This window comes from Aliiroseovarius sp. B-4, assembly GCF_056857795.1.
In genome coordinates this window covers 1-57,472 of the sequence record NZ_JBSXNV010000040.1, presented here as the reverse complement: position 1 = coordinate 57,472, position 57,472 = coordinate 1, and the positions used below count along the sequence as shown (strand labels likewise).

Annotated in this window: 55 protein-coding genes and 2 tRNA genes (1 of these 57 cut by a window edge); 38 read left to right on the top strand and 19 right to left on the bottom strand. The window is 56.9% G+C overall.

All coding sequences use genetic code 11. The features are described 5' to 3' along the window. The 5 genes from AC13C8_RS14150 to AC13C8_RS14130 form a co-directional block, all read left to right on the top strand. On the top strand, positions 1-1,333 hold the final stretch of the coding sequence (locus AC13C8_RS14150) for an ATP-binding protein (RefSeq protein ID WP_091431056.1). The gene continues 1,379 nt to the left of window position 1, outside the view; the window shows 1,333 of its 2,712 coding nt (coding positions 1,380-2,712); its start codon lies beyond the left edge, outside the window; the stop codon is at positions 1,331-1,333. 58 nt (positions 1,334-1,391) lie between these two features. Further along, positions 1,392-2,390 carry a FliM/FliN family flagellar motor C-terminal domain-containing protein gene (locus AC13C8_RS14145; RefSeq protein ID WP_482847947.1) on the top strand — a complete coding sequence of 333 codons (999 nt, stop codon included), beginning with the start codon at positions 1,392-1,394 and terminating at the stop codon, positions 2,388-2,390. A 95-nt stretch (positions 2,391-2,485) separates the two neighbouring features. Continuing rightward, a complete protein-coding gene (locus tag AC13C8_RS14140) occupies positions 2,486-2,812 on the top strand; it encodes a TraR/DksA family transcriptional regulator (RefSeq protein ID WP_482847946.1) in 327 nt (108 codons plus the stop codon). 67 nt (positions 2,813-2,879) lie between these two features. After that, on the top strand, positions 2,880-3,092 hold the full coding sequence (locus AC13C8_RS14135) for a hypothetical protein (protein WP_091432520.1): 213 nt from the start codon (positions 2,880-2,882) through the stop codon (positions 3,090-3,092). 165 nt (positions 3,093-3,257) lie between these two features. Further along, the gene (locus tag AC13C8_RS14130; protein WP_482847944.1) at positions 3,258-5,351 is read left to right on the top strand and encodes a 3-hydroxyacyl-CoA dehydrogenase NAD-binding domain-containing protein; all 2,094 of its coding nucleotides are present in this window, start codon (positions 3,258-3,260) and stop codon (positions 5,349-5,351) included. Between the two features lie 28 nt (positions 5,352-5,379). On the opposite strand, the gene AC13C8_RS14125 is transcribed toward AC13C8_RS14130, so the two are convergent. After that, entirely contained in the window at positions 5,380-5,595 is a 216-nt protein-coding gene (locus tag AC13C8_RS14125) for a hypothetical protein (RefSeq protein WP_091431048.1), read from the bottom strand. A gap of 154 nt (positions 5,596-5,749) precedes the next feature. Here AC13C8_RS14125 and AC13C8_RS14120 point away from each other — a divergent pair, with 154 nt between their 5' ends. Continuing rightward, positions 5,750-6,007: a DUF2312 domain-containing protein gene (locus tag AC13C8_RS14120; RefSeq protein ID WP_091431046.1), complete on the top strand. Its 258-nt coding sequence runs from the start codon at positions 5,750-5,752 to the stop codon at positions 6,005-6,007. A 52-nt stretch (positions 6,008-6,059) separates the two neighbouring features. On the opposite strand, the gene AC13C8_RS14115 is transcribed toward AC13C8_RS14120, so the two are convergent. Next, positions 6,060-6,935 (bottom strand): hypothetical protein, encoded by an 876-nt coding sequence (locus AC13C8_RS14115; RefSeq protein WP_091431044.1) that lies wholly within the window; start codon positions 6,933-6,935, stop codon positions 6,060-6,062. An 89-nt stretch (positions 6,936-7,024) separates the two neighbouring features. Between AC13C8_RS14115 and AC13C8_RS14110 the strand changes: the two genes are divergently transcribed. Together AC13C8_RS14110 and AC13C8_RS14105 are read left to right on the top strand one after the other, a co-directional pair. Next, entirely contained in the window at positions 7,025-8,686 is a 1,662-nt protein-coding gene (locus AC13C8_RS14110) for an ABC transporter permease (RefSeq protein WP_482847941.1), read from the top strand. 47 nt (positions 8,687-8,733) lie between these two features. Continuing rightward, positions 8,734-8,809: transfer RNA gene (locus tag AC13C8_RS14105), tRNA-Thr, on the top strand. Between the two features lie 832 nt (positions 8,810-9,641). Here AC13C8_RS14105 and AC13C8_RS14100 read toward each other — a convergent pair. From AC13C8_RS14100 to AC13C8_RS14080, 5 genes are all read right to left on the bottom strand, one after another. Next, the gene (locus tag AC13C8_RS14100; RefSeq protein ID WP_091432517.1) at positions 9,642-11,141 is read right to left on the bottom strand and encodes a replicative DNA helicase; all 1,500 of its coding nucleotides are present in this window, start codon (positions 11,139-11,141) and stop codon (positions 9,642-9,644) included. Positions 11,142-11,299: 158 nt separating this feature from the next. After that, positions 11,300-11,980, bottom strand: coding sequence for an orotate phosphoribosyltransferase (locus AC13C8_RS14095; protein ID WP_091431040.1), 681 nt, complete (start codon positions 11,978-11,980; stop codon positions 11,300-11,302). A 20-nt stretch (positions 11,981-12,000) separates the two neighbouring features. Continuing rightward, positions 12,001-13,041, bottom strand: a complete 1,041-nt coding sequence (gene pyrC / locus AC13C8_RS14090; RefSeq protein ID WP_482847940.1) for a dihydroorotase — start codon at positions 13,039-13,041, stop codon at positions 12,001-12,003. 124 nt (positions 13,042-13,165) lie between these two features. Continuing rightward, the gene (locus AC13C8_RS14085) at positions 13,166-14,116 is read right to left on the bottom strand and encodes a phosphoadenosine phosphosulfate reductase (protein ID WP_482847939.1); all 951 of its coding nucleotides are present in this window, start codon (positions 14,114-14,116) and stop codon (positions 13,166-13,168) included. Positions 14,117-14,247: 131 nt separating this feature from the next. Continuing rightward, positions 14,248-15,294, bottom strand: coding sequence for a glycosyltransferase family 2 protein (locus AC13C8_RS14080; RefSeq protein ID WP_482848175.1), 1,047 nt, complete (start codon positions 15,292-15,294; stop codon positions 14,248-14,250). A gap of 519 nt (positions 15,295-15,813) precedes the next feature. Between AC13C8_RS14080 and AC13C8_RS14075 the strand changes: the two genes are divergently transcribed. Continuing rightward, on the top strand, positions 15,814-16,764 hold the full coding sequence (locus AC13C8_RS14075; protein WP_482847937.1) for an XdhC family protein: 951 nt from the start codon (positions 15,814-15,816) through the stop codon (positions 16,762-16,764). Positions 16,765-16,774: 10 nt separating this feature from the next. Here AC13C8_RS14075 and AC13C8_RS14070 read toward each other — a convergent pair whose 3' ends face one another. Continuing rightward, positions 16,775-17,395: a trimeric intracellular cation channel family protein gene (locus tag AC13C8_RS14070; protein WP_091431032.1), complete on the bottom strand. Its 621-nt coding sequence runs from the start codon at positions 17,393-17,395 to the stop codon at positions 16,775-16,777. A gap of 94 nt (positions 17,396-17,489) precedes the next feature. Then, positions 17,490-18,389, bottom strand: a complete 900-nt coding sequence (locus AC13C8_RS14065; protein WP_482847935.1) for a LysR family transcriptional regulator — start codon at positions 18,387-18,389, stop codon at positions 17,490-17,492. Positions 18,390-18,473: 84 nt separating this feature from the next. Here AC13C8_RS14065 and AC13C8_RS14060 point away from each other — a divergent pair, with 84 nt between their 5' ends. After that, the gene (locus AC13C8_RS14060; protein ID WP_482847934.1) at positions 18,474-19,106 is read left to right on the top strand and encodes a class I SAM-dependent methyltransferase; all 633 of its coding nucleotides are present in this window, start codon (positions 18,474-18,476) and stop codon (positions 19,104-19,106) included. A gap of 90 nt (positions 19,107-19,196) precedes the next feature. Here the strand turns inward: AC13C8_RS14060 and infC are convergent, their stop codons facing one another. Next, positions 19,197-19,742 carry a translation initiation factor IF-3 gene (infC, locus tag AC13C8_RS14055; protein ID WP_091431025.1) on the bottom strand — a complete coding sequence of 182 codons (546 nt, stop codon included), beginning with the start codon at positions 19,740-19,742 and terminating at the stop codon, positions 19,197-19,199. A gap of 300 nt (positions 19,743-20,042) precedes the next feature. On the opposite strand from infC, the gene AC13C8_RS14050 reads away from it, so the two are divergent. Further along, positions 20,043-20,705, top strand: a complete 663-nt coding sequence (locus AC13C8_RS14050) for a hypothetical protein (protein WP_091432511.1) — start codon at positions 20,043-20,045, stop codon at positions 20,703-20,705. Here the strand turns inward: AC13C8_RS14050 and AC13C8_RS14045 are convergent. The 4 genes from AC13C8_RS14045 to AC13C8_RS14030 form a co-directional block, all read right to left on the bottom strand. Next, positions 20,678-21,112, bottom strand: a complete 435-nt coding sequence (locus tag AC13C8_RS14045; protein WP_482848173.1) for an SOS response-associated peptidase family protein — start codon at positions 21,110-21,112, stop codon at positions 20,678-20,680. The genes AC13C8_RS14050 and AC13C8_RS14045 overlap by 28 nt on opposite strands. A gap of 225 nt (positions 21,113-21,337) precedes the next feature. Continuing rightward, on the bottom strand, positions 21,338-21,505 hold the full coding sequence (locus tag AC13C8_RS14040; RefSeq protein ID WP_482847932.1) for a hypothetical protein: 168 nt from the start codon (positions 21,503-21,505) through the stop codon (positions 21,338-21,340). 116 nt (positions 21,506-21,621) lie between these two features. After that, a complete protein-coding gene (locus AC13C8_RS14035; RefSeq protein WP_091431023.1) occupies positions 21,622-22,293 on the bottom strand; it encodes a Crp/Fnr family transcriptional regulator in 672 nt (223 codons plus the stop codon). Between the two features lie 127 nt (positions 22,294-22,420). Beyond that, positions 22,421-24,301 (bottom strand): cation:proton antiporter domain-containing protein, encoded by a 1,881-nt coding sequence (locus AC13C8_RS14030; RefSeq protein ID WP_482847930.1) that lies wholly within the window; start codon positions 24,299-24,301, stop codon positions 22,421-22,423. 408 nt (positions 24,302-24,709) lie between these two features. On the opposite strand from AC13C8_RS14030, the gene AC13C8_RS14025 reads away from it, so the two are divergent. The 19 genes from AC13C8_RS14025 (at position 24,710) to AC13C8_RS13935 (ending at position 44,871) form a co-directional block, all read left to right on the top strand. Further along, positions 24,710-24,799, top strand: a tRNA-Ser gene (locus tag AC13C8_RS14025). A 129-nt stretch (positions 24,800-24,928) separates the two neighbouring features. Next, positions 24,929-26,128 carry a tyrosine-type recombinase/integrase gene (locus tag AC13C8_RS14020; protein ID WP_482847929.1) on the top strand — a complete coding sequence of 400 codons (1,200 nt, stop codon included), beginning with the start codon at positions 24,929-24,931 and terminating at the stop codon, positions 26,126-26,128. Positions 26,129-26,304: 176 nt separating this feature from the next. Next, complete coding sequence (locus AC13C8_RS14015) at positions 26,305-26,832, top strand: hypothetical protein (RefSeq protein WP_482847927.1); 528 nt, start codon at positions 26,305-26,307, stop codon at positions 26,830-26,832. Positions 26,833-26,918: 86 nt separating this feature from the next. Next, complete coding sequence (locus AC13C8_RS14010) at positions 26,919-27,125, top strand: MerR family transcriptional regulator (protein WP_275393912.1); 207 nt, start codon at positions 26,919-26,921, stop codon at positions 27,123-27,125. Between the two features lie 11 nt (positions 27,126-27,136). Next, on the top strand, positions 27,137-27,988 hold the full coding sequence (locus tag AC13C8_RS14005; protein WP_482847926.1) for a hypothetical protein: 852 nt from the start codon (positions 27,137-27,139) through the stop codon (positions 27,986-27,988). After that, positions 27,985-28,479 (top strand): hypothetical protein, encoded by a 495-nt coding sequence (locus AC13C8_RS14000; RefSeq protein ID WP_482847925.1) that lies wholly within the window; start codon positions 27,985-27,987, stop codon positions 28,477-28,479. Before AC13C8_RS14005 ends, AC13C8_RS14000 begins: the two co-directional genes overlap by 4 nt. 2 nt (positions 28,480-28,481) lie before the next feature. After that, a complete protein-coding gene (locus tag AC13C8_RS13995; RefSeq protein WP_482847924.1) occupies positions 28,482-29,486 on the top strand; it encodes a TrbL/VirB6 family protein in 1,005 nt (334 codons plus the stop codon). A gap of 5 nt (positions 29,487-29,491) precedes the next feature. Then, positions 29,492-29,896, top strand: coding sequence for a hypothetical protein (locus AC13C8_RS13990; protein ID WP_482847923.1), 405 nt, complete (start codon positions 29,492-29,494; stop codon positions 29,894-29,896). Between the two features lie 81 nt (positions 29,897-29,977). Beyond that, positions 29,978-30,160, top strand: a complete 183-nt coding sequence (locus AC13C8_RS13985) for a hypothetical protein (RefSeq protein ID WP_482847921.1) — start codon at positions 29,978-29,980, stop codon at positions 30,158-30,160. 219 nt (positions 30,161-30,379) lie between these two features. Next, a complete protein-coding gene (gene mobV, locus AC13C8_RS13980) occupies positions 30,380-31,525 on the top strand; it encodes a MobV family relaxase (protein WP_482847919.1) in 1,146 nt (381 codons plus the stop codon). 379 nt (positions 31,526-31,904) lie between these two features. Beyond that, positions 31,905-32,081 (top strand): hypothetical protein, encoded by a 177-nt coding sequence (locus tag AC13C8_RS13975; RefSeq protein ID WP_482847917.1) that lies wholly within the window; start codon positions 31,905-31,907, stop codon positions 32,079-32,081. A gap of 164 nt (positions 32,082-32,245) precedes the next feature. Further along, entirely contained in the window at positions 32,246-32,443 is a 198-nt protein-coding gene (locus AC13C8_RS13970; protein WP_482847916.1) for a hypothetical protein, read from the top strand. A gap of 167 nt (positions 32,444-32,610) precedes the next feature. Beyond that, positions 32,611-35,619, top strand: a complete 3,009-nt coding sequence (locus AC13C8_RS13965) for a BPTD_3080 family restriction endonuclease (RefSeq protein WP_482847914.1) — start codon at positions 32,611-32,613, stop codon at positions 35,617-35,619. 42 nt (positions 35,620-35,661) lie between these two features. Then, the gene (locus AC13C8_RS13960) at positions 35,662-37,515 is read left to right on the top strand and encodes a GmrSD restriction endonuclease domain-containing protein (RefSeq protein WP_482847913.1); all 1,854 of its coding nucleotides are present in this window, start codon (positions 35,662-35,664) and stop codon (positions 37,513-37,515) included. Then, positions 37,512-40,550, top strand: coding sequence for a site-specific DNA-methyltransferase (locus AC13C8_RS13955; protein ID WP_482847912.1), 3,039 nt, complete (start codon positions 37,512-37,514; stop codon positions 40,548-40,550). Before AC13C8_RS13960 ends, AC13C8_RS13955 begins: the two co-directional genes overlap by 4 nt. Before the next feature lie 2 nt (positions 40,551-40,552). Continuing rightward, positions 40,553-40,909, top strand: coding sequence for a hypothetical protein (locus tag AC13C8_RS13950; protein ID WP_482847910.1), 357 nt, complete (start codon positions 40,553-40,555; stop codon positions 40,907-40,909). Beyond that, complete coding sequence (locus tag AC13C8_RS13945) at positions 40,910-42,910, top strand: 3'-5' exonuclease (protein ID WP_482847908.1); 2,001 nt, start codon at positions 40,910-40,912, stop codon at positions 42,908-42,910. Continuing rightward, a complete protein-coding gene (locus AC13C8_RS13940; protein WP_482847906.1) occupies positions 42,907-44,067 on the top strand; it encodes a hypothetical protein in 1,161 nt (386 codons plus the stop codon). Before AC13C8_RS13945 ends, AC13C8_RS13940 begins: the two co-directional genes overlap by 4 nt. Before the next feature lie 282 nt (positions 44,068-44,349). Further along, positions 44,350-44,871, top strand: a complete 522-nt coding sequence (locus AC13C8_RS13935) for a Panacea domain-containing protein (RefSeq protein ID WP_482847905.1) — start codon at positions 44,350-44,352, stop codon at positions 44,869-44,871. 422 nt (positions 44,872-45,293) lie between these two features. On the opposite strand, the gene AC13C8_RS13930 is transcribed toward AC13C8_RS13935, so the two are convergent. From AC13C8_RS13930 to corA, 4 genes are all read right to left on the bottom strand, one after another. After that, positions 45,294-45,503, bottom strand: coding sequence for a hypothetical protein (locus tag AC13C8_RS13930; protein ID WP_143064334.1), 210 nt, complete (start codon positions 45,501-45,503; stop codon positions 45,294-45,296). Between the two features lie 115 nt (positions 45,504-45,618). After that, complete coding sequence (gene mprF / locus AC13C8_RS13925; protein WP_482847902.1) at positions 45,619-48,219, bottom strand: bifunctional lysylphosphatidylglycerol flippase/synthetase MprF; 2,601 nt, start codon at positions 48,217-48,219, stop codon at positions 45,619-45,621. A gap of 134 nt (positions 48,220-48,353) precedes the next feature. Next, positions 48,354-49,487 (bottom strand): S1C family serine protease, encoded by a 1,134-nt coding sequence (locus tag AC13C8_RS13920; RefSeq protein WP_482847900.1) that lies wholly within the window; start codon positions 49,485-49,487, stop codon positions 48,354-48,356. A 94-nt stretch (positions 49,488-49,581) separates the two neighbouring features. Then, positions 49,582-50,709, bottom strand: coding sequence for a magnesium/cobalt transporter CorA (gene corA, locus AC13C8_RS13915; RefSeq protein ID WP_482847899.1), 1,128 nt, complete (start codon positions 50,707-50,709; stop codon positions 49,582-49,584). A gap of 56 nt (positions 50,710-50,765) precedes the next feature. Here corA and AC13C8_RS13910 point away from each other — a divergent pair, with 56 nt between their 5' ends. Next, positions 50,766-51,665, top strand: a complete 900-nt coding sequence (locus AC13C8_RS13910) for a mechanosensitive ion channel family protein (protein WP_482847898.1) — start codon at positions 50,766-50,768, stop codon at positions 51,663-51,665. Here the strand turns inward: AC13C8_RS13910 and AC13C8_RS13905 are convergent. Next, entirely contained in the window at positions 51,615-51,944 is a 330-nt protein-coding gene (locus tag AC13C8_RS13905) for a YidH family protein (RefSeq protein ID WP_091431007.1), read from the bottom strand. The genes AC13C8_RS13910 and AC13C8_RS13905 overlap by 51 nt on opposite strands. A gap of 270 nt (positions 51,945-52,214) precedes the next feature. Here AC13C8_RS13905 and AC13C8_RS13900 point away from each other — a divergent pair, with 270 nt between their 5' ends. The 7 genes from AC13C8_RS13900 to AC13C8_RS13870 all read left to right on the top strand — a co-directional run bounded on the left by AC13C8_RS13900 (position 52,215) and on the right by AC13C8_RS13870 (position 57,217). Next, positions 52,215-52,922 carry a DUF502 domain-containing protein gene (locus tag AC13C8_RS13900; protein ID WP_482847896.1) on the top strand — a complete coding sequence of 236 codons (708 nt, stop codon included), beginning with the start codon at positions 52,215-52,217 and terminating at the stop codon, positions 52,920-52,922. Next, positions 52,922-53,545, top strand: coding sequence for a DedA family protein (locus AC13C8_RS13895; RefSeq protein ID WP_482847894.1), 624 nt, complete (start codon positions 52,922-52,924; stop codon positions 53,543-53,545). The genes AC13C8_RS13900 and AC13C8_RS13895 overlap by 1 nt, the downstream gene beginning before the upstream one ends. A 67-nt stretch (positions 53,546-53,612) precedes the next feature. After that, on the top strand, positions 53,613-53,831 hold the full coding sequence (locus tag AC13C8_RS13890) for a hypothetical protein (protein ID WP_091431002.1): 219 nt from the start codon (positions 53,613-53,615) through the stop codon (positions 53,829-53,831). Positions 53,832-54,009: 178 nt separating this feature from the next. Then, on the top strand, positions 54,010-54,417 hold the full coding sequence (locus AC13C8_RS13885; protein ID WP_482847892.1) for a hypothetical protein: 408 nt from the start codon (positions 54,010-54,012) through the stop codon (positions 54,415-54,417). 75 nt (positions 54,418-54,492) lie between these two features. Beyond that, positions 54,493-55,164, top strand: a complete 672-nt coding sequence (locus AC13C8_RS13880) for a winged helix-turn-helix domain-containing protein (protein WP_482847890.1) — start codon at positions 54,493-54,495, stop codon at positions 55,162-55,164. A gap of 3 nt (positions 55,165-55,167) precedes the next feature. After that, positions 55,168-56,538: a sensor histidine kinase gene (locus AC13C8_RS13875; RefSeq protein WP_482847889.1), complete on the top strand. Its 1,371-nt coding sequence runs from the start codon at positions 55,168-55,170 to the stop codon at positions 56,536-56,538. Then, positions 56,525-57,217 carry a VIT1/CCC1 transporter family protein gene (locus tag AC13C8_RS13870; protein ID WP_091430998.1) on the top strand — a complete coding sequence of 231 codons (693 nt, stop codon included), beginning with the start codon at positions 56,525-56,527 and terminating at the stop codon, positions 57,215-57,217. The genes AC13C8_RS13875 and AC13C8_RS13870 overlap by 14 nt, the downstream gene beginning before the upstream one ends. The last annotated feature ends 255 nt before the right edge of the window (positions 57,218-57,472 follow it).

The window sequence follows — 57,472 nt, the reverse complement described above, 5'->3', positions numbered from 1 at the left end:
TCTGCCCAGCTTCGGCGAAGCGGGCTTGATGAGCGCGACCCTGCTGGCCGAAGGGCCATTGGGAATCGCATTGCTGAAGCCTCAGGCATTGTTTGGTGTCACCGGGTTGGATCCGGTCGTCCACGCTGTATTCTGGTCGATGATCCTGAACAGCTTTGCCTTTATTGGCGTGTCGCTTGTCTCATTTCCAGGTCCATTGGAACGTTTGCAAGGCGCGCAGTTTGTCAATGTGCTGGATCATACTCACCAAACGCAGGGTGGCGTTTTTCCGGCAGCTGCTGCCGAGGATCTGCTTGTGATGGCTCAACGCACCATGGGGGCAGATGCCGCGCAGTCATTGTTTCAGACCCAGGCCAGTGCGCAAGGGAAGGAAGGGTATCTGCCCGATACGACCCCTGATTTCATTGCGCTGTTAGAGCGTGAGCTTTCCGGTTCGGTTGGCGCGGCAACGGCTCATGCAATGATTGCTCAGATCATGGGGGGGGCCACGGTGTCCGTCGATGATTTGATGGCCGTGGCGGATGAAACCCAGCAAATGCTGGTTTATTCGTCGCAGTTGGAGGCAAAACAATCAGAACTGACCACCACCGCGCGACAGCTTTCGGCGGCCAATGAAAAACTGACGCAGCTGTCGATCCAGAAAGACGCATTCCTGAGCCAGATCAGCCATGAATTGCGAACGCCCATGACCTCGATCCGCGCGTTTTCCGAGATTTTACGCGATGGGGGTGTCACCGACGCGGAAGCCGCTGGACGACATGCCTCGATCATTCATGATGAGGCGCTGCGCCTGACACGGCTGCTGGATGATTTGCTTGATCTCAGTGTGCTTGAACACGGGCAGGTGCAATTGAACCCGCAACGTGAAGTCCTGTCGAAAGTTCTGGACCGCGCCGTGGCTGCCACGCAGTCGCTGATCGTTGCTGAAGATCTGCGCATCCACCGCGATCACGCGCGCGAACAGATCATCGTCGCCACAGATACAGACCGACTGGCGCAGGTGTTTATCAATCTGATTGCCAACGCGGCGAAATACGGGGATGCCAAATACAAGCGCCTGACCATTCGGGTCAGCGTGCGGGACAGCGTTTTGCGGCTTGATTTCGTGGACAACGGATCAGGCATTCCTACTGAAAGTCAGGCGATGATCTTCGAGAAGTTTTCTCGGTTGACAGACAACGCCGCTGCGGGTGGGGCAGGTCTGGGGCTGGCCATCTGCCGCGAGGTCATGGACAGGCTGGGCGGGGCGATTACCTATCTGCCGGGCCAACGCGGGGCGGCGTTCCGGGTCACGCTGCCGCTTGAAAAAATACCGCATCGCGGACTGAATTAAACGTATTGTCAACTTTGTTTTGTCAGGTCTGATGCTATACGACCAGAACGGACCAGACATGGCTGACCCCGATCAGATCAGCGCGATCCGCCAAAAGGCAGGTGCGCGCCGCCCGCCACCCGAGATCCCGCCGGTGACAGCCGCTGTGGCTCTGGGCAAGGCTTTGGCGCGCGCAGGGGACGCGACCGCCGGCCTTTCGATCAACGCGACCGATGTGACCGAAGACCGTGTCGTCTTGTCAGTATTGGACGGCGACATTGCCGAGCACGATCTGCTTGCCATCGCGGAAGGGGCTGACAGCCGATTTGGCTTGTTGGTTGCGGACCCTGATCTGATTGCCGCGGTGATTGAAATGCAAACAATTGGGCGCGTGTTGCCCAGCCCTGCGCACCCCCGCCCGACGACGCGAACCGATGCGGCCATGTGCGCGGATTTCTTTGACCTTGTGCTGGAAGGGCTGGAAAGGGCTCTGACCGCGGCCCAGCTGCCGGTGGCAAGCCTTTGCAATGGGTTCCGTTTTGCGCTCCAGTTGGATGATTATCGCGCTGCCAAGATGGCTTTGCCTGATATTGCGTATCGGAGATATCGGGCGGTTCTTGATCTGGGCAACGGCGGCAAGCAGGGACATCTGACACTTCTGCTGCCATTTGACGCGACCAAGCCACCCGCTGCGCATAGATCTGGCGCAGGACCGGAAAAGCCGTCTGAAACGCCGCCTGCCATACTCGGCGCACGAGTTGAATTGCATGCCATTTTACATCGAGTTCGCATGTCGCTGGACAATGTTTCTGGATTGGCCCCTGGCATGGTGATCACTTTGACCCGAGACGTGCTTGACACCGTCGAGCTGGAAGACCTGACCGGGCAGATACGTGCCACCTGTCGGCTCGGTCAGGCGGCGGGCCAGCGGGCGCTTCGGATCGAGATGGATCCATCTGCGCAGCGTGCCGACCTGCATGTTCCGGGCCTGTCCGCCCAACCCGAACAGACCACCGCATTGTCAGCCGGTTCAGACGGTGTTGATGCGGAACCAGTATTGGCCCCCGAAAGCCAATAAATACCTCACTTTATAACCGTCAGTGGTCGGCTTGACCTGCATCAAAGCAACCTGCATTGCTTGGTTCCAGTATCAGGCCGAGAAGGAGAAACGCCATGGTTGATGTGAGCAAGTACCAAAGCATGTTGCAGGCGCGCCAGAAAGAGTTGGATGCGCGGCTTCACGAGATCGAAGAAGAACTGGAGAGCCATAGCTCAAAGGACTGGGAAGAACTGGCTGTCGAGCGTGAAGAGGACGAAGTGCTTGAAGGTTTGGGGGCTTCCGGGCAGGATGAGCTTGTGAAGATCAAAGCGGCGCTCGCACGGATCGACGAAGGCGAGTTTGGCTTCTGTATGACCTGCGGCACCGAGATTTCATCGGAACGCCTTGATGTTGTGCCGCATACACCATTCTGCCGCGATTGCGCCGCGAAACACGCCTGACGCACCCGTTTGGTGCTGACATGGAGTAACGAACCCGAACACATCATCACGAACCTTGGAGGAGAAAATGGCATTTGAAGAGCTTAAAGCCTCGATCAGCATGATCCTGGACGAAATCGCCAAGCGACCCGAAGACCGTCATGTGTTGCAAGAACAGCTGCGCGAGAAAATCTCGGAGTTGGAAAAGACCGGCCAGCCGGTGCCCGAGGATTTCCGGAAGTTTGAAGCCGACCTTGAGGATGATGACGCCGACGATCTGTTCGATAATATGCCGGTCTGACCGGAACAAGCGCGCGACCGGTCAAGCGGACGCGTGCCACCCAAGCAGTGTTCTGCTTGCAGCATTGTCGACCGGCTGGTCGAAAGTGATCAGTTTTCGCCCCCAGACCATTGACAAAAGGCGCTTTTATCTGGCGACTGAATGCAGGCAGGGACGGAGGCGCAGATGACAGCACAGGTTCAGTATGACGTCGAGGATGGCGTCGCCCTCATCAAGATTTCAAATCCACCCGTTAATGCGCTGAATCAGGTGGTCCGGCAGGGCTTGATGGACGCGTTTGAACGTGCCGATTCAGACGACCGCGTCGGGGCCATTGTCCTGTCTGCTGAGGGGAAAACCTTCCCGGCGGGCGCCGATGTGCGTGAGTTCGGACGCCCACGGGCGGCCCCCATCCTGTCGGATGTCTGCGCCCGGATCGAAGCCTGCAAAAAACCGGTGCTGGCGGCCATCCACGGTCACGCGCTGGGTGGCGGTTTTGAACTGGCTCTGGCCTGTCACTATCGCATTGCGCTGCACGATGCGATCATGGGATTGCCTGAAGTCAATCTGGGTGTGCTGCCAGGTGGCGGCGGGACGCAACGGATGCCGCGCATTACTGGCGCGAACGCCGCACTTGATCTGATGATCACCGGCAAGCCCATCTCGGCAGATCGGGCCGCCGAGATGGGCTTGATCGAGAAGGTGATTCACAAGAATCTTGACCGGGCAGCGCTGGCATCTGCCAAGAACATGATTGCGCAAGAGACCCCGACACGCCCCACGCGCGAGCGAAGTGAAGGGTTCGCGGATCCTGTCCGATACACCGAAGCGATCAAGTCCTGGCGTGGTCGTGTCGCCGGGAACTTTGTTCCCTCGGTCCGGTGCATTGTCGATTGCGTCGAATCCGCCCTTTTGTTGCCGTTTGATGCTGGCATCGCTTTGGAGCGGCAATGTTTCGATGATTGCGAACGAGGGTCTGAGGCCACGGCGTTGCGTCATGCGTTCTTTGCCGAACGACGCGCAGCAAAAGTGCCCGAGTTGAAAGGGGCCAAGCTGCGTGATGTGTCAGCCATTGGGGTTGTTGGTGCGGGCACGATGGGGGTGGGCATCACGATTTCCTGTCTTGATGCAGGCTTTCCCGTCACTCTGGTCGAACGGGATAATGACGGTCTGGCGCACGGAGTGGACAGAGTCCGGGATAATTATGAGAAATCGGTTGGCAAGGGGCGCATTGATCAGGCCGCAGCAGACGACCGTATGGCCCGCCTGCGCGGTACCACCGACATGGCCGATCTGTCCCAAGTTGATCTGGTCATCGAGGCAGTGTTCGAAGATGAAACCGTCAAGCGCGATGTGTTTCAACAACTGGACAAGGTCATGCGCCCCGGTGCCATTCTGGCGACCAATACGTCATATCTGGATATTGATGCGCTGGCCGCGACGATTTCGCGTCCGCAGGATGTTGTCGGGTATCACTTCTTCTCACCCGCCCATATCATGAAGCTGCTTGAGGTTGTCGTGGGCGCAAAAACCCACCGTGATGTGGTTGCCACCGGATTTGCGTTGGCGAAAAAGCTTCGAAAAGTGCCGGTGCGGGCCGGTGTCGCCGATGGATTCATTGGAAACCGCGTTCTGGCGGCGTATCGTCTGGCCGCAGATTTCATGCTGGAAGACGGCGCGAGCCCCGCGCAGATCGACGCGGCGATGCGGGCTTATGGCTTTCCGGTCGGGCCGTATCAGGTTCTTGATATGGCGGGGCTTGATATTTCATGGGCACGTCGCAAGCGCCTTGCCGCGACCCGTGACCCAAGCGACCGCTATGTGGCGATTGGCGACCGGATGTGTGAACAAGGATGGTTCGGTCAGAAGGCCGGCCGTGGTTATTATGTGCATGGCCACGGGCTTGGGCCGGTGGAAAATCACGACGCACTGGCAATCATCGAGGATGAGAGGCGCAAAAAAGGCATTAGCCCGCGCGCCTTTTCAAATGATGAGATTCAGCAGCGATGCCTGAGCGCCATGGTCAATGAAGGCGCGCGACTGCTGGACGAAGGTGTAGCGCTCCGCCCTTCGGATATCGACGTGGTCTTGCTGTATGGTTATGGGTTCCCGCGCTTTCGCGGGGGACCAATGATGGCCGCCGACCAACGTGGGTTGTTGACGGTTAAGAATGCGTTGAAATCCTATCAGGAGGAAGAGCCAAAATTCTGGGCGCCATCCCCGCTGTTCGACGAGTTGATCAAGAACGGACGGCATTTCAGTGATCTGAACGACGATTGATAGGTGGTGCCGCGGACAGCGCCCGGCGTCAGGACAGGGAAACGCCCAGGATCACAAACATCAGCCCGATCACGGACAAGGCCAATCCGCCCATATTCAGGGCCATCGCTTTCTGAACCCGCGCGCGCAGGGCGGCGTCGTCCAGATTTTCGCGCTTTGCCTTCATGACCTTGAACGCACTGGCCAGCAATCCAGCCAGTCCGACCAGCGACATGACCGCTCCGATGATGATCAGCCAATCCATGGCGTCCTCCGTTCTTATGACGATCGCCTAACGCGCCACGCGGATCGGTGCAACCCCGGCGGCGCTTTGCCGTTTCACAATTTCGCGGCATCTGCCGCTCTTGAAGCGGACAGGGGGATTGGCTAGTCAGAGGCAACCCGAAGAAGAGGATCACATGGACGACACTCAGGCCGATAACAGCTATCGCGTAACCGCCAACGAACTGCGCCAATTCATAGAGCGGATTGAGCGGCTGGATATGGAAAAGAAAGACCTTGCAGATCAGCAGAAAGAGGTGATGGCCGAAGCCAAGGCGCGTGGCTATGACACCAAGGTCATGCGCAAGGTCATCGCGCTGCGCAAACGCGACAAGGATGACATCGCCGAAGAAGAAGCGGTGTTGGAAATGTATAAGGAAGCGCTGGGCATGTAAGTCCGGCCGCGCGTGAAGACGAGAGAACCCGCCAATCTGGCGGGTTTTTTGCCTATGTTACCAGAAGGGTAACTCCTTCGATCCGCTCGATCTGATCAAGATCTCGATCATAGGCATCGCTCAGGTCGTCGATCATCGCCTCAGTCCAGCCCGGAAGGTCGATTTCCTCTTCGATTTCGTCAGGGATGGCATATTTCTCGAGAAATGTGACGATTACCCGCCGGCGCTGTTGTGGGCTGGGGATCTCGGTTTTTCCCAGATAATCCAGCATCCTTTGAAACCCGTCTGGAGTCATGATCGGTCTGAGAATATCCAGCGCCCCATCCAGCGGTTTACTGTCGTTTACGCCCGTGATCACCTGCATGATCTCGGGCCATAAGAGTGGTGTGTCTTCGTTGCACCAGACGATGATTGGTGTGGCGGGATTGGCTTCCCGGATCGTCAGCAGCATGTCGGACCACCGCAGGCTATGCGGATCAATCTGGGCCAGCAGGGACGCGCGGTCAGCGGCGGGCACCATACTCAGGACGGCAGGTACGAAGGTGGCCGGGTTGCGCAGCCCGATGAAGAAACTGACCTCGTGATTGGCAAACAGGTTGCGGATCCAAGCCGTGTTGCGTTTGGCAAGGTGATAGAGTTGGTTGTTCTCAATCGAGCGATGCGGCGCGCCCAAGAAGTTCTTGTGGCCCAGGACCAGCCGCTGGGCGTCCGTGCTATCGACCAAGGTATCCAGCAACATTTCCTGCGTGTCGTCATCGGCGCGTGCACCCTGTAGCTTCACCAGCGCGTCGGCCAACAGCCCCCGATACCGACCGGGACCGGGAACAGCGACCCCGAGTTTCGCCAGTTGCCCACTGTTTTTAAGCAGCGATTTTGTCAACTGGTCGTCGTCCGTGCAGTGGGCGCCAAGGTGGAAACAGATTTGCATTCAGAACTGGCCTTTTTTGCAGTCGACCCCATGAAACATATGTTGGATTTCTGGACAGTTAAACCTGTTTCAGGCTAAACGGACAATTGATGACTGACCAAAAGACTCAGATTGCGACACAACGCCGTGACCGCCGCTTGCCAGACCTTTGGTCCATCGGGGCGATTGTGATCGCGCTGTTGGTTCTTTTGCCCATCCTGTCGATCGTCTGGCTGGCCATGACCCCGGCCGAGAACGCGTGGCCGCACCTTCTGAATACGACACTGCCGCGCTATGTTTCAAACACGCTGTTGCTGAGCCTGGCCGTGGGCACGTTGTCGGCGGCGGTCGGCACCGGATCCGCATGGCTGATCACCATGTATCGGTTTCCCGGCGCCCGCTGGTTGGAATGGTTGTTGCTGACACCGCTCGCGATCCCCGCTTATGTCGGCGCCTATGCCCTGGTTGATTTTCTGGAATATGCAGGCCCGGTTCAGACCGGGATGCGCGCCCTGTTCGGATGGGAAAGTTCGGCGGATTACTGGTTTCCTCAGATCCGGTCGCGTTGGTCTGCCGTTCTGGTGCTGACCGCTGCCCTGAACCCATATGTGTTTTTGTTGGCGCGTGCCGCCTTTCGCGAACAATCAGGTGACGCCTATGAGGTTGCGCGCGCTTTGGGCGCAGGGCCATTTGCGCGGTTCTGGCGCGTCGGGATGCCCTTGGCGCGCCCAGCCATCGCCGCAGGGGTCGCCATCGTCATGATGGAAACGGTGTCTGATTTCGGAGTTGTGGATTACTTCGCGGTCCAGACCTTGACCACGGGTATCTTCACGGTCTGGCTGGAAAGTCATAACGCAGGAGGGGCCGCGCAGATCGCATTGGTGATCCTTGTCTTCGTGTTCCTGCTGGCCGCGCTGGAAAAGATCAGCCGATCCCGCAGCCGCTTTTACCGCATGTCGCGTCAAAGCCGTCCGGTCGAGGCGCGCGCGCTGGGGCCTGTGCCCGGCATCATGGCTTTGATTGCCTGCGCCATTCCGTTTTTAGTTGGGTTCGTCTTGCCAGTCTTCGTGCTGTTGGGTCATGCCATTTCCAAACCGGAATATTGGCTGTCAAACGGACTGTTCTCGGCGCTCTGGCATACTCTGACGGTAGGCGGCATCGCCGCCGTTGTAACGGTCGCCGCTGCGCTGTTTCTGGTGTATGGCGTTCGTTTGACCGGGCATCCTGTGCCGCGAAAGCTGATGCCGTTGACCACGATTGGTTACGCCGCACCCGGTGCTGTGCTTGGGATCGGTATTTTGATCCCGATGGCGGCGACGGACAATATGTTGGCCGATGGCGTGCTCGCGGTGACAGGCTGGGATCCGGGTCTGATGATGACCGGGACGGCCTTTGCCGTGGTCTATGCATATTGCGTGCGTTTCTTTGCCATTGCGCAAGGGGCCGCAGACGCGGCCATTGGACGTGTTTCCCCCAACTTGCCCATGGCGGCACGATCACTGGGACGATCGGCGCGTGGTGCCTTGTCCGAGGTCTATGTTCCCCTGATCAGAAGTTCGGTCGGCACGGCCTTGCTGCTGGTATTCGTCGACAGCGTCAAAGAACTGCCTGCAACCCTACTGTTACGCCCCTTCAATTATGGCACTCTGGCCACCCGGGTCTATGAGCAAGCATCGCTTGAACAACTCGGCCAAGCCGCCCCACCGGCCTTGATGGTCATCGCCGTGGGCCTGTGCGCCGTGGCCCTGATGGCCCGGGCAAGCCGACCCTAAACCTTTTGCTTGAACCCGCCCGCAGAACCCCTTAAATGCGCAGCAGTGCCCCTATAGCTCAGCTGGTAGAGCAACTGATTTGTAATCAGTAGGTCCGCGGTTCGAGTCCGTGTGGGGGCACCAGAATATACAAATAAAAACAGAAACTTATAGACCTCTGGCCTTGCTTGCCAAAGCGGTGTGGTTCCAAATATAGCAGATATCCAGCAGGGCAGCTTGCGGGTGACTCGCTCAGCAAAAAGCGGCCCGCTGCACATGCACGCGGACCGCTCCTGCCGATGCACGCAGAAAGGAGTCACTGCCGTCGGTTTGCTCCGATGGTTTAGGGTCCGCCTGTTTCCTGAAGGACCAGCGGTTGGCGGAAACGCGTTGTGTGACGCCACTCCAATCACGCGGTTAAGAGTTACGTCTCTGCCCTCACGGGGCGCTTTGCAGTCGTCGCACATGCGCACGGCGGTTAGATGATCTTGCCCCATGGCGTACTGTTTTGGGCGGCGGCCGACGGGCATGTCGGGGAACACATCATCAAGGAACGGAACCGGCAGGGCGCGGTCATTGGCCTGACTGCGAAGGTCTTCTAAGGAACGTCCATTCCCACCTGCATCGTGTGTTCAAGAAATGTCGCGAATACCTCACGGATTAGGTGTTTGTCATTGCCCTGATATTACCTGCGCCAGATTGTGAGCGGTCGGTTTGCCGGGTGGCCATCCGGTGAACTGGCGGCGAGCGGTTCGAAGTGGTCTAGTTTACGGGAAAAAGTGAGGAGTGAATAATCTGTGCGCGGCGTAATCGGCTGGGCGGATGGGGTGAGGCAAAGCCAACGCTCGCCAAGTTCAAGATACGCGCCGCTTGACCAATCCGCGCGCAGCAGTTGCCCAGAAGATCCATGAAGAAGTGAACCGAGCGCGAAAGGTCAGACACGACCGGTTGATGTGGTTCACCCCAGTGATCGCCATCAGAACCCGCTGTCCGAGCTTTGCTGCCATTTCTGCACGAGGTTTCCGAACCGGGTAAACTGGGCTTCGAAGGACAGTTCGACCGTGCCGATGGGGCCGTGGCGTTGCTTGCCGATGATGACTTCGGCTTTGCCGTGCAGGCTGGACATTTCGTCCTGCCAGGCGGCCATGCGGTCCAGTTCGTGGTCGCCGGGTTTTTCGCGTTCCTTGTAGTATTCCTCGCGGAACACGAACATGACAACGTCTGCGTCCTGCTCAATTGACCCGGATTCGCGCAGGTCTGACAGTTGCGGGCGTTTGTCGTCGCGGCTTTCGACCTGACGGCTGAGCTGCGACAGGGCGATGACCGGGATATTGAGCTCCTTGGCGATTGCTTTCATGCCCATCGAGATCTCGGCGATCTCGTTCACCCGGTTTTCGGCCGTGCCGCGACAGAGTTGCAGATAGTCGATGATCAGAAGGTCCAAGCCATGGGTGCGTTTCAGGCGGCGGGCGCGGGCAGCCAGTTGGCTGATCGGCAGCGCGGGCGTATCGTCGATGAAAAGTGGGCAGCTTTCCAGTTCCTTTGCCGCGTTGACGAACCGGCGAAATTCGCCTTCGTCCATGTCGCCTTGGCGGATCTTGTGAGACGAGATTTCCGAGGCTTCGGCCAGGATCCGTCCGGCAAGCTGTTCGGCCGACATTTCGAGCGAGAAGAACCCGACGACACCGCCGTCAATGGCACCTTCGCTGCCATCCGGACGGGTACCTTTCTTGTAGGCTTTCGCCACGTTGAACGCGATGTTGGTGGCAAGCGAGGTCTTCCCCATCGACGGGCGGCCCGCAAGGATCAGCAGGTCGGACGGGTGCAGCCCGCCCAGTTTGTTGTCGAGATCGGCAAGCCCGGTCGAGACACCGGCCAATCCGCCTTCGCGCTGATAGGCGGCGTTGGCGACGTGAACCGCGTCGGTCACGGCCTTCAAAAAACTTTGGAATCCGGAATCTGTCTGGCCTGCTTCACCCAGTTTATAGAGCGCCTGTTCGGCCTCGACGATCTGCTCTTTCGGTTCGGACGAAATATCGACCTTCTGTGCCTTGGACGAAATGTCCTGACCCAGCTGGATCAACTCGCGCCGGATCGCCAGGTCATAGATCATCTGTGCATAGTCACGCGCGGCGAAGCTGGAGATTGCTGCGCCCGCAAGTCGCGCCAGATAGGCGGGTCCACCGAGCTCCTTCAGGCCCTCGTCATCTTCCATGAACGCTTTCAGCGTCACAGGGCTGGCAAGTGCGTTTTTTGAAATCCGGCTGGCGGCGATTTCCCAGATGCGGGCATGGACGGGTTCGTAGAAATGACCCGCATTGATGATCGAGGCGACCCGATCATAGACGTCGTTGTTCGTCAGGACCGCGCCCAGAAGCTGTTGTTCGGCTTCGATGTGATGGGGCAGGGCGTCCTGCACGCCTTCGCTGGCGTCGCCGGATTTAGCGCCCGGAGGAATACTGCTGATCTCGTTCATGACTGCCTGCCCCTTTTGGGGGATTGTTTAGCGCCTCGGGATGGTCCAAGGCAAAATGTATGTTTCTGTGATTATCGTGTGGATAAGTCGGAAACATACGCAACCCTACCAGATTTGGTGGGGTCGCGCAAAACAGTCCATACAGATGGTGATGTGCGTCAGCCCTGCATACGCGCTTTTTGCCAGGCGCGCGGGTCTTTCAGGAAGCGCTCCACCTCGTCCAAAGTCTCGGTCGTGAACGCGCCTTGGGCTTTCGCTTCAGCCAGAACATCCCACCATGTGCACAGGTGGATCAGTTGAACACCATGATCGCCAAGGGTTTTTTCGGTCTCGGGGAAGATGTCGTAATAGAAGATCACGGCGGTTGCACCGCATGTCGCCCCGGTTTGGCGAATCGCATCGACGAAACTGAGTTTTGAGCCACCATCCGTGGTCAGGTCTTCAACCAACAGAACGCGCTGGCCTTCGACCATCGCCCCTTCGATGCGGGCGTTGCGGCCATACCCTTTCGGCTTCTTGCGCACATATGTCATGGGCAGGGCGAGACGCTCGGCAACCATGGCGGCAAAAGGGATGCCCGCGGTTTCGCCGCCTGCAATGTTGTCGAACGCCTCGAACCCCGCTTCGCGCATGATCTCGACCGCCATGAAATCCATCAGGGTTGAGCGGATACGGGGGAAGCTGATCAGTTTTCGGCAGTCGATATAGGAGGGACTGGGCAGGCCCGAGGCCAGCGTGAATGGCTCGTCCGTATTGAAGTTCACGGCCCCAATTTCCAAAAGCATCCGCGCGGTCAGGCGGGCAATCTCATCCTTGGTGGGGAAGGTCGAAGGGATCATGGGCAGCGTCCTTGTTCTTGTTATGCGTCAACCCGCCAGTGCAGCGGAAAGCCCGGATCAAATACGGTCACGGGACCGTCCCCTGTAGCGATCATCGCGGGATAATTCACGGGGTCGCCCTTGGTCAGCGTGATGGTGTCTTCGTTCACGGGCAAGCCATAGAAAGCGGGGCCATTCAGCGAGGTGAACGCCTCTAGCTTGTCCAGCGCGCCGTCGGCCTCGAACACTTCGGCAAGGCAGGACAGGGTGTTGGTGGCGGTGAAACATCCTGCGCAGCCGCAGCTGTTTTCTTTCAACGGGTCGATATGCGGCGCGCTGTCGGTGCCAAGGAAGAATGTCGCATCGCCCGAGGTCGCCGCTTCACGCAGGGCAAGGCGGTGCGTTTCGCGCTTGGCGACGGGCAGGCAGTAATAATGCGGTTTGATACCGCCGACCAAGATGTGGTTGCGGTTGATGATCAGGTGGTGCGTGGTGATCGTCGCGCCCAGCGTGTCACCTTCGGCGCGCGCGTAGTCCACGCCATCCTTGGTGGTGATGTGCTCCATCACCACTTTCAGACCGGGGGTCGCGCGGCGGATTGGATCAAGCACACGGTCGATGAACACGGCTTCGCGGTCGAAGATATCTATGTCGCCGTCGGTGACTTCACCGTGGACGCAAAGAGGCAGGCCGATCTCGGCCATTTTCTCGAACACCGGGCGGACTTTGTCGAAATCCTGCACGCCAGAGGCGGAGTTTGTTGTCGCCCCGGCGGGATAAAGCTTCACCGCTTTCACCAGTCCACGGGTCGCGGCGGCGGCGACATCTGCCGGGTCTGTGTCCTCGGTCAGATAAAGTGTCATCAACGGCTCAAAGCGCATGTCGGCAGGCAGTGCGGCCATGATGCGGTCGCAATAAGCGTTGGCATCGGAGCTTGTCACCACGGGCGGCACAAGGTTCGGCATGATGATGGCGCGCGCGAAATGACGCGCGGTTTCGGGCAGGACGGCTTTCAGCATCTCACCATCGCGCAGATGCAAGTGCCAGTCATCGGGACGGCGGAGTGTCAGGGTCTGGGTCATCGGCACAGGGCATAGCGCAGCAACTGGTTTCGTGCCAGATGATTCGGGCGAATGCAAAGCGCAAATCGCGCAACGCGACGGGCAACGCGACGGGCGTCCCTGGTGCAGATGCGCTGCATCACAGCTAGGATATAGATGAACCTTTTGTCAAAGTGCGTTCCGCACGGTCCAACGCCTGTTGAAAGCGTGGGGCGTGTTTGTTTGAGGCCACGGACGACGCCAACCATTTGACCAGCAGTGGCTTTCCCCGCGCCTCGGCGGCGGCAAGCAGTTTGCGCAGATAGGGGCGGTAACGCCGTCGGACACGCAGCGCACGATAGCATCCCTGCGGTGTCAGGGTGTCCTTGGCGGCTTTCATAATCAGGTCATGGGTCACGCCCATGTCAAACAGAGATTGTGCCAGCGTTTCGCCAAAGTGGCGCGCGTGAATATGATGAATGTGATCCCCTTTGAACATCGCCGCGTGAACAGTGTCTTCGGTTATTGCCGGATCGAAAAACAGGAACACATCGCGCGCCATCTCGACCATTTCGGGCGCAAAGTGGTAGCGATCTGTAAAGTCGCGCCGCCGCGCCTTCGGAAATCTGCGGTCAAATTCAGTCTGGGCCGGGTCAAGGGTGGCTTGGGGTTGTACGGCGATAACCGTTACCTCTGGCGCCACCACAGAGAACGCGGCGGCCGCGTAGCCGCACATGCCCGCGCCATAAAACACCACCTTGTCGAATTCTTCAAAGAAGCCGTCTTCGATCAGGCGGTCGAAATAACCATAAACTGCGCGATCCCGAAACCAAGTTTCTGAATACGCCAGAATGCACAGGTTTGACCACCCGTTCTGCCGCACGAGGGTCCAGCCAAGCGGTTCTTGTAGGGGCGAGGTGTTGCGAATATTGCGGATCGTTTCGAACGTGACCAGAAGGGTTCGCCCCTCGTCGGTCAATATAGCTGCGTGATCCGCGCCAAGGGGTTCGAAATACCCACGCTCGTCCCCGATCTCTTCCAATTGCGAGAGCCACTCGTCGTCCGGCGTGCCGATATGATCGGCATTCATGTCGCCTGCTGACAGGTCGTCCTGCATCACTCACACCTCGATAATCATTGTTCCATCCACAGTGTTCTTTCGGTGCGAAAGCAGGCGGTTTTTGGCGCGCAATGCGGCAAAAAATGGGAGAGTGGGAAAGAGGTCAGCGCATTGTTTCCGAAGGAATTTCAATGGTCCGCAGCACGTGGGATTTGCGCGAAATTGTATATTCTTTGCGCGTCGTCCATGGGAATCGGGCGTGCGGGCGGGGTCAATAGAAGCCGACCGAAAAGGGCGCGGTTCGCTTCATCCTGCATCAGTTCGCGAAAACGCTGCTTGCGCCAGTCGACCGCTGCGTGATGAAGATTTGCCAGCTTGGGATCGGACATAAGCTCTGCAAGCTGGGCTTGCCGGGGTGCGCCTGTCTGACGGATTGAGTTGTCTTCAACCTCGCACCAGTTTCGTTCGCACCAATAATCCATCCCGATGGGTTTGTCCGACCGGTTGACGCGCCCTCGGTCGGATTTCAGAATGAAGCTTTCCATCGCGCCCAAGGGATAGTGGTTCAACTGCACCAACCCGTAATTCGGACGTGTGTAGGCCGAAAATATCTGATGTCGCTGGAACTTACCATCCAGCCTTCGACCGCTTCCATCTAACCACCGCGTGGTTTCGACCACACCTTCGACCGGGGATCGCGGGCGGTGAACTCCGAGTTTTCGATACGCTCCTCGATTGCGATAGAGCGTTTTGAACAGAAAAGCACGCCAGGGCCAGGTCATGACCTCGGGGGCGGCACGCGTGAATTGCCCGGTGATGGGCTGGTCGCAATAATCGATCACCCCGTCATTGCCAAACAGCCGCCATGTCAGGGTGATCGCATCCGCGTCGGGCAGCGCCGAGAACAGGGCCGCCAGCGTGTGGTCGCCCGCGTGGATGTTCACGAACTCGTCCACATCCAATGTCATCAGCCAATCGGCTTCGCGCACTAGGGGATGCTTGTCAGCGATCTTGAACCCGGTCCATTGGATGCCGCCCTGATCATGGGGTCCGTCATTGCGCAGATGGGTCAGATGACCCAATTCCTGCAAACGGTCGAGCATGCCATCCGTCCCGTCGTTGCACCCATTCGACAGGACCAGAAAATCGGTGAAACCAATCGCCTTGTGATGCGCGAGCCATTCCAGAAGGAATGCGGCTTCGTTTTTCATGCAGGTGATAGCTGTGACGCGCATCAGGCGGTCACGCACAAGCGGTTCGGTGTGCAGGGCTGGCACGGGTTTTCGTTCGGTAACATATGCTTAGATGCTCACAGTTCGTGCCATGCTGATCTTCGGGCGATTTTGGCAGACACATCAAAACCCGTCAACGATGCGCCCAGCCAAAGAAGCGTTCCCTTTTCGCGATGGTAGAGCTTACGCCACGGAAAGCCTTATTTCCTTGCCTCCAGTAATGCGCGGGTCTTAGTTAAAGGCGAACCTCTTTCGTGGAATCAGTCAGAGTAGCGGTTTGTTTCAAGCTGCGTTGGTGGTTGATCCGGATGGGGTTCAGGACGCGATGCGGCTGCTTGTGCTGCGGATGTGGACCAATTTTGTGTTGTAAATGGTATACTCCATAATGGGCCGCCTGATTTGTCAGGCGGTCCGTTTACGTTTTGCGGTTGAAACCCTGCGCCAGCCCGGTGACATTCCACATTCGGATAAGGAAATGAATCGATCGACGTGGCAACGCTCAGGACACTCCCAGATACAGCGTTGGACTGGCTTCGCGCGGGCCAGCGCGTGGCGATTGCTACGGTTGTTCAGACCTGGGGCAGCGCCCCCTGTCCGGCAGGCAGTCAGATGATCATCGCAGAAGACGGCGACATCGAAGGCTCGGTTTCGGGCGGCTGTGTCGAAGGCGCGGTGGTGACTGAAGCGCTTGAGGCAATCGGTGCCCGCGTGCCGCGCCTGTTGACCTATAGCGTGGCGGATGAGGATGCGTTCAGCGCCGGGCTGGCCTGTGGTGGCACCATCCGTGTTCTGGTGGAACCGGTCACGGATCAGGATCACGATGGGGCCGCTATGCCGGTCGCGATGCTGGCAGAGATCGTGCGGACGCAGGCCCATCGCGTGCCGATTGCCTATCAGGTGAACGTGACCACATGGGCGCGGCAACTTACGGTGTCGGATACCGACACACCGCAGACGATGGCGGGGGAAACCCGGTTCGACGGTGATGTGTTCACACTGGTTGTCAACCCATCGCCCCGCTTGGTCATCGTCGGTGCGGTGCATATCGCACAAAACCTGGCTCCGATGGCGGCAGCCACGGGGTTCGATCCCATCATCACCGATCCGCGCAGCAGCTTTGCCACGCCAGCACGGTTTCCGGGACTGCGTGTGATTTGCGATGATACCGATGCCGCCCTTGCACAGATCGGGGTGGATGCCCAAACAGCCATCGTGACATTGGGTCACGATCCCAAGATTGATGATCCTGCGATCCGTGAAGGGCTGGGGGCCGGTTCTTTCTATATCGGCTGTCTTGGCTCGCGTCGCACCCATGCTGCGCGTCTGGACCGGTTGCGTGCCTTGGGTCTGCCCGAAGACGCCCTGTCGCGTCTGCACGGCCCGGTCGGGCTGGATATCGGCGCAAAGGGTCCGGCCGAGATTGCAGTATCGATCCTGTCGCAATTGGTGGCCGCACGGCGAGGCAGGCTGTAGCCGGTCCAGGCTATACGCTGTCGCGCGGCGGCTTGATGCGCAGGACCAGCAGGCGCGCAATCAGGATTGTGGCAAAGCCAAGACCCGCCGCCAGCGCCTCGCCCAGATATGTCAGCATCGCCAGATAGACCGCGCCACCTAGAAGCGACAGCGTGGCGTAAAGATCCTCTTTCAACAGGCTGGGAGTCATGTTGCACAAAAGATCACGGATCATCCCGCCTGCCGTGCCGGTCACACAGCCAATAACGATGGCAAGGATCGGGGATATCCCAACATCCAGCGCCACCTGAACGCCGGTCAGAGTGAACAGCGCCAATCCAATGGCATCCAATTGCATGAGCACCTTGAGTCTGCGGCCATTGCCGGAAGACATACGCGTTGCCAGGCCGAAACTGATCAGGGCGATCGGCACCGCAACGGCAAGGTATCTGGTGTCGGTGATCCAGAACACCGGCGTCAGCCCCAGAAACAGATCGCGCAATGTGCCGCCGCCCATAGACGTGGCAATCGCCAGAACTGTCGCGCCAAACGGGTCCATATGAACCCGGTGCGCCTGGATCGCCGCCGAGGCCGCCATGACGGCAGTCGCCAGCAGGGACAGGGGAACGAACAGAAAGGACAGTGTTTCCATCGGGGCACCCTAGTCGGCAGAGCAGGCAGAGAAAAGAGGTGATAACTGCGGCTGTGTTAGGTCACATTCACAGCGCTCAATCCGATCAAAACGATCACTTTTCGGGTGGGCGCGACAGGAACCCCGCCAGCGTGTCGAAAATCAGCCGAATACGGGGGCTGGTGTGCAGGTCGCGATGGGTGATCAGCCATACCGGAAAGACAACGGGATCCATATCCGGCAAAAGCCGTTCGACCCCCGGCGCGGTGTCACCGACATTGGCTGACATGAAGGCAATGCCAAGGCCGCGCTGCACATATTCCCACGCGACCACACCACTGTTCGAGCCCAGGTGAAAATTCTGCTTCGTGACCTTGATCCCCAGCGGGGCAAGATATCCGATCATCTCGTCCGAGGATCCGAAGTTCACGAAGTCATGCTGCGAAAGATCGGCTTTGGTTTTGGGGTGCCCCCGCCGTTTGAGGTATGAGGTGGCAGCGTAAAGATACGCCTCGGCCTCGTCGACCAACCGGGCATAGAGTTCGGGTTGAGCGGGGCGGACATGGCGGATCGCAATATCCGCTTCGCGCCGCTGGATGTCGCGAATGTCATTGGCAGCCAAGATGTCAACCTCAACTCTTGGGGCGATGTCACGCAGGTGTTGCAGCATTGGCGGCAGGATATAGGCGGCAAACACATCCGACGCTGTGATGCGCACTTTGCCTTCGATGGCCTGCGTTTGTCCCGCTGCAACAAGCGAGATGTTCACCGCCGCATCGGCCATCTTGTGCACATGTTCCAGCACCGCGCGTCCGGATGGCGTCAAAACCAGTCCGCGCCCGATCCGTTCGAACAGGGCGATGCCCAGCGTGTCCTCAAGCCGCGCGACCTGCCGCCCGACAGTCGGTTGAGTTTGACCCAGCATACGGGCGGCGGCGGACAATGATCCTTCGTCTGCTGTGGCCATGAAGGCCCGAACCTGGTTCCAATCAAATGATATTGCATCCCAATTCATGCATAAATGTATAGCAGTAAGGCAAAATTCGGCAATTCCCTTTGCTGTTTCGCATGGATAGACCAGCATCAAAGGAGATGACCGATGATACAAGCTGCGAAATTTTGGGATGGGGTCGCCGCGAAATACGCGACATCCGAGATCAAGGATCCCGAGGGGTATCAGTTCACATTAGAACGCACGCGGTCTTATCTTGGCTCTCAAGACAAAGTGCTTGAGATTGGTGCCGGCACCGGATCGACGGCTCTGGAACTGGCCCCCGCCGTTGAACATATCACGATCACCGATGTCTCGCCCGAGATGATACGGATCGGAAAAGCCAAGGCTGACGAGAAGGGGATCGGAAATGTGGACTTTCAGGTGACTGACGCAAAACTGCATGATGTCGGCGGTCCCTATGACGCCATCCTCGCCTATAATGTGTTGCATCTGGTGGAAGACCTGGCGGGCGTTTTGGAGCGTGTGCGTGATCTTCTGGCACCCGGTGGCGTGTTTATCTCAAAAACATTCTGCAAACCCACGCGGGGTGGGCCTTGGTTTTACTACGTCATGCGTTTCGCTTTGCCACTGATGCAGATGGTCGGTAAAGCGCCCTATGTGGCGATCATGAGTGTCGAGGAGTTCGAGGCTATCCTGACCGCGCAGGGATTCACAATCGTTGAAAGCGGCAATTTCCCGGCAAAGGAATTGCGGCGCTATGTTGTGGCTCGGCGCTGACAGGATCGCGCGCGACTGCCACGGATTTGAAACGCAAAACGCCTCGCTGATGCGAGGCGTTTTTCTTTATCAGACCAGGTGCTTGGCCAACTACTTAGACACGGGGCCAATCATCATGACCATCTGGCGGCCTTCCATCTTCGGCATGTTTTCAACCTTGCCGATTTCCTTGGTATCTTCCGCGACCCGCTCAAGCAATTCGCGACCAAGGTTTTGGTGCGCCATTTCACGCCCCCGGAACCGCAACGTCACTTTGACCTTGTCGCCATTTTCCAGGAACTTGAACACGTTGCGCATCTTGACGTCATAGTCATGCGTATCCGTGTTGGGGCGGAACTTGACCTCTTTCACCTCGATGGTTTTCTGCTTCTTGCGGGCTTCGCTTTCCCGCTTCTGCTGTTCATATTTGAACTTGCCGAAATCCATGATCTTACAGACGGGCGGGTTGGCGTTGGGCGAAATCTCAACCAGATCAAGCCCGGCCTCTGCGGCCATGACCAATGCTTGCGCAGGCGTGACAACACCGGCGTTTTCGCCGTCGGCGCCAATAAGTCGAATTTCAGTGGCCTTGATGCGCTCGTTTACGCGGGGGCCGGTGTCGCGCGTGGGCGGCGCGTTGTGAGGTCTGCGGGCTATTGTGCCATTCCTTCTGACGTTTCAGTGTTCTTCGGTTGCGGAAGTTAAGGCCCATGCGGGTGTGTTTCAACCCGATAAAGCGTTTTCCGAAGGATTGTTTCAGGCGGATGTTGATTTGACGTCAAAAGCCGACGGGATCCGCTCTTTTGGGTCAGAATCTTGCAATATTCCTGCTACATTGGCGTATTGACGCGCATTGGGTGAAACTCCCCTTGCGCTTGACCGGCTTAGACCTCACATCCCTCTTGGATGCTGCTCAGATCTGCGCAGCGCATGTATGGACAAGTTGAGGATGCCGACATGAAAAATACCATTATCGCTGTTGGAATTGTGATCGTTGCCGCTGTGGGCGGCTATATCTGGTACAACAACAACCAAACTAAGATGATTGCGGAAGAAGCAGCAGCAGAAGCGCAAGCAGCGGAAGACGCTGCCGCGGATGCCGCCGCCGAACAGGCGGCCGCTGCCGAAGCTGCTGCCAAGGAAGCGGCCGAAAACGCCGCCGATGAAGCCGCCGCGGCCGCGGATGCAGCGGGCGAGGCCGTGCAGGACGCCGCTGACGCAGCAGGCGAAGCCGTGCAAGGCGCTGCTGACGCTGCGGGCGATGCCGTGCAGGGTGCTGCTGACGCCGTGACCGATGCCGTTGAAGGCGCAATCGATTCCGTCACCGGTGCTGCCAGCGATGCCGCGGACACTGCAACACCGGATGCCGGCACAGACGCCACCGCCGAGGGAGCAGCGGATGCGACAGCGGATACTTCCGCCGATGCCGCAACCGATGCCACGCCCGATGCGCTGACCGTGCAGGGTTTTGACGCCGCCAAAGTGAACGAGATGATCGACAACTCTTCGCTGGGAGAAGCCGAGAAGACTGGATTGAAAGCTGCCGTAGAGGCCGCTGCAAATAACCCGGCCCTGCTGGAAGCTGCGATCAATCAGGTCAAAGGTGCGCTGGGCATGTAAGCCCCAGACACAGCAAAACAGAAAACGCCGCGTGGGAAACCGCGCGGCGTTTTTCGTTTCATCGAGTCAAGATATTCAGGCCGCGGGACCAAGTCGAACCCGGCACCGTCGATCGGTTCGATCAACTCGGGTCCGTCATCCTTAAGACCAAATTTCGCCACCGGGTCCTCAAGGAACCGGCCCTGCCATCCGGTGCCGAAAGTGTCGCGAACGTCATCATCGGATGCGGTCTTTTCAAGCCAGGCCAGCGTTTCTTCCGATGTCAGAATGACCGGCATGCGCGGGTGCAGAGCTTCGATATCAGGCAGTGCCGGGCGTGTCAGCAAGGTGCAAGTGCGACGACCATCAGAGAGCTGGGTGTGCAGCCCCGCGAACAACATCATCGGATTATCCTGCGATAAACGTATGTTGTTATGTGGACCCTTCTTTGAAATTCAAAGGCGTGATGGGTGATCCTTTAGAGGTGCATGAGGTTCTCGCTCGGGAAAAGGCAGAAGGTCGGGTTGGACTTGATGAGCGGCGCGGATCATTGGGATGTCGAAGTCAGGGCTTTCGGCGTTGGCGAAACTTCGCACCCCGGATGGGACATCTTACATGGCGTAGACTCGATGTGATCTGACACCGCGCCCTTCTCAGCAAGCTGAAATGGGGGCGGCACATCCCTTGAAGGGAAATGGTTGTCCGTTTTGATGGTGGTGCCAACCAAACCATCGAAACGAGGAAACCAAGATGTTGAATACTTCTGAAAAGGTCGCCTTGTAGCGGCCTTTTTTAGGTTTTTCTTCAAATTCTTGTGGCATATATGTTCACACCTCAGTGGTATCGCGCCCTGTCAATGGGAAATGCAGACTTAACACAATCAATGACTTACAGGGTTAAGTGGCATTCAACTCCGCGTCTTTTCAGTGTCGTCGCCCTATCCGTCGTCGCGCGCATAGTCTCGCAACCGCTGCACATCACTGATGATCGCACTGCTTTTGTCGATCCGTACGCCATAGGTGCCAAGCCGAGAAAACGCACGGGACAGGCTTTCTGGCTTCATGCCCAGACGCCCGGCAATCAACACCTTGTCATAAGGCAGTTGGATTGTGCAATCTTCCGACGTGCCGTCACACAGCGCCAAAAGGAATTCGGCAACACGTTGCGGGGCGGTTTTGGCCTTCAGTTGTTCAAGCTGTGTGACCAGCCCGTGCAAATGTGTGAAGGTTGACGAAAGGATCGAAAGCGCGACCTCGGGATCCTGTTTCACCAATTGCAGCATGACGTTGGTCGGAATATGCATCACTTCGCAATTGGTCGCGGCCTCGCCCGACACCGGATAGGGCAGTTTCCGCAGGGCGACGGCTTCGCCGAAACTTTCGCCACGGGTGAATACACTCACCACCGCTTCGGTCCCGCCGCGTGTCATACGGTAAAGTTTGACCCAACCGTCCAGAACGATGTGTATCGCGTCGGCTGAATCCTCTTGCATGAACAGCGTTTCGCCACGCTCAAAATGTCGCCAGGTGGCCTGTGACAAGATCGCGTCCACATGAACATCGGGTAGGGCGCGCATGAAAAGCGAATTGCGCGCAATCATCTTATACATTTCCAGTGGCACTGTCTTTCCCCTGCAAACGACGCCGTGCAAGCAGCGCCATCCTGTTCCAGTTTCGTTTCTATCTGTGCAGCCAAGTGGCGTCCACCACTTCACGGCTCTAGCCCTGTTGTGAGGTTTACTCGGCCGTCTTGGTTACATTCGCGACACGCCCGGCCAATTGCTCTTCCCAGACCTTCATCATCTCATCAACCCGCTGCATATAGGCTTCGTTTTCGAATGTGGGTGTGTTGATGTCGTGAAGCTGGGCCAAGTCCAGCATGACCTCACGGTCGGACGCGTCAAACTCGGCAACCATTCGGTCTGCCGCAGCGCGACTGTGCCCGAGGGCTTCGAATGCCGAACGGGTCATCCGGAGCGAACTGTCATAGACCTCGCGAATGACATCTCGACAGCCGACCGACCAAAGGTCGTATACGTGATTGCGATCAACTGCGCGGGCAATGACGTGCACCTTTGGGAAATGGGCACGAACATAGCGGGTCATTTCGATGATCGCTTCTTTGCCGTCGATTGCCACGACAAGGACTTTGGCGTCTTCGATCCCGGCGGCATGCAGCATGTCTGGGCGTGTGGCATCGCCGAAATGCACGCTGATCCCGAACCGACGCAGCATTTCCAGTTGCTCCGACGAATAGTCCAGAACGGTCGTGTCATAGCCCGCCGCCCGCAAGCCCCGGTTCACGATGCCGCCGAACCGGCCATGGCCCGCGATGATGATCTCGGCAGGCGCTTCAATCGTGTCGGCCTCGCGTTCGTCATCGTTGGAATAACGTGGTGCGATGACACGGTCGTACAGGATGAACAGCGCAGGCGTCAGCAACATCGACAAGGCCACAACCAACAGCAGAAGATCGGCAATCTCTTTGGGGATGACAGCATTGGCGACTGTGAACGACAACAGGACAAACCCGAATTCACCGGCTTGGGCAAGGCCCAGCCCGAACAGCCATCTGTCGCCACCTTTCAGATGAAATGCGCGCCCCAACCCCATAAGGACCACGCATTTCAGCACGATCAGCCCGAATGTCAGGCCCAGCACCAATCCAACGTTCTGTCCCAGAAGCGTGAAGTCAATGCTGGCACCAACCGTGATAAAAAAGACCCCAAGGAATATACCTTTGAACGGGTCGATATCGCTTTCCAACTCATGCCGATACGCGCTGCCTCCCATGACAACCCCCGCCAGAAAGGTGCCCAGTGCAGGCGACAGACCAACCAATGTCATCAGCAGGGCGATGCCCAGAACCATCATTAGGGCGGCGGTGACGAACAGCTCTCGCAACCTGGCCCGCGCGACGAACCGAAACACTGGCGTGGTCAGATAGGTGCCGATAAATATGACCGCCGCGATGGCCGCAAGTGTCGCCAGCGCAGTTTGCCAGCCGTTCAGACCGTCAACCAGGCTGAGGTTCAATTTGGTTGCAGCGGAACCATATTCGCCAGCCTCTGCGGACCCATGTGACAGGGTTTCAGCCAGTTCCGGCATGGCCAGAAGGGGGATCAGCGCCAGCATGGGAATAACCGCAATATCCTGCATTAACAGGACCGAGAAACTTGCCTGCCCTCCATCCGACCGCAACAGGCCTTTTTCACGCAAGGTCTGATTCACGATCGCCGTCGAGGACAGGGCAAACACCAACCCAATCGCCAGCCCAACGGTTGTCGGCAGGCCAAATGCCATGGCAATCAGCATGACAAGAACCGTCGTGACGACCACTTGCAATCCGCCCAGCACGAATATCCGGGACCGCATTTCCCAAAGCGACCGCGGGTTCATCTCAAGCCCGACAACAAACAGCATCATGACGACACCAAATTCCGAGAAATGCTGTAGCGCCACGACATCTGCGCCCATCCAATGCAGGAACGGGCTGATGAAAACACCTGCCAACAGATATCCCAGCACCGAACCAAGACCCAATCGGGATGCGATGGGAACCGCTAAAACGCCGGCCAGAAACAGCGTGAAGGTGATCAGCATGAACTCAGCAGTCATCGGGCATCCTTTCGGGGTGATCTGAACGGGCACCCACAAAGCGAACCTATTAACATGTTCATCTATCACTCAATCCTCTGTGCCCGACCGGGTCAAGGGGCGGCCTCCACAACCGCATGCACGTCGCTGTCGAGGAAAGAGTAAGGCAGGCACTGTGGGTCAACGATATGCACGATCTTTGGTCCCACTTGGCGCAGGTGATCTGGTTGTAATACGTGGCGAATTTCTTGAGCGTTTTGGACCCCGCATCGGGGGATCGCACCCAATTGGTTGATCGCAGTGATACACTGGGAATGTCATCTGCAATCTTGCCGCCCACGCGGTGTGATCTGACCCCCTGAGAACTTTTTTGCAGGAAAGAAAGTTTCACCTTGTCTTCCCCATGCTCGCTTGGATATACGCGTCGGCGGAGACGTGGCCGAGTGGTCGAAGGCGCTCCCCTGCTAAGGGAGTAGGCGGGAAACCGTCTCGAGGGTTCGAATCCCTTCGTCTCCGCCACCTACCATTTTCATTGATCTGCACAGAGCAGCGGTTTAGCCTATAAATCGTTGATAAAACGCACCCATTAGCATTGGTTTGCTGTTTTCAGTTTTCTTCGATTGCATTGGGTTCTGTTCATTTCGTGGTATGAAAGGTGGTATCTTCATGGCCTATCTGGCAGGGAAACTGACCAAGAATCTCGTTCGAACGCTCGGATCAGGCCGGCATGGTGATGGTAACGGGCTATATCTTGTTGTCGACCCGTCCGGTGCACGACGCTGGATTGTGCGTGTCACGGTTAAAGGACAGCGGAATAGGCAGGGAAAGCCTCTGCGTACGGATTTCGGTTTGGGTGGCGCAGATGTGGTGACACTCAATGTCGCACGAGAGCGGGCCCTGGAGTACCGCCGCCTAGCCAAGCAAGGGTTGAATCCGAAATACCACCGTGATCAGGATGTGCCGTGTTTTGAAGAGGTCGCTCGGCAAGTCCATATTGAACGGCTGCCCACCTGGAAGAACCCAAAGCACGGGCAACAGTGGATCAACACGCTTGCCGACTATGCTTTCCCCAAGATCGGCCGGATGCCGGTTTCGGATATCGACCAACCGGAAATCTTGCAGGTGCTGTCTCCGATTTGGACCGAGAAGCATGAAACCGCGCGCAGAGTAGCGCAGCGGATGAAGGCCGTCCTCGATGTCGCGCGATCACGGGGCTATCGCGAAGGGGAAAACCCCGTAACGGTGGTGATGGATGCACGTGTGCTGCCGCGCGTGAAGGCGAAGGTGAAACACCACAACGCGATGCGCTGGCAGGATGTGCCTGCATTCTATGCCCAACTGTCCGAGCAAAAGGGCGCGGCCGCCCGTGCGTTGATGTTCACATGTCTGACGGCTTGTCGGACCGGAGAGATTTTGCACGCTTCGTGGGACGAATTTAGTTTTGATGATCTGCTGTGGATCATCCCACCGGAACGGACGAAAACCGGGGCTGAACATCGAGTGCCGCTTACCGCTCAAATGCTTGAGGTACTCGAACCGCTGAAGGCGTTGCGATCAGAATGCGTTTTTGAAGGGCAGCGTCGACACAAGCCATTGTCGAACATGTCGATGCTGATGTTGCTTCGGCGGATGGGCGTCGAAAACGTCACCGTACACGGGTTCAGATCTGCGTTTCGTGATTGGGCATCCGAGAAAGGCGACGCTCCTCGAGAAGTCGCGGAAATGAGCCTTGGACACAAAGTAGGGACCGAAGTCGAGCGGGCTTATGCGCGCTCTGATCTTCTGGTGCAGCGGAAGATCCTCATGGAAAAATGGTCTTTACACTGTACCCGTGAGGTTAAGCTATGAAGCAAATCCTCGTTGCACGTACTTCCCAATTTGAGTTCGTATCTGAATGTGAAGCTCGGTGGCTAGCAGTCAAAACCCTCCTAATTGCGACCCGTTATCGCCTAACTTTTAATGATCTTATGCTTGGGGCTCTCGGGAATGAGGTTTCGCATTGGACAAGGGATAATTTAACTCGGATGACACCAGTTGCCAAACTCGGCTATCAGACGATTGCCACTGCACTAGATCCAAAACGGATCGAATTCCTAAAAGCGGAAAGTCACTGGCCAAAAATTTGTGGAGATGAGCTGTTTCCTCTTGGGATAGCTCTGGAGTTCATGCTGAAGGGGCATGGCAAAGCGCATTCGATCCAGAAGGCTATCAACACTTTCCGTTTAAAGCGAGCTGACATGTCGGAACTCCGCAAGAACTGCGCCTCCAGTTTGCCAGACACAGCAGCGCTGCCGTCCGCCTACAGGCATCTGTCTACGGATATCTTTGAAAAGCGGTTTAAGTCTTATGAAACCGTGCTGCCTTACGTGTATATTTACTATCGTCGCTTTGATCACCAAGCTTGGGCGGCACATCTCCCTCCGTCTCACAATCCCCTTATTTCACCTGGGGATTTTCCAGAGTTTGCCAACTACATGTGGGACCGATTGCTTGCTAAGCGCACGATCAGAATGCGCGCACCATCGCAACCAATACTTCTTGAGTTTCAATAGGTTATTATCCGGATTTACGAGCCGGATTAAACTGAACTGAACTCCATGAAACCTTTTCCAGAGTAACATAACTGGGAGTAGGTTGAATGATGCAGAAGCAAATCTTTGAGAATGAACGTATCTACGATGATACCGATCCAGAGTTGGATCTGATTGCATCGAGAAACAAGCGGGCGCAATGGCGGCATCGTCGGGTTGGACCGGCTTTCGTCAAATTTGGGCGACGGGTCAAATACCTTGGCACAGATCTGAACGCGTTTGTCGAAGAAAATCGCGTTTCTCCGGCTGGCTGAGGTGACGGCATATGAGTTGGAAGGTCGCAAACCTTTGCGCGGTAAGAAAATTCGGAAGCCCTGTGCGCAAGCAGATCATCATGCTTCTAGCCGATAAGGCGAGTGATGATGGTTCGGGAATTTATTGCTCCAAAGGTTACATCCGACGGCACACCGAGCTTGGTGAAAGCACCGTCAAAAGAACCGTTGGCGAACTAGTGAAGGACGGCCTTTTGGTCGAGACTGGCCAAAGGCGCCGTTGCAAGAATGGTTACACGGTCATTTATCGTTTAGACCTCGCGCAAATTGATAGACTGGAGCCTATCGCAGAGCCGCCGGATGATACCCCAGATCTGACGGGGTCCCCAGAGGACGGGGTTCCGTGTGACGCTGGTACTGGGCCCGCTCCGGACCCGGTACCCCGTCCAGAGCGGACCCCAAACCATCCTAAAACCATCCAAGAACCACCTACACGCGCGAGGGGCATTGAAGAAGTCTGGGATGCTTTTCCTGAGGATCGCCGTCGTAACAAGGGGGTTTCTCTCAAAGAGGCGGCATTGGCTGTCGAAGAAGGCTACGAATTGAGCGAATTGATCGCCGCCGTTGAGAATTATGCGAAAGAAAGCGCAGGCTTCACGAGGTCCAAGGTCAGTTTTTCGGACAACTGGTTCCGGCAGAGAAAATGGGTGCAGCGCGTGAAACAATTGCGAGCGGAAAAAGAGGAAGAAATGGCAAAAGCCGATCGCCACTATGAACAAATTGCTAAATGGGTGAAGGAGCGCAGTTGGATGTGCGCGCATGTTACCGAGAGGCAGGCAAAAGAGGCCATAAATCGTGGTTATCTATCGCTTGAAGAGGCACGTTCGGCAGGAGTTTTACGATGAAACTCCTTCAAGCCGCGGCTTTGTTGCTGCTGGTAACAACCCACCAAGTTGCAGCTGAGCGGTTGGCGAGCCTTTCCGAACCAGAGCTGAAAACTGCCGTGCGAGATGCGGTTGAAGCCGGTGATCAAGAAAACCTGATGGCAGCGATGGAGGAGATCCGCCGCCGCAAAATGTGGGTTTTCCAGCCTACAGCATCGACATGCGTCATGAACGTGCCAGAGTTGCCGGTTTTCTCCCAGCATTTTGCGAACCGGATGCACGTCGAACAAGCCTATCAACTAGCCGCGCAAAAGCGCTTTCTTGAGGAAGGCAGCTGTCCTTGCATGTTCGATTGGTCTTTCTCCTCCTTCGTTCTCGGGCATTTGGGAAAATCGCCTAACGAACTTACGCAGGATGATGTCATTCAGCTACGCGATTGGAGATCGCAGGAGCTCTCAGACGTTCTCGGCCGCTATACCGAGTTCCGCAACGCAAACTGCCAAGGAGATTGATCGTGGACTACATTGCATCCCTCATGGCGTTTGTTGATACGGTCGTCGCCTCAGTCGGTCAAAGCGCCTACGATCAAGTGGGCGCGGCGCTGATGCCTGCCTTCCAGCTTTCAGCAGTTCTTGTCATTGCGATCCTCGGAATAAACCTGATGATCCAGGCGGTTCCGATGTCTTTGGCAAATGGCGTGAATCTGATCGTCCGCCTCTCGGTGGTCATGGTGTTCCTGCCTTCTTGGGCGAATTTTTCGCTGGTCTATATGGCTTTGACGCAGGCACCGGAACAAATCGGCGGTGTGGTGCTCTCAACGCTCGGGTATAGTCAGGATATTGCAGGACTTTATCCGGAACTGGACCGCCTCCTTCAGGAAAGCCTCGATCTTGGGCAGGCCGTGGTTGATGGCAGCGGGTATATTTCTGGTGCACTCGCCAGCATCGCTATCGTGGGCGTGACGATGATCACGCTGGTAGTGGCCGTCGGGATACTGATCATCGCCAAGACAGTTCTTGCAGTCATGATCGTGGTCGCGCCGGTCGCAATCGCTGCCACCTTGTTCAAGCAATCGGCACCACTTTTCGAGGGGTGGGTTAAGGTCTCGCTGGGGGCTGCGATGGTATCGTTGTTGGTCGCCGCCGCGTTGGGGGTTGTGATCGCTTTCGAAAATCAGCTTTCGCCAGGTAACAGTGAAAATGTGGCTGCTATCGGAGATGCGCTCGGGTTTGTGTTCGCCATGGGGCTTGGGCTGCTGTTGCTTCGCCAGGTGCCGGGATGGGCCGAAGCACTGGCTCAAACGCGCATTGAGATCGGAGCCGTCGCCCGCAATGCCGAGCGTATGGGCACCGGAGCAGCGAAACTCAGCTCTGGTGCGGTTCGGGATGTAGGGGCTGGTATGAGGGGAGCAGCGGAAGCGGGAATTGGCCGAGAGCTGCCACAGGCGTCTTCAGCCGCGCGGCAAGTCGGCTACAATACCGTGGATAAGGTGCGGTATCTCGCGTCACGAATGAGGTAGTGATCATGAGTTGGAAAGTTGTGTTGGCGGCAGTGAATGATCAGCTCGAAAAGCTCGATCTTTCGCGCTCTCCTTGGGCGATGTACATAGCCACTATCATTGCGGTCGCCGTAGGCTTTGCATCTTCGGCCATTCAAGGGGTCTCGATCTTTGAAGATGGTGAGTTATACGTCAAAGCATCGGTAAAGGTCGCTGTAGTTCTCGCCTTTTTGTGCGCGCCCATAGCATTGTTTCGCATCGTTTGCAGCGGCGTCGTTCCGTCTGAAACTGAATTAACGAGTGCATACGAGGACGAGCAGGCGCATAGATTTGCTCGAAAATACGCAGCAGCCAAGTTGGGTGAGCGTGCCGCCTCTAGAGGTGCAGATGGGTGGGCGAAAATCTGGCGAGGACGGGCAGACCATCTTTGATGTTTATGACCAATGCTTGCAGCCTGCGACAACATTGTAGGGGCAAGGAGCAGCACTAGTATGACAAAGCATGAGGGCAGAATGGCCGATGATCAATGCAAAGCAGATATGGGCAGCGTCCAAGCCAAACAGCGCAAGCTCCTGCGAGAACAGCAATTGCGCGGAATACGTCTCGTTCAGCGCCGCTCAGATGGCGTTTGGGTGCAGCGCAGTCATGATGGCAGAGAGGTGGAGCTTTCCTACTCGGACCGCGATGACGAGTGAACCAACCTGATAATTAGGGCCGTTTGATGTTTGAATTTCTGGGTCTTCTTGACACCTCAGGATGTCGGTAATTGCTTCAAACCGGAAAACCGGAAAACCGGAAAACCGGAAAGAGTGGTTTTAAATGTCCAAGTACCCGACCAGATCGGGTCGAACGACAATTGCAAAGCAAATTGTCTAGTGAGTGGACATTTAAAAATATCGATTGAGGACCTCACTATGAACAATGAAATCATTCCAGAGCTCGAACCGCTGAAATCCCGCTTTGCTCCGGGTTCATCTGATAGGCATGGGCCAAGAGTCCGTCCGCCGAAGGGCCAAAGGCGGTATGCGATCCTTCGCGTGAAAAAGATCAAGACAGCCGGCGATTTGGCGGCAGCGGCGCGTCACAATTTTCGCGAGCGAGATGCCGACAATGCCGACCCGAACCGCAAGGAGCACAATCAGGTTCTTTTGGGAGCTACTGGATCTGAAGAGATAGCAGAGCTGTGGAATGCTCGGGCACCCGAAAAGGTGCGAAAGAACGCGGTGCGGGCTTTAGAGTATGTGGTAACAGCCTCGCCAGAAGCGATGGAACGGATTGGGGCCGAGAATTCAAATGCCTATCTCGAACAGGCCCTGGATTGGTTAAAGGAGCGCCACGGTGAGGAAAACATCCTCTCGGCCGTGATTCACGATGACGAAACGACACCTCACCTTCAGGCCCTGATTATTCCGATCGATCACCGTGGGCGGTTGAATGCTCGTGGACTGATCGGAGGCAAAGGGCAGCTGTCTGCCATGCAGACGGATTTTGCTACGCGGGTGGGGGCAAACTTCGGTTTGGAACGCGGGCTAGAACGTTCCGGGGCAACCCATCAAAGTATCAAGAGATACTATGCTCAGTTGACGGCTATAGATCAAATTTCCGTTGATCTGCCAGAGCGGTCGGTCGGTGCAGGCTCAGATTTGCCCGAGAAAGATGAAGAGTGGCGCAAACGTGCCTCAACTCAGGCGAATGAAGCGGTTCGCCAAACGATAGCGGCCTCGCTGGCTGAACGGGAAGAGATGTCTCGCGACGTTGACTATTTGCAGGTGCAACTGACGGACGCGCGCAAGGACGTGAAAGCAAGTCGCGAAATTGCAGATCGTTCGAGCCTCGGGGTTGCAGCTCTTTGCGCCCTCGATGGAATTCTCCGTAGTCCGGAGGAGCATCAAAGTGGGCTAATCGACAGGTTTGTCAGTGAGACGAAACGATCTTGGGAAAAGCTACCGGACGCTGCCAAAGAAACGATCCAGACGTCACTTGTTCAAGATTTTTCGCTGGAACCAATAGATTTGGGCAAAAATCGGGGGCGAAATAGAGAAACTGATTTGGACCTTTAGCCATCCTAGCTCAAGCTGGCCGAGCGGAGCCCTGCATAGCTCAGGCGAGGCCAGCTAAAGCCGTCAGGTGACAGTCGTCACCAGACGAAATTTCTTGCCTGTAGCGTCAAAATTTTCCGAAATTCGGTGCTTCGGTGCTTCGGTGCTTCGGTGCTTCGGTGCTTCGGTGCTTCGGTGCTTCGGTGCTTCGGTGCTTCGGTGCTTCGGTGCTTCGGTGCTTCGGTGCTTCGGTGCCAGAGGGCCAGGGTGCCACGGTGCGCCAAAGAGAATGCTGCTTGGGCGTGGTTTTGTACGCGTGATTATTTGCTTGCGGCTGTCTAGGGCCGCCGTTTCATTGCTTTGTGGCAGTTTTCAATCTAAATTGTGGATGAACTTCATCATGAGCGAGCAAATGAGCGAAGAACGGTTTGATCATCTGATGTTGCGCCTCGATCGCATTGAGAGGAAAATGCTCAAGAAGTCAGATGTTTGCCAATCGGTTCTGACGGCTCATGGCTTCATGCTCACGATTGTTGTTGGTGTGATCGTCTTGAGCTCGATGATCGGCTTCGGTTGACATGGCTGCGGTAGAGGCAAGCTAAGGCAATGCGCTGACGGTTGGCACCTTATGAAGTAGATTGCCTGTCGCACCCAAATTGCGCAAATTCGGTAATTCAATGCACGAGTGTACCTCTTGAAGCATGTTGGGAGAGTTGTCGCGTTGAAGACGAAGGAGATACGATGTCTGATTCAAACCCTTTGCAGAGCAGACACCACCCAGACTCTCATGAGCTGAACGACTGGCACCACTTTGGCCCCAAAAACTCAGAAATCGCTGATCTGGTTTGCCGTCTGGCTTATGAGAAGGATATGCGACTGGCTGACATCGAATTATTGGTGGTGGAAGCGCTGAAGAAGCGGTTGTCCTCGCGCGAGTAGCGGTAGTGTAACAATTGACAGCCCCATCGAACAAGCCCTTGTTTTCAATCATCAGAAACAGCGAAAGCAATCTTGCGAGAATTTGCGAGTTTGAGAAGTGCCGAATGTGGTTGAACGAAAGCGAATAAGTTGTTTTAGTGGGGAAAAAACAATTTACAGGGGTTTGGATGTCTTTTTTTGAAGCTCCCATTTTGAACTCTCCATATTCAGAGCCAAAACGACATTGGGAACTTGATTCTGATGGCAGGCCTACTGACCAGATCATAGAACGCCGTAGGCGCTCCGACCTCATATCAGCGATGCCTCCTGCAAAGAGTAAGAAGGTCGGAAAGCAGAGCGAAATGGAGCTCAGTGCCGAGGGGCTGTCGGGCCAAGACCTGAGCTACAACGTAACTGAATTCGTAAACGAATTGCGCCGCGAGATTGATGTTTGGCGTGCGTTACCCAATCCCGCTCAATGGCAAGTTTCGCCGGTTACTCAGCGATTGTTGTCACATTGGCGCGCAATCCAGAAAGATGAAAAGCAAGTCATCAGGCCTTTCTTCTGCCAGCTTGAAGCGGTTGAGACCGCCATCTGGCTCGCCGAAGTCGCACCGAAATTGAAGGATCGTGGCCGACGCTTTCGCACTCGCCTTGAAGCCGCGAACGCTGAAGCAAACCCTGACCTGTTTCGGGTGGCGATGAAGTTGGCGACTGGGGCGGGAAAGACGACGGTCATGGCCATGTTGATTGCATGGCAAACATTGAACTCGGTTCGAAGCGAAAACTCGAAGACATTCTCTCGCGGATTTCTCATCGTTACGCCCGGCATTACGATCAAGGACCGCCTGCGGGTATTGCTGCCCAATGATGCTGAAAACTACTACCAAAAGATCAATTTGGTCCCTGCCGACATGATGCAAGATATGCAGCGGGCGAAGATCGTTCTAACGAACTATCATGCCTTTAAGTTGCGCGAGAAAGTAAAGCTCGCGACCGGCACACGCACTGCACTTGAAGGTCACGGCGAAGAGCTCAAGACACTCGAAACTGAAGGTCAAATGCTGCAGCGCGTGATGCCTGATCTCATGGGCATCGGGAAGATCAATGTCATCAATGACGAGGCTCATCACTGTTATCGTGAACGGGCTGTCTCTGAAACTGAACGTCTGACAGGGGACGAACTTCGTGAGGCAAAGGAGAACCAGGAAGCTGCGCGATTGTGGATTTCAGGTTTGGAAGCGGCCAAACGGAAAATCGGTCTGCAAATCGTCTACGATCTGTCTGCAACACCGTTCTTTCTTGCAGGATCGGGTTGGGTCGAAGGGACGCTTTTTCCCTGGGTGGTCTCAGATTTTTCTCTGATGGACGCCATTGAATGTGGGATCGTAAAACTGCCTCGTGTTCCAGTCGCAGACAACGTGCCCGGCAAGCCCGAGCCTTTGTACCGCAATCTCTGGGCTGCAATTGGGAAGAAGATGCCCAAGAAGACGAAGGGCACTCCCCCGGACCCCCAGAAACTGCCTCTTGAACTCAAGACCGCTATCGACGCGCTCTATGGCCACTACGAAAAAACCTACAAGCTGTGGGAGACGGAAAAGGTCGGGATACCTCCAGTCTTCATTGTGGTCTGCAACAACACAACGAATTCTGAGCTTCTGCGGGACTACATCGCCGGATATGAACGAGAAAACCCAGACGGCACGATTGAAACAGTTCACGGCAAGTGTAGCCTGTTTTCAAACTTCTCATCCGATGGCGAACGCCTGCCACGACCACGGTCGGTTCTGATTGACAGCGCGACGCTTGAGGCTGGTGGTGATATCGACAAGTCCTTCCGCGATGCGCATGCCTCGGAAATTGAGGCTTTCCGGCGGGAGCAGGCCGAACGCGGATTGGGTGGTGAAGATCTTAACGAAGCCGACATTCTTCGCGAGGTGATGAACACTGTTGGCAAGAAGGACAAACTGGGGGAACAGGTTCGCTGCGTTGTCTCTGTTTCGATGCTGACCGAAGGGTGGGATGCCAACAACGTCACGCACATTCTTGGTCTGCGCGCTTTTGGAACCCAGCTGATTTGTGAGCAGGTTGTTGGACGTGCGCTTAGACGCCTCTCCTACCAAATCGATGAAAACGGCCTGTTCCGTACCGAATATGCCGACATCATGGGCATTGATGGTCTGAACTTCTCCGACCAACCGCGCGTAGCGCCCCCACAAAAGCCGCGAGATGTTGTGCAGGTCCATGCAGTCTCACCAGCACGGGACCATTTGGAGATCACATTCCCACGGGTTCAAGGCTACATCGCTGATCTACCGCCGGATCGGCTGGAAGCCGACTTCTCAAATATTGAGCCTTACGTGCTTGATCCTGACAAGGTGAACGCGACACGCGTGACTATGCAGGGCATCGTCGGCGAAAGTGAAACGCTGACAATGGACTACCTCAAGACCCTGCGCAATTCGACCATCGCCTATCACGTCGCCAAACACATGGTGTTCGAAAAACTACGCGACGCGAACGAAGCCCCGCGCCTTCATCTGATCCCTGCGGCCAAACGGATCGTGAACCAATGGCTGAATGAGGGGCATCTCGTCTGCAATGGCGGCACAGTTCCAGCCCAACTGCTTTATCGTGAACTCGCTGACGAGGTCTGCGAACTCATTTCCGGAGCACTGATCGACAAGCCTGGCGGCGACAGTCTGATGCGTGCGGTGCTTGATCCATACAATCCCCTTGGCTCCACGCTCGGTGTCAATTTCAACACGACCAAGGCGACGCGCTATGCGCCGCGACCGGACAAATCGCACCTGAACTGGATAATCACGGACAGCGATTGGGAAGACAAACTCGCCGCGCGGATCGAAGAACACCCGAAGGTTTTGTCCTATGCCAAGAACCACAATCTCGGGTTCGAAGTGCCATACTTGCTAGAGGCCGAACCGAAGACGTATCTGCCCGATTTCCTGATCCGACTGGATGCATCTGAGCCAACAACACTGATCATCGAAGTCAAAGGCTTCAGAGGCCACGACGCGATGATCAAGGCGGACACAATCGCCAACAAATGGGTGCCCGCAATTAACCGCAATGGAAAATTCGGTCGTTGGGGCTTTGCTGAGCTGCGCAGCGCTCATGACTTTGGACCTGACCTCGATACCGCCATCGACAAACTGCTGATCGGAGAAACGGCATGATTTCAGCCGACAGCCCATTTTCCATAGAGAATTTTGCCAGAAATGTTTGACAGTACAAAAGACAACCTCAACCGACTTCTTGAGCAGGTGGATGACCAAAAACTTCAGCTTCCAGATTTTCAGCGAGACTGGGTCTGGGACGAGGACGGCATACATGCGCTTTTGGTGAGCATCGTTCGCGGCTTTCCTGTGGGTGCCATCCTAACGCTAGAAGTCGGCGGTGAAGTGAATTTCAAGGCCCGTCCGTTGGCAAATGCAAAGAGCAATGGGAGCCCGCCGTCAGAGTTTCTGTTGGATGGCCAGCAAAGATTGACCAGCCTTTACCAGTCGCTCTTCCGTAGGGAGCCTGTTAAGACACGAACGGCAAAAGGAAATATGGCTGATAGGCTGTACTTTGTGGATCTTATTGCCGCCGCACAGCAGGATAGTGATCCAGCAGATTGGCTTATCATGACGAAGGGTGACGGGCGCGAGACCAGCAATTTTGGCCGCATCGTAGAACGTGACTATTCGTCCGAAGAAAAGCAATTCGAGAACCACGTTTTTCCACTAAACCGCGTGTTCGATGAGCATACCTGGCTATATGGCTACAAGACATTCTGGAATGACAAAAGCGAGGAAATACATGATTGCGAACTGGCGCTTATCTCACGTGTATTAAAGCCGATTAAAGACTACCAGATGCCGATCATTCGATTGTCCAAAGGGAACAGTCGTGAGGCGATCTGCACAGTCTTTGAGAAGGTGAACACCGGCGGTAAGAAGCTTGACGCCTTTGAGCTTCTAACAGCTGTCTTTGCAGCCAGTGAGTTCAATCTGCGTGAAGACTGGCTTGGGGTGGAAGGGCAACCAGAGCGGCTTGATCGGCTGCGTGGGCTCGACAAGACACGGGATATCTATGCGAAATTGGCCAGCACAGACTTCCTTCAAGCCTGCACTGCTCTCTCTACGATGGATCGACGCAACGAAGCTGTTAAAGCAGGTCGCACCGGAAAAGACCTCCCTCCCGTTACAGTTCGCCGCGATGCCATGCTCAATTTGCCGATTGAGGAATACAAGCGGCTGGCAGATTCCGTCGAGGAGGGCTTTGCTCAAGCGAAGAAGTTCTTCACGTCTCAGCGCATTATCTGGGTGAAGGACGTGCCTTACCCTTCGCAATTGATCACCCTTGCCGCAGTTTTTGCGAGACTGCCTGCAAAGGAACGGACAGCGGCGGCGCATGACAAGCTCGATCACTGGTACTGGAGTTGCGTGTTTGGCGAGCTCTATGCGGGATCAGTTGAAACCCGTATCGCGCGTGACATTCCCGAACTCTTGGCATGGATCCGAGATGAGGGCCCGCAACCAGCGACCATCGGCGATGCGGTCTTTCAGATCGACCGCCTCGACACGCTCCGCACCCGCCTAGCTGCAGCCTACAAAGGCGTCAACGCGCGTCTAATGCTCAGCGGGGCGCAAGATTTCATCTCGGGCGAGCCGTTCGAGATCATGACCTATTTCGACAGCCAAGTGGACATCCACCACATCTTCCCGCGCGACTGGTGCAACAAGAACGGCATCCCCGCATCGCGCTACGATTCCATCATCAATAAGTCTCCGCTGTCCAAGATCAGCAACATCCGGATCGGGGGCGATGCGCCGTCCGTCTACCTAAAGCGGATCGAGGACAAGGATGGCCTGACGTCCGAGCAGTTGGACGGCATCTTGCGTACACATTTGATCGATCCCGCCCCACTAAGGGCTGACGATTTCGAAGCCTTCTGGATCTCTCGTCAAAATGCGCTTGCCGATCTGATCGGCACAGCTATGCGCCGCGACGTGATCCGCAATTCCCCAGCCGAGCCGGACGTGCAGGCCCCCTACGACCCGAGCGAAGAAGATGAGGCGGCAGCATGACCGACAAGAAAACACCCATCACTCCCATCACTCATGAAGATCAGCGCGTGAACATTCCGACGCCGGAACTGGCGCCCATGATGGACCCGGATGATGCCAAGCCGATCAAGGTCGCCTACCAGCAGCGCAACCCGGACCTTGACCCGCAGCTTATCTGGCGCGGCAAGGATATCGATCAGGAGGCTGTGACGGCGGACGCGCCGCCGATCTATCTGCAGGAACAGGTGCATCCCAAGGCGATCATCGAAGACCTGCGCGCGGGCGGCAAGCGCAACGGCGAGGGCGGCGGCGCGGACCTGTTTGACCATTTCGGCGTAACCGATGACGACCGCGAGGCAGAGGTGGAGTTCTACAAGCACCACCAGAAATGGTCGAATCGGATGATCCTGGGCGACGGGCTGCAGGTGATGGCGTCCCTGGCCGAACGCGAGGGGCTGAAGGGGCAGGTGCAGGCGATCTATATCGACCCGCCCTATGGGATCAAATTCAACTCCAACTTCCAGTGGTCCACGACCAGTCGCGATGTGAAGGACGGCAAGCTCGATCACCTGACGCGCGAGCCGGAGCAGGTGAAGGCCTTTCGCGACACCTGGCGCGACGGCATCCATTCCTACCTACAATACCTGCGCGACCGTCTGGTGGTGGCGCGGGAACTGTTGACCGAGAGCGGGTCCTGCTTTGTTCAGATCGGGGATGAGAACGTCCACCGTGTGCGGGCGTTGATGGACGAGGTGTTTGGGGAGGAGAATTGTCTTGGTCAGATTGGATTTAGCAAGACGTCGGGTCTTGCTACCAGTGACCGTCTGGCTTCAAATTTTGACTATATTCTTTGGTTTTCCAAGGATGCCAAACATGTTCGCTATCGAGAATTATTCGATGAAAGAGACATTGAAGAAGAGGCATCAAGTTATCGAAAGTACGTCTATCCGGATGGTTCCCGGCATTCTTTCTTGAAGAAACACGATGATAGACCAACAGTCCTTGCTCAGGGTGGAAGGTTTTTTCGACCTGAAAATCTGACAAAGCCAGGCCCAGGTCGAAAGTTTGATCAACCAATGGAAGGCCGCTTGTTCGGACCAAACAAGCGTTGGTATGGGACGACGCCAGAAGGCATGGCACAGCTTGCTAAAGCGAACAGGCTTGATGTCATCGGGAATACCTTGGTGTTCGTCAAATATTTTGACGACAGTAGCATTCGCCGAAGAAACAATTTTTGGTCAGACACCTCCTTCGCAGGTTTCAACGAAGACAAACTTTACGTTGTTCAAACATCGCAAAAGGTTATTGAGCGTTGTCTGTTAATGACCACTGATCCCGGGGACCTTGTACTAGATCCAACATGTGGGTCGGGTACAACAGCTTACGTTGCCGAGCATCGTGGCCGCCGCTGGATCACCATCGACACCTCTCGCGTCGCGCTCGCTCTGGCGCGCGCACGTATTATGGGGGCGAAGTATCCGTGGTATCTGCTGAAAGACAGCAAGGACGGCCAGAAGAAAGAGGCAGAGGTCACACGCTCCGCCCCCGCCACGGCAGACACATATAACGATATCCGCCACGGCTTTGTCTACGAACGCGTCCCGCACATCACTCTGAAATCCATTGCCAACAACCTTGAGATTGACGAAATCTGGGAACAGCGCCAACCAGCGGTCGAGGCCGCGCGCGAAGCGCTCAACACCGCCCTCGCAGGCCAGCCCGACCCGTTCCCCGTAGAAACTGGCGGCCGCAACGGGCAAGAGATCGATTTCACCGCTTCCGGCGAGGTCGAAATGCCCTCCGGCGAGATGGCCCCAGCGAACGGTTTCATGGAATGGGAAATCCCCCGCGAACCCGGCACGCCATGGCCGCTCGATCAGCGCAAAGCCTATGACGCCGCGCGCACCATGTCCGACGACCTGACCCCCGCCAAACGCCGCAAGGCCGAACAGGGATTGGCCGAACTGAACGAGATGCGCGGCACCTCATGGGATTTCGACACGCTCCCCGACCGTCCCGTGACTCCGTGGCCCGATGCCGCCGTCGCAGCGCTAGAGGAATTCTGGAAAGCCCGCATCGCCAGGCAAACCGAAATCGATGCCTCCATCGCTGCCAAGGCCGATTTCGAATACCTCTACGACAAACCCTATGAGGACAAGAAACGCGTCCGCGTGGCTGGCCCCTTCACAGTTGAGTCCCTGTCCCCGCACCGCACCCAGGCCGTCAACGAACATGGCGAGTTGATAGAAGAGGTGGACGCTGCGACGGGACAGTGGACACGCGGCGCACAAGAGGCCGACAACTACCGCGAAGCGATGCTGGAAAACCTGCGCAAAGCAGGCGTGCAGCAATCCGGCAAGGAAGACGCGATCAAGTTCAGCTCTCTCGTCCCGTGGCCGGGTGAATGGATCGCCGCCGAGGGTAAATACATGGAAGGCGAGACCGAACGCCGCGCAGGTGTCTTCATCGGCCCTGAATACGGCACCGTCCAACGCGCCGATCTGGTCGCCGCCGCGCGGGAGGCTGCGGATGCGGGTCTGGACATCGTGATCGCCTGCGCCTTCAACTTCGACGCCCACACCGCCGAGTTCCGCAAACTGGGCCGCGTCCCGATCCTGCAAGCGCGCATGAACCCCGATTTGCATATGGCAGGCGATTTGAAGGCAGGTGGTGGCAACCTGTTCGTTGTGTTCGGTGAGCCGGACATCAATCTGGTCGAAGAAGACGGAGACTTCCGGGTCGAATTGCTCGGGGTCGATATCTTTAGGCCTGCGACTGGTCAGGTGATCTCATCCGAACCCGACGACATCGCCTGCTGGTTCATCGACACGGACTACAACGAAGAAAGCTTCTTCGTGCGTCATGCGTACTTCCCTGGCGCAGACATCCCCTACAAACAGCTGAAGACGACGTTGAAAGGGGAGGTCGATCAAGAGGCTTGGGATAGCCTGAAGCGTACAGTCTCCCGCCCCTTCGCGCGACCTAAGTCTGGGCGGATCGCGGTGAAGGTGATCAACCATCTGGGGGATGAGGTGATGAAGGTTTTGGGGGTTTAACAATGGCGCGATTGCTGAGTGACGATTGCCTTTCCTTGGCGCGTTTGATTGCTGGCGGTGCTTCATGCGCGGAGATCGAAACGGACGATGGGAGGGACAAGGATGAAGTGCTGCGCGACGTTGCTATCGAACTACTGTTGCTCGATGCCTCTCATGAAGAGAAGAGCTACGTCATTTCTGACGTTAGGAAGACCCATCAGAACGCCTATAAGCCTTGGTCTGAACGGGAGGAGGAGCATTTGATGCATCTCCTCCTATCAGGTCTTTCCATCGCAGAAATTTCGGAAAGAATGGGAAGACAGCCGGGTGGCATCATAAGCCGGATCAACAAGATCCGTGAGCGACGCAAAGACACGTAAATGACGCACCGGATCGCCGATACATTCTACGATGCCTTGGGCAAGTTGACCGCCCAAGAACAGAAGGCCGTCAAGACGACGGTCTTTGATTTCCAGATGGACCCTAGCTTGCCGGGGCTTTCCATGCATCGAGTCGACCGAGCCCGCGATCCAAATTTTTGGACTGCTCGTGTGAACCGCGACATCCGGATGGTGATTCACAAGCGCGACCAAGATACGTTGCTGGCATGGGTTGGGCACCATGATGATGCCTACCGCTGGGCGGAAACCCGGCGGATCGAGAGCCACCCTAAGACCGGCGCAATCCAGATTGTTGAGGCTCGTGAAACGGTCGAAGACATTGTAATCCAGAACTATGTCCAAGAAGACATTCCTATGCCGCGGCTCTTTGCGGATGAGACCGATGATACGTTGTTGTCCTGGGGCATCCCTACCGATTGGCTCGAAACGGTCCGTGCTGTCACCGAGGACACGATCCTAGACATTGCAGGATATTTGCCAGCAGAGGCTGCGGAGGCGATTGTTCAAGCTGCCACCGGTGTTCGCCCCACGCCGGCCGAACCCATTCCTGCCAGTGCAGACCCTTGGAGCCATCCCGATGCAGAGCGTCGGTTCCGGGTTATGGACAATTTGGAAGAGCTCAAGGCCGCGCTCGACTCGCCATGGGAGAAATGGTCGGTCTTCTTGCATCCGGCACAGCGCGAGTTTGTAAGTCGAGATTTCAACGGCCCAGCCCGTGTAATTGGCTCCGCTGGGACTGGCAAAACTGTAGTTGCGTTGCACCGCGCTGCTCGATTGGCGAAATCTGACAACGCGCACGTTTTGTTGGCAACCTTCAATGAAAACCTCGCACGTCGGCTCGCTCAGAAGGTGCCATTGATCGCAAATCCGACGATTGTGGAGCGGATCGAAGTCGGTGCCCTTCAAACGGCGATAGCCGAGCAGTATCGGGCACAATTTGGCGGTTTCGAAATCGCGACAGATCACGAATTGAGGCAGTTGTTGCAAGCAGCGGCTGACGAACAGGGCAATCCGGTCGACCGAGATTTCCTCTTCGATGAATGGTCTTTGATTGTTGACGCTTGGAACGTGCAGTCAGCTGATGAATATCGCGATCTGCCGAGGCTTGGTCGCAAGGTGCGCATGGCGGCATCGAGAAAGGATGAACTATGGAAGGTCTTTCAAGCTGTCCGTTCAGGACTGGAAGCGCTTAACAAAAAGACCTCTGCGCAGTTGGCGCATGAGCTGAGGCATGACGGGGCGTGGCCGTACACCAATGTCCTCGTCGATGAGGCACAGGACATCTCGGTGCCGGAGCTTCTGTTGCTCGGTGAAAAGCTTGGCGACGCACAAAATGGTTTGTTCTTCGCAGGTGATATCGGGCAGCGTATCTTTCGAGCCCCATTCCCATGGAGTGCGACGCAAGTCGAGGTCAGAGGAAGATCACGCAGCTTGAAAGTGAACTATCGTACTTCCCATCAAATCCGCATGGGTAGTGAAACGCTGCTTCCTGAAACGCTCGTCGAGGCGGATGGTGCAGAGGAAAGCAGGCTGGGAGTGACCTCTGTCTTTGAAGGCCCGTGGCCTACGGTTCGGTCATTCAAAGACCGGTCCGACGAGATGCAAGGGGTATCCAGCTGGATCGCAGAATTGGTCGCGAGCGGTTTGGCCGAAGACGAGATAGCGGTGCTTGTCCGAACTGAGGCTTTGCTTGAAGAGTTGTCAGGTTCCTGGCTGACAGATTTTCCAAAACTGAACTGGCTGAGCATGCACGCCGCCAAAGGCTCTGAGTTTCAAGCAGTGGCAGTGGTTTCGTTAGATCAATCTGTATTGCCTGACGAAGAAAGGCTGCTTTCTGCGAAAGACGAGAGCCAGTTGGATGAAGTGATGTCTACAGAGCGGCACCTGCTCTATGTAGCTGCAACTCGTGCAAGAGACTTTCTTTGGATTTCGGGAGCCGAACCTGTTTCTGAGTTTGTCTCGGACCTGTTAAATCAATGACTGCCTCTGCGTGGAAGAACATCGGATCAATGCTTGCTCCATTCCGGCGCAGTTCGATCGAACTCTACGAATGGCAAAGAAGCGATGTTTTGTCGGCAAAGAAGCTACCAAAGGGGACCACCTGGCAAAGTATAGCTACATATGATGGTGAGTTAAGTTTAACTGGGTTTCGTTTGGCTCATGCCGTGATGAAGGCTGATTTTCTAGACCACAGCCAGCTAGTATTCCCAAGCATTGGATTTCTTCTGCAAGTAAATAGGATTATCGATTTTGGGTCCAAATCAAACCTCAGGATGCACCAAGGCGCATCCAACAGCCTTGGTGACATTGCGCAAAGCAGCCTTACAGGCCGTCTTGGGCAAGGCCTCTCCCTTCTTTTCGCAGAAGCGCAAGGGTATCACTTCGTTGGCCATCTAGAGTCCGATCCTGCAGTGCGCCATAATTCAGGTCGGGTAGGCCTGAAGCGCGTCGCGGACTTCATGTTTGAGAGCCAAGATCAAGCCAGAATGATACTTGAATCAAAGGCCTCTGTGAAACTACCTATCAACGATCCTTCTCGTGTTAAATCCAAATTGAAGAATGCACTTCAAAAGCAAGTTGACCCATGGATGCAGGTTCTAACTCCAAGTCCACAGAAAGGTTACGCTGTTTATTCGTGTCTTCGAGAAGTAGGGAATTCGACCCCATCCGCTTTGATTTACGTAGACCCGCCTGAGGAAAAGGGTGATTTTCAGTTCGAGCTACCGCCCGACTGGGTAAGGCGTAACAACTATGCCGCTTGGCTTCGCCTTATGGGATTGGACGATGCCGCACGGCGACTTCTGCCTTCGTCAATTGGTCTTGACGCAAAATCTGAACCGAAGAGCGAGCGGCTCAGGATTTGTGAGGTCAATGGCCGAGAATTTGCTTTGGCGACATTGGGACGCCGCGCGCACCCCCGGCGCATTAACTTCACAGCGGGAATAGAGGTCGGAGCATTGGAAGCAATCTGCTCTGCAATCAGAGGGGACGCTTCACAGCTTCTAGAATACCAGGCGATGCCGACCTTGGATGTCGAGAGTCCTTCGTCTATCCACGCTAGTATTTTAGGGGACGGAACTCTTTTGGGTGCGGTTAGAGGTGATGAGTTACGGGATGTTAGAGACTTTAAGCTTTGACTGAGGTGGGGTATTAAGTGTGGTATGATGTATTAAGCGTAATTTATTCATTATTAAAATCAATAATTTATAAATAAAACAATACTCCCTTCGTCTCCGCCATTATTCATTGATTTCATTGGATAATTTGGAGCTTAACTAGTTCTAACCATGAACTACCCACAGGATTTGAAGGGCTTTCCCCTTGACGAAATGGGCGGTTCGCTACCATATGTTCATAAAATGTGGATAAGGCGTTTGAACTGAACCACGAACGCAAAGCAGCTAGCAAAGGAGGATGCGATGAATGCTACTGTTTGTGCGCCGACCTCTGCGATGGCGGTTGCTAACTGGTTTCTGAACCGTGCGAAGAACGAACCTAACGTTCCTGCGGTCGATCAACTCAAACTCTACAAACTGGTATACTACGCGCACGCTTGGTATCTCGGCAACAAGTGCGGCCCCCTCTTTGATGAAGACATTGAAGCATGGCCGCACGGCCCCGTGGTCCGCGATCTCTACATAGAGTTCAAGGACGCCGGGCGTGGTCCCATCAAGAAGCTTGGGACACGTTTTGCGACGCACGGCGGCAAATTCGAGATTGAAACGCCGGTATACGCTGGCGACCTTGAACCGTATCTTGAATCGGTCTGGAATTCTTACAAGAAGCATTCCGGCATTCAGCTTTCAAACGCGACGCACGCCCCCGGTGAACCGTGGACGCTAGTTGCAGAAAAGCGTGACTTGTCTGGAAAGCCAACCATTCCGAATGAGTTGATTGAGCAGGTATACAGTGCAAAAGTCGAAGGAAGCCGGCAGCACTGACGCTGACGCAACTCCGAAGCCCGCAACAACCGACCTTGTGGTCTTGGACGACGCCGAAGGTGCGTCGTCCGAACCCGATGACTACACGTCAAGTTTCAACGCCGCGAAGCTAACCGACTACAAGCAGGACATTAAGCTGCGAAAGCAGTTTTCGTGGGCAACCTATGGTCTGCTATGTGTCTGGCTTTTAATTGTGGCGGCGCTGCTTGTTTGGTCGTCTCGTTCCGACGAAGTCCTTATTGCTCTTATCTCAGGCGCGACAATCCAAGTGATCGGTCTATACTACATAGTCCTTCGCTACATCTTCCCTAGCCGGAACGGAAATGGGAACGGGAACAACGATAGCTCGGAGTAAAAAGAACCCCGGCTGCGTCGGTGCACGCGAACCGGGGCTAGTTGCCGTTGGCACTAGGGATTGGTTGTCAGGCGGCGAGGGCGTAGGTGCTGCGGCAAACTTCAAGGGTGCGGGCACGATCCGACGCGGTGACGGTGTAGAGCGGCACGGCGGTCAAGGCGGTTTCTGGTAAGGATACGGCCAAGCCTTCGGCGGCAAGGGCTGCGTTGATCGTGGTGGCCGGGGAAGCGATGCCCACAGCAAGCACGCGCGGCACGTCCCATCGGCTTTCCGGCACATGGTGCAGAATATGGTGCAGGCGCTCGGAGACGGCTGGCAGGGCAGCACAGGACCAGCATAAGCGCTGAACATCGGGCTTCTTGAATGATATGGCTCGGCTTGGGCGAACCTTCTCAGCCCGTCGCCACAGCCTTGCGCATGCCGCCAGCAATCAGCGCCGCCGCGTCTGTCGCGATCAGCAGGATATTTGCCCGCGGCGGGGCGACCAGAAAACGCGGTTCCCATACGGGATCGAACTTGTCCTTGAAGTTCCGCAACCCGTCGAAATTGTAGAAATGCCCACCGTGACGATAGACAAGGGCGCCAAGTTTCATCGTCCAGCGACTGCCGCGCCGGGTCTCGAGCCCGGCAAGCGGTGCCATTCCAAGGCTGAAATCAGCGAACCCCTCCGTCTTTAGATGCAGCATCAATTCCGTGAAAAGATAGTCCATCAGGCCAGCCGGCGCATCGTCGACGTGCCGCATCAGGTCTATGGTCGCGGTCTTCCTCGCCTCGGTCGTCAGGACATTGGCAAAGGCGACGATGCGCGTGTCATGGCGCACGATAGCGATGGGAAACCGACGCAAATAGTCGGGATCGAAACGACCGACGGAGAACTGTTTTTCCGAGGCGTGTTTGTCTGCAAGCCATTGATCCGAGATCTTGCGCAGCACATCCATTGTCGGGTCGTCGACCGGGGCGTTCAGCATCTCAAAGCTGAGCCCGTCGCGGCCAGCGCGATTGTAGGCCGTGCGCAGCTTCTTGCGATGACTGCCTTCGAGCGAGAAATCAGGCAACGGAACCACGGCCTCTTCGCCCATCTTGTGCATGGCCAGGCCCATCTCGGCCCAAAGCGCCAGGTTATCTGCCGCGACTTCGTAGAACACGGGCCGGGCATTGGCGGCATTGGCGGCATCGACGAACTCCCATGCGAGCTGGGCCGCCTCGTCCGGATCACCCACAGGATCGCCAAGCGCGATCCAGGACCGCCCTTGAACCCGATACATCAGAAAAGACCGGCCACTGTCGGAAAACAGCAATGACTTGTCCCCGGTCAGCGCAAAGTTCGCATCCGGATTGGTCTGTGTCGCAATGATTGCACGGGCCTGCGCCAATTCCTCGGACGTCGCCAGTTCGGCCACAACCCGTGGCGGGCGCAGGGCCGTCACCAGCGCGAACAAGCCGATGAGCAGAGCCCCGACCAGACCGGCGCGTGTGGCCCGCGGCGCGGATTGGTCGGCGGCGAATTGCCACCACAATTCATTGCTGTAGGGCGTGGCCTTGTGGGCAAAGAAATAGACGCCAATGCCCGCGATGACGATCGACGCCAACAGCAGGACCCATCGAAGTGACAGGGGGTTTCGCGTCAACCGCGCGCTGCGGTAGAATTCGCGTCGACATGGCAGCAGGACGAGAACCATCAGCAACAGAACGATGGCTCGCTCATAATCCAGTCCCTGCAACAGCGATGCCACAACCCCGGCGGCGAGCGCCCCGACGGCAAGCCACCATGCACCTTCGACGCGCCGCAACATGCCGTGGGCAATGATCAACAGGGCCGCACCGATGGCGCTGGAAAGCAGTGCGCCACCTTCCACGAAGCCCAGGGGAAGGAGCAGTTCCATTTCCTCGGCAATGTCGCTGGAAGCGGGAATGACCGCCGAAAGCAGCATAAAGACCCCGGAGGCGAAGATCATTGCCGACATGGCCAGCGGCACGACGGAGCTGACCGCGCCGAAGACCGGAGCGAGGGCCTGCATCCGGGGCGACTGGACCTTGGTGCTGGCCATCCGCAATTCGCTGAGCGCCAGAAGCACAAGAGCGAGCGCGAAAGGCACAAGATAGTAGATCAGCCGGTAGAGCAGCAAGCCGGCAGCGGCCTGATCGACTGGGACCGAGGCGGGCAAAGCGGCGATGATGATCGTCTCGAACACGCCGACCCCGCCGGGCACATGGCTGGCGACGCCCGCAAAGATCGCAGCGGCAAAGACCGCCAGGAAGGTGGCGAATCCCATGTCGTTGGGCGGCAGCAAAAGATAGAGAACGGTCGCCGCCATCAGGATGTCGATGGCGGTGAACAGCAACTGCCCGCTGAGCAAGCCGAGCGAGGGTGTCCGGAAACTGTGGCCGCGCAGGGTGATTTCGGATTTCCGCAGGGCGAGGGCCGCGAGGAAACCCAGAGAGAGGACCAGCGCGACAATTCCGATCCATCGCAGGATTTGTGGGCTGATGGAGGTCAGCGATTGCAGGGCGAAAGGGTGATAGGCGAGCGCGCCAAATCCGACAACCGTAGCTCCAAGCCCGAAGGCAAGCGACCCGAAGACCGCAATCGCTGCGATGTCGTAAGCGGTCAGTCCCAGGGACGAATAGATGCGATAGCGCACAGCGCCGCCAGTGACCGGACCCGCGCCGATGGTGTTGCCAAGTGCATAGCCCAGAAACCCGCCTGTCATGATGACCGGGAACGGAAGCTTCTTGCCGAGATATCGCAGGGCGGACCAGTCATATCCGATCAGCGCGGCGTAGCCTGCGAACATTGCCAGCAACGACAGGGCGATGATGTGCCAGGGCGTGCCGCGGACCTGATCCATGACGTCCCGGAAATTCACCGGTTTCAGCAACTGATACAGCGCAAAAGCCCCAAGCGCGAATAATCCGGCCGTCAGAAGATAGGGGGCGACCGGCTTGATCCGCGCCCAAATGCCGGCAGGTGGTGAAGTATCGGAAATCGTCACGTTGGCCCCTCGAATCGCGTCTTGTTATCAGTGTGTAACCCGCCCCGGCGCAAATGGCACCAGGGCGGGTGGTCTGCCGTGAGGGGCGACCTCCGCTGCGCCCCGAGGACACTGGAGGCGCAGCGAAGCTTCTGTCAGGCGTCCTGCGCGGTCGCGCGATTCGCCAGGGTGACATCCAGCGTCAGGCGTTCGCCTTTCCGCAGAACCTGGACCTTCGAAAGCGTGTCGGGTGCAGTGCCGGCAACCGCGCGAGTCAGATCGCGGGCTTCGTCGATCTGTGCACCATCGAAGCTGAGGATGATGTCGCCGGATTGCAAACCCGCCTTTTGCGCCGGAGTGCCGTCCATGACCTTTTCGATCATGGTGCCCTGTCCTGCCTGAAGACCGAGAGCCGAGGCAACTTCCTCGCTCACCGGCTTGATCTGGACGCCCAGCCAGCCGCGGTCGATCTGGCCGTCATCCTGCAGGTCTGCGACGATCTTCGAGACCAGGTCGGAGGGGACGGCGAAACCGACCCCGGCGCTGGCACCATTGGGCGAGAAGATCGCGGTGTTGACACCGATCACCTCGCCGCGGTCGTTGAAGAGCGGCCCGCCAGAGTTGCCCCGGTTGATGGCCGCGTCGGTCTGGATGAATTCGTCGAACGGTCCGGCATTGATGTTGCGGTCCTTGGCCGAAACGATACCGGTCGTGACCGTGCCGCCCAGGCCAAAGGGATTGCCCATAGCGATGACCTCATCTCCGACGCGCATTGTCTTGGACGACCCGAACGAAACGGTTGGAAGGTCGGACCCTTCGATGTCGAGCAAGGCGATGTCGGTCAGCGGGTCGGTTCCGACGACAGTCGCAACATGTTCCGAACCATCGGCAAACTTGACTGTTACGGATGTTGCGCCGTCAATCACGTGATTGTTGGTGACGATCAGACCATCGGACGAAATGATGAAGCCCGACCCCACGCCCTGACGGTCGGGCATGTTCGGTATTTGAGGCATTTGCGGCATGTTGTCACCGAACCGCCGCTGGAATTCCTTGAGGAATTCGTCGTTGGGCATTCCGCCGTCTGCGGTGGCAGGTGTGGCCTTCTGGGTGACTTCGACCAGAACAACGGCCGGGCTGAATTGTTCGATCAGATCGGCATAGCCGCCTGCGGGAACCGCAAGTGCGGCGGAAGGCGCCAGTGAGACGAGACCGGTCGATGCGATGGTCGCCGCAAGCAGTGCTGCCGTCAGCCTGGTGCGCCGTTTGGGTGATTGTGGATGTGTCATGAGGAAAGCTCCGTATCATGCGTTACGGAGCAAATGTCGGGTCGGCAGATAAAATTGGCTTCGCGGCGACTATACAGATTTGTAACGTCACTTTTCAGTCATCGGCTCGTGACCGCCGTTTCTTGCCGAATATCCAGCCCAGCCGCCAGAAGACGAACAGCATCGTGGAGGCCGAGACAACCATCAGGCCAATCGCATAGAGATAGCCGAACCGCCAGCCGAGTTCCGGCAGGTTGTAGGGCGAAGCCCGGTCGAAATTCATGCCATAGAGGCCCGCGATAAAGGTCATTGGGATGAAGATCGTGGCGATCATGGTCAGCATCTTCATCACCTCGTTCATGCGGTTGGAAAGCGACGACAGTTGCAGGTCCACAAGCCCCTGCGCCGTTTCGCGATAGACCTCGACCATGTCGAGCAACTGAAAGGCATGATCCGAACAATCCCTGAGGAAGGGGAGCAGTGGCTCGTCAATCTGCGGTGTGTCGTCCCGTTGCAGCGCCGCCAGCGCCTCGCGCATCGGCCAGAGCGCGTGCCGTATGTCCAGAAGCTCGCGTTTCAGCAGATGGATATCGCGCATGGCGTCGTCGCCAGGCGACGCGAGGATCCGCTGTTCCAGCCCTTCGACCAGATCGCCGTAGCGTTCCAGGATCGGAAAATAGGTGTCCACGATGGCGTCGATCAGGGCATAGAACAGATAGCCGCTAGAGGTGCGGATGCGTCCGGTGCCGCCCGCAAGCCGCTTGCGGACACTGCCCAAACAGTCGCGGGGGCCTTCACGGATCGTCAGAACGAAGCCGGCGCCAAGGACCAGCGTGATCTGGTCCGCCTCAAACGGCGGCCCGGCGACCGGCATCCGCAGCACAGTCAGGACCAGATCGCCGTCGCTATCGGTGTGGGCTCTTTGATCGACATGGAACAGGTCGGCAATGGCAAGGTCGCTCAGACCACAGGAAGCCGCGACTTCCGCGATCCGCGCGTGATCCCGCAGCCCGCAGATGTCGATCCACAGCAACCGGTCGTCACCCGGTGCGGGTTCGGAAGCCTCGACGCTATAGCCATCCGTCCCGTAGCTGTGCCACGCAACAGTGGTCTCGGCCGCATCCCCGGGCGGCTCGATAGCCACCGGAGAGGTCCCGATTCCAAACGATCGCCGTGTATTTCTGCGGTCCTGAACGTCGCGAAGCGCGCTGAACAGTTTGTTCCTGTGGATGGGTGTTTTCATTTCACCAGTGTTTTCAAAAGCCTGTGTTTGGTCAATAGTGCAGGTGGAGGTGCCGCATGAATTGGCAGACGTTGCAGTCCTGGATGGCGAAAATTCAACCTGATACCTGGTCCGGGGCGTTGATCCTTGCGGTCCTGTTCTGGGTCGGCGGGCTGATTTTGTCGTGGATTCTGCGCCGGGCGATCCGGTTGGTCATGGAACGTGACCGGGACCAGCGGATCGACCGCATGGCCGCGTCATTTCTGTCAAAGGTGGCAAGTGTGTTCGTCTGGGTCGTGATCCTGATGTTCTATGCGCATATGATTCCGGCGCTGGATCGCCTGAGCACAGCGCTTCTGGCCAGCGTATCGGTCGCCTCCATTGTCATCGGCCTCGCCGCACAATCCACGCTTGCCAATTTCGTGGCCGGGCTAAGCCTGATCTTCTACCGGCCGTTCAGACTGGGCGACCGGATCCAGATCAATGCGCCGACGGGGTTGGAAACAGGAATCGTCGAGGATGTTTCGCTGGGCTACACGGTGTTGCAGACGTTCGACAACCGGCGCGTGATCATTTCCAACTCGGTGATTTCCAACACGGTCATGGTCAACCTGACAGCGGTGCATCCGCGCGTGATGGCGATTGTGCCGTTCTCGATCAGCTATGACGCGGATATCGACAGGGCGCGGGCCATCGCCCTGGAACTGGCCGAGGCGCATTCGGACATCGAAGAGATCGTCGGCTGCCCGGTTCTGCTGCTCAATACATCCAGCGTCGACCTGAGTTTGCGTGTCTGGTGTGCCGATCCCGCGATTGCGTTCGACGTGAAATACGACCTCACCGAAGCCATCAAGAAACGCTTCGACGCCGAGGGGATCGAAATCCCCTTCGCCTATCAGAACGTCATCGTGAAATCGCTTCCTGCGCTAGCCGGTTCTGACAAGGCCCAGAAGAAAGACAAAGACGGTCAGCAATAGAAGCGCCAGCATGGCGGCAAATAGAACCTCGATGCGACCGAATGAGGTGCGATCCAGATGTTCCTGCGTGATCTGCTTGCGGATCACCAGAAACCGCAGAGAGGCGAGAAGAACAAGCGCGGCGCTCAGAACAACCAGTGAAAGACCGGCCCAGGTATTGCTTGGTGTAGAGGGGAGCTTTTCGATCAGTATGCCGAAACCGGCAATGGCGATGGCCGTTCGGATCCACGACAAATAGGTGCGCTCGTTCGAGGCATGGTCTTGAAATTTGTCGATCATCTCTCGGTTCCCGTCGGATTTCCTTGCTGCTCGTCTTTATCATACACCGAATTAACCGGCGCGAAATGCCGCCGCGAGACGCAGAGCCAACGTCTGTCACTGGCAATACAATGGGCCGATCCTGAATGACGGCAAATAACAGCCCGCATAATGGCTTCGATGCGGGTGGTGTCGAGCGCCATCCGCCTTTAGGGTTCCATCAAGAGAGCAAGGCGGCTCAATCGTGGGGGATATTTAGGTAGGCGCCAGGATGAGGAACGGGCAAAAGATATGAACCCATTACGCTACGTTTGGCAAAAAGGCATCGCGAGCGCGTTTCTGACGGGCCTTTTCGTCTTGCTTCCGGTTATCCTGACCTTTCTCATCATCGAGTGGATCGTGGCAAAGCTGCGCGGCGCGCTGGGTCCGGGCAGTGTTTTGGGAGATATTCTGACATCCGGAGGATCGAGCCTGATCGGGCCCGGCCACCAGACAATCGCCTTCTGGCTTGGCCTTGCCATCGCGCTTGTGGGTGTCTGGGCGCTCGGCGTTCTGGTCAAGGCACAGGCGAAACGCCAGCTTGACACGTGGATCGACGCGCTGTTTTCGCGGGTCCCTCTGGTGCGCTCGATCTACAAGCCCGTCAGCCAGGTGGTGCGCATGCTGAACGCGGACAACAAGGACGAGTTCAAGAGCATGTCGGTGGTTATGTGCCGCTTTGGTGGTGAAGAAGGGGCGGAGGTACTGGCGCTTCTGACCACGCGCGAGGTGTATGTTGTCGAGGGCAAGCGGCGGCAGCTGGTCTATTTGCCGACGTCACCGGTGCCGATGTCGGGCGGTCTGGTATTCGTGGCCGAGGACGCGGTGAGCCCTGTCCCCGGAATGGACGCCGATGATCTGATGAAAATCTATTTCTCGCTCGGGGCGCTGATGCCCGAGGACGGAGATGGGGGACTGCCGCGCGCGGAGCGTAGTAACATTGCGGATGCGAGTACCTGATGCTGTGGATCAAGGATCATCTTCTCACGCTTGTCGAGCAATATGGGGTCATCGCGCTATTCCTCTCGATCACTTTGGAAACACTGGGGCTTCCCTTGCCGGGGGAAAGCGCGTTGATCGCGTCTTCGGCCGCTGCGGGTGCAGGCAAACTCAATATTTGGCACGTCGTGATCGCGGCCTATGTCGCAGCGGTGCTCGGCGACAATATCGGCTATCTGATCGGCCGCAGATACGGCAAGGCCGTCATTCTTCGCTATGGCGGTCGCATCGGGATCACACATGAAAAATATGTAGAGGCCGAAGCAGTGACCGCGAAATACGGGCCGCTCATGGTCATCGCAGCACGCTTTGTGCCGCTCTTGCGGCAAATCAACGGGCTTGTTGCTGGATCGACCGAGATGCACTGGGCGACGTTTCTTGGGGCCAACCTGTTCGGTGCGGCGCTTTGGGTCGGGGGGTGGGCCATCCTGGCCTATCGTTTGGGGCACGATGTCTCTGTTTTGCCATGGTTCTGGAACCATCTTGCACTTGTCGCGATGGTGGTCATCCCCGCACTGCTGATTGGCATTGCACTGCTCTACTGGCGTTTGCGTCGAAAAAAGGGCGACATTACACCGATGTAACGTGGCGGTCAGGCAATCACGCAATCGGCGACATACTTCCTTTTCACAAGGAACAAGGAGACTTAGTATGGAACGGATCAAATCTTTTGTCGGCAGCGCCCTGATCACCCTGATAGTATTTGCTGGCTTCGGCTTCGGCATCATGGCCGTCGGCTTTGCCATTGTGCTGGGCGCGGCCTTAGCACTGACCTTGCGGCTTGCAGGCCCGAGCTTGATCAAAGAGGCAGAAAAGCGCGCCGAAGAGATGCGTGAGGAAGCCGAAGGTGTCGAACCGGCAGCGGCCTGAACCAATAATAACTGTAAGAATTGGAAAACGGCAGGCAGCGCCTGCCGTTTTCGCGTTTCGCCACCCGTTCAGGAGAATAACAAACATGTAATCTGACCGTCAGGCAATCGCGATCAGACACTTCTATATCAATCTCATCGGACGGGATGATCCCGGCCAGAACCAAGGAGATTACAATATGAAACGCAACAAGATCGCACTCACCGCAACCTCTGGCCTTGTTGGCCTGTCGGTTTTCGCCGGTTCCATGGCTTTTGCTGCAAGCGATTCTACCGCAAAATCAGCGGAAGAGTTGCAGCAGTTCCTGACTGCCAACCCCGAGGTCGCCGCCGTTGTTGCTGGCGTCGAAACCAACACTGGCGGCAAGGTCGTTGGCGCTGAGTTTGACGATGAAGCCACCGGCAACGGGATCGTGGAGTTCGAGGTCATGATGGCCGACGGCACCGAGCAGGATATGCTCTATACGCTCGCCGACGGGTCGATGACAGTCGAAGCCGATGAAGACGGTGACGACGGTGACGACGGTGACGACGACGATAACGAAGCCGATGAGGATGGAGAAAACGAAGCCGACGACGACAAGTAAGTCGCACAGATCTGAAATCCATGGCAAAAGACTGGTGGCCCCTTCCGGGGTCATCAGCACGAGATGGAGCGAGCGATGAAGATTCTTGTCATCGAGGACGACAGGACGACCGGCGCATATATCGCCGATGGGCTGCGTGAAGAGGGCCATGTTGTCGATCTGATCGAAAACGGCCGCGATGCGCTGTTGCAGGCCAGTGCCACCGATTACGAAGTTCTGATCGTGGACCGCATGCTGCCCGGTCTCGACGGGATGGCGCTGGTCAAGACCCTGCGGGGGGCGAAGAACCAGACGCCTGTGCTGTTTCTGACCTCGCTGGGCGGGGTCGATGACCGGATCGAGGGGCTGAACGCCGGTGGTGATGACTACCTTGTGAAACCCTTCGCCTTCGGCGAGCTGTCGGCCCGCGTTGCAGCACTTGCCCGGCGTCCGCGTGCGACACAGGAAGAAACGGTTTTGCGCGCCGGCGATCTGGAAATGGATCTTGTGCGACGTAAGGTGACGCGCGCGGAACAGGTCATAGATCTGTTGCCAAGAGAATTTGCGCTGTTGGAACATCTGTTGCGGCGCAAGGGCAGGGTGCAGACCCGCACCATGCTGCTGGAGGCGGTCTGGGACATCAGTTTCGATCCGCAGACCAATGTGGTCGAGACCCATATCAGCCGCCTGCGGGCGAAGGTTGACAAGCCGTTCGACACCGAATTGATCGAAACCGTGCGCGGGTCCGGCTATCGGATCGAGGCCTGATCCGTGACCAAGGCGCGCCGCATATGGACGTCCACGCCCCTGCGCCAGTCGCTGGCGATGGCGGCGCTGTTCGCGCTGGTCAGCCTCGTCAGCCTGGCGGCGACCTATGTGATCGTGCGCGACAACACCGAACAATCGCTTCGCGCCACCCTTGAACAGGAGATGGCGAGTTTCAGGGCATTGCCGAATACCGCCGCGGTCGTTGCCTTCGTGCGCTCTCAATCTGAAACGGCCTCGCCCGAAGATCGCATACTCAGTTTCGTGTTGCCCGGCGGGCTGCTTGTCGGAAACGGGGCGCTGGTCTCGCAAGGTGATGGGTTTGCCGCCGTGTCCCTCAACGGTGAGTTCGAAGACCTCGAAGGTGATTATTTTGCTTTGGGTGGGCCGATACATGGCGGTCAAATGACCATTGCGCGCAGCGCCGAGCCTTTGCATGACATCCAGGAAGCCTTCCTGTCGGTATTCCTGTTCAGCCTGATCCCGACCACTTTGATTGTCGTGGGCGGCGGCGTTCTGCTGGCCCGGCGCTCTGTGAAACGCCTCGACCGCATCGACGCGACGCTGGATCGGCTGACAACAGGCGACTATGCCGCGCGCGTTTCGCAAATGGATGGCAGGGCGGACGACCTCACCCGCATAGGCACACGTATCGACAAGATGGCCGCCGCACAGGAACAGCAGATCTCGGCCCTAAAACAGGTATCTGCCGACATTGCCCATGATCTGAAGACACCGATCCAGCGGGTGTCCGTCTTGCTGAGCCAGTTGCGCGACAAGACCAGTCTGGACAAGAACGTCGCGGATCTCGTGGACCGGGCAAATGACGAAACCGACGGAATCGTAAAAACCTTTCAATCGCTTTTGCAGATCGCTCAGATCGAGGGCGGCTCGCCCAGAAGGCATTTTGAGAAAGTGGATATCGCCGCCTTGGCCCAGACCTTTTGCGAGGTGTATGAACCGATCGCAGAGGAGACCCGTCACGATCTGAGAAGTGACATACCGGATGGGTCGGTCTTCGTCGCTGGGAACAAATCCCTGCTGGGCCAAGTGTTTGCCAATTTGATCGAGAACGCGCTGCGCCACACGCCGGAAGGCGCGTCGATTTCGGTTGGCATCGTTTCGGACGACGGAACAATTCGCCTTGCCGTCAGTGACACGGGGCCAGGCATCCCTGAAGACGAACGTGAAAATGTCCTGCGCCGTCTCTACCGGCTCGAACGCAGCCGCACGACGCCGGGAAACGGATTGGGGTTGAGCCTGGTCGCCGCGATCGTCGATATGCATGAGGGAGAATTGCAGCTTGTGGATAATGATCCGGGGCTGAAGGTCGTGATCACGCTCCAAAAAGCAGAGGTGGCAGATGCTCGCGCATAAAGATGAACATTTCAGTGGACGCTCGGGCTGGCTGCGTGCCGCGGTCCTCGGGGCCAATGACGGGCTGTTATCGACCGCCAGCATCATCGTCGGGGTGGCCGCGGCTTCAAGCGCGACGGGGCCGGTTCTGGTCGCGGGCCTTGCCGGTCTTGTCGCAGGCGCGCTGTCCATGGCCGCTGGAGAGTACGTGTCCGTCAGTTCACAGGCCGACAGTGAAAGCGCCGATCTTGCGCGCGAAGCGAGGGAGTTGACGCGAAACGCCGATAGCGAGTTTGAGGAGTTGGTGGGCATCCTGAGAACGCGCGGGATGTCCGAAGCAACAGCCAGACAGGCCGCGTTGGAGATGTCCGAACACGATGCGCTTGGCACCCATGCCCGAGAAGAAATCGGCTTGAGCGACGCCCTGGCGGCCCGGCCGCTTGAGGCCGCCGCCGCGTCGGCCATCGCCTTCCTTGTAGGTGGCATCCCCCCATTGATCGTAGCAGCCGTTACGCCGTTTTCTGGTCTGGCCATCGCGGTCTCTGTCGTGGCCCTGGTCATGCTGTTGGCGCTTGGTGCGGCGGGGGCGAAACTGGGCGGAGCACCCATCGGACGCGCCGCATTTCGGGTGGCGTTCTGGGGTGTGATCGCCATGGCCGTGACATATGGGATCGGCGCGTTGTTCGGAACCCGACTTTAGGACGTCACAGCGCTTATCGGTCGCACGTCGTGAACTCGTCCATCAGGCTTGGGTTCTGACTAAGGTATCACTGCGAGGTCGTCGAACCCGGCAACGAAATCTGGCACTTCAACACTAAAGCGTTTCGGCTTGAACTTGAGTCGCTGAGGATTCCCATGAGGGTTCAGATGTGATTCATCCTTATTGGGAGGATGAATCATGTCAGCACCTTTGCCATCGGCGCTCCGGGCGCGATTTCAGAAGTACATTGCAGAA

Coding starts and splice junctions, on each gene's coding strand:
- AC13C8_RS14145 (WP_482847947.1), top strand. CDS start 1,392: ATGGCTGACCCCGATCAGATCAGCGCGATCCGCCAAAAGGCAGGTGCG.
- AC13C8_RS14140 (WP_482847946.1), top strand. CDS start 2,486: ATGGTTGATGTGAGCAAGTACCAAAGCATGTTGCAGGCGCGCCAGAAA.
- AC13C8_RS14135 (WP_091432520.1), top strand. CDS start 2,880: ATGGCATTTGAAGAGCTTAAAGCCTCGATCAGCATGATCCTGGACGAA.
- AC13C8_RS14130 (WP_482847944.1), top strand. CDS start 3,258: ATGACAGCACAGGTTCAGTATGACGTCGAGGATGGCGTCGCCCTCATC.
- AC13C8_RS14125 (WP_091431048.1), bottom strand. CDS start 5,595: ATGGATTGGCTGATCATCATCGGAGCGGTCATGTCGCTGGTCGGACTG.
- AC13C8_RS14120 (WP_091431046.1), top strand. CDS start 5,750: ATGGACGACACTCAGGCCGATAACAGCTATCGCGTAACCGCCAACGAA.
- AC13C8_RS14115 (WP_091431044.1), bottom strand. CDS start 6,935: ATGCAAATCTGTTTCCACCTTGGCGCCCACTGCACGGACGACGACCAG.
- AC13C8_RS14110 (WP_482847941.1), top strand. CDS start 7,025: ATGACTGACCAAAAGACTCAGATTGCGACACAACGCCGTGACCGCCGC.
- AC13C8_RS14100 (WP_091432517.1), bottom strand. CDS start 11,141: ATGAACGAGATCAGCAGTATTCCTCCGGGCGCTAAATCCGGCGACGCC.
- AC13C8_RS14095 (WP_091431040.1), bottom strand. CDS start 11,980: ATGATCCCTTCGACCTTCCCCACCAAGGATGAGATTGCCCGCCTGACC.
- pyrC (WP_482847940.1), bottom strand. CDS start 13,041: ATGACCCAGACCCTGACACTCCGCCGTCCCGATGACTGGCACTTGCAT.
- AC13C8_RS14085 (WP_482847939.1), bottom strand. CDS start 14,116: ATGCAGGACGACCTGTCAGCAGGCGACATGAATGCCGATCATATCGGC.
- AC13C8_RS14080 (WP_482848175.1), bottom strand. CDS start 15,294: ATGCGCGTCACAGCTATCACCTGCATGAAAAACGAAGCCGCATTCCTT.
- AC13C8_RS14070 (WP_091431032.1), bottom strand. CDS start 17,395: ATGGAAACACTGTCCTTTCTGTTCGTTCCCCTGTCCCTGCTGGCGACT.
- AC13C8_RS14065 (WP_482847935.1), bottom strand. CDS start 18,389: ATGAATTGGGATGCAATATCATTTGATTGGAACCAGGTTCGGGCCTTC.
- AC13C8_RS14060 (WP_482847934.1), top strand. CDS start 18,474: ATGATACAAGCTGCGAAATTTTGGGATGGGGTCGCCGCGAAATACGCG.
- AC13C8_RS14050 (WP_091432511.1), top strand. CDS start 20,043: ATGAAAAATACCATTATCGCTGTTGGAATTGTGATCGTTGCCGCTGTG.
- AC13C8_RS14040 (WP_482847932.1), bottom strand. CDS start 21,505: ATGCCACAAGAATTTGAAGAAAAACCTAAAAAAGGCCGCTACAAGGCG.
- AC13C8_RS14035 (WP_091431023.1), bottom strand. CDS start 22,293: ATGTATAAGATGATTGCGCGCAATTCGCTTTTCATGCGCGCCCTACCC.
- AC13C8_RS14030 (WP_482847930.1), bottom strand. CDS start 24,301: ATGACTGCTGAGTTCATGCTGATCACCTTCACGCTGTTTCTGGCCGGC.
- AC13C8_RS14020 (WP_482847929.1), top strand. CDS start 24,929: ATGAAAGGTGGTATCTTCATGGCCTATCTGGCAGGGAAACTGACCAAG.
- AC13C8_RS14015 (WP_482847927.1), top strand. CDS start 26,305: ATGACACCAGTTGCCAAACTCGGCTATCAGACGATTGCCACTGCACTA.
- AC13C8_RS14010 (WP_275393912.1), top strand. CDS start 26,919: ATGATGCAGAAGCAAATCTTTGAGAATGAACGTATCTACGATGATACC.
- AC13C8_RS14005 (WP_482847926.1), top strand. CDS start 27,137: ATGAGTTGGAAGGTCGCAAACCTTTGCGCGGTAAGAAAATTCGGAAGC.
- AC13C8_RS14000 (WP_482847925.1), top strand. CDS start 27,985: ATGAAACTCCTTCAAGCCGCGGCTTTGTTGCTGCTGGTAACAACCCAC.
- AC13C8_RS13990 (WP_482847923.1), top strand. CDS start 29,492: ATGAGTTGGAAAGTTGTGTTGGCGGCAGTGAATGATCAGCTCGAAAAG.
- AC13C8_RS13985 (WP_482847921.1), top strand. CDS start 29,978: ATGGCCGATGATCAATGCAAAGCAGATATGGGCAGCGTCCAAGCCAAA.
- mobV (WP_482847919.1), top strand. CDS start 30,380: ATGAACAATGAAATCATTCCAGAGCTCGAACCGCTGAAATCCCGCTTT.
- AC13C8_RS13975 (WP_482847917.1), top strand. CDS start 31,905: ATGAGCGAGCAAATGAGCGAAGAACGGTTTGATCATCTGATGTTGCGC.
- AC13C8_RS13970 (WP_482847916.1), top strand. CDS start 32,246: ATGTCTGATTCAAACCCTTTGCAGAGCAGACACCACCCAGACTCTCAT.
- AC13C8_RS13965 (WP_482847914.1), top strand. CDS start 32,611: ATGTCTTTTTTTGAAGCTCCCATTTTGAACTCTCCATATTCAGAGCCA.
- AC13C8_RS13960 (WP_482847913.1), top strand. CDS start 35,662: ATGTTTGACAGTACAAAAGACAACCTCAACCGACTTCTTGAGCAGGTG.
- AC13C8_RS13955 (WP_482847912.1), top strand. CDS start 37,512: ATGACCGACAAGAAAACACCCATCACTCCCATCACTCATGAAGATCAG.
- AC13C8_RS13950 (WP_482847910.1), top strand. CDS start 40,553: ATGGCGCGATTGCTGAGTGACGATTGCCTTTCCTTGGCGCGTTTGATT.
- AC13C8_RS13945 (WP_482847908.1), top strand. CDS start 40,910: ATGACGCACCGGATCGCCGATACATTCTACGATGCCTTGGGCAAGTTG.
- AC13C8_RS13940 (WP_482847906.1), top strand. CDS start 42,907: ATGACTGCCTCTGCGTGGAAGAACATCGGATCAATGCTTGCTCCATTC.
- AC13C8_RS13935 (WP_482847905.1), top strand. CDS start 44,350: ATGAATGCTACTGTTTGTGCGCCGACCTCTGCGATGGCGGTTGCTAAC.
- AC13C8_RS13920 (WP_482847900.1), bottom strand. CDS start 49,487: ATGACACATCCACAATCACCCAAACGGCGCACCAGGCTGACGGCAGCA.
- corA (WP_482847899.1), bottom strand. CDS start 50,709: ATGAAAACACCCATCCACAGGAACAAACTGTTCAGCGCGCTTCGCGAC.
- AC13C8_RS13910 (WP_482847898.1), top strand. CDS start 50,766: ATGAATTGGCAGACGTTGCAGTCCTGGATGGCGAAAATTCAACCTGAT.
- AC13C8_RS13905 (WP_091431007.1), bottom strand. CDS start 51,944: ATGATCGACAAATTTCAAGACCATGCCTCGAACGAGCGCACCTATTTG.
- AC13C8_RS13900 (WP_482847896.1), top strand. CDS start 52,215: ATGAACCCATTACGCTACGTTTGGCAAAAAGGCATCGCGAGCGCGTTT.
- AC13C8_RS13895 (WP_482847894.1), top strand. CDS start 52,922: ATGCTGTGGATCAAGGATCATCTTCTCACGCTTGTCGAGCAATATGGG.
- AC13C8_RS13890 (WP_091431002.1), top strand. CDS start 53,613: ATGGAACGGATCAAATCTTTTGTCGGCAGCGCCCTGATCACCCTGATA.
- AC13C8_RS13885 (WP_482847892.1), top strand. CDS start 54,010: ATGAAACGCAACAAGATCGCACTCACCGCAACCTCTGGCCTTGTTGGC.
- AC13C8_RS13880 (WP_482847890.1), top strand. CDS start 54,493: ATGAAGATTCTTGTCATCGAGGACGACAGGACGACCGGCGCATATATC.
- AC13C8_RS13870 (WP_091430998.1), top strand. CDS start 56,525: ATGCTCGCGCATAAAGATGAACATTTCAGTGGACGCTCGGGCTGGCTG.